The 55,414-nt window shown below is 57.8% G+C and carries 56 protein-coding genes and 1 rRNA gene (1 of these 57 cut by a window edge); 15 read left to right on the forward strand and 42 right to left on the reverse strand.

The window, feature by feature from the left end; genetic code table 11:
- The first annotated feature begins 151 nt into the window (after nt 1-151).
- The 3 genes from rrf to BMZ66_RS14445 all read left to right on the forward strand — a co-directional run bounded on the left by rrf (nt 152) and on the right by BMZ66_RS14445 (nt 3,117).
- A 5S ribosomal RNA gene (rrf, locus tag BMZ66_RS14435) occupies nt 152-263 on the forward strand.
- Nucleotides 264-496: 233 nt separating this feature from the next.
- Entirely contained in the window at nt 497-1,744 is a 1,248-nt protein-coding gene (rodA, locus tag BMZ66_RS14440; protein WP_369407599.1) for a rod shape-determining protein RodA, read from the forward strand.
- Nucleotides 1,744-3,117: a hypothetical protein gene (locus tag BMZ66_RS14445; protein WP_143080219.1), complete on the forward strand. Its 1,374-nt coding sequence runs from the start codon at nt 1,744-1,746 to the stop codon at nt 3,115-3,117. Before rodA ends, BMZ66_RS14445 begins: the two co-directional genes overlap by 1 nt.
- On the opposite strand, the gene BMZ66_RS25150 is transcribed toward BMZ66_RS14445, so the two are convergent.
- Together BMZ66_RS25150 and BMZ66_RS14455 are read right to left on the reverse strand one after the other, a co-directional pair.
- Nucleotides 3,061-4,023 carry a hypothetical protein gene (locus tag BMZ66_RS25150; RefSeq protein ID WP_143080220.1) on the reverse strand — a complete coding sequence of 321 codons (963 nt, stop codon included), beginning with the start codon at nt 4,021-4,023 and terminating at the stop codon, nt 3,061-3,063. The two genes, BMZ66_RS14445 and BMZ66_RS25150, sit on opposite strands and share 57 nt — an antisense overlap.
- Nucleotides 4,024-4,126: 103 nt before the next feature.
- The gene (locus BMZ66_RS14455) at nt 4,127-5,335 is read right to left on the reverse strand and encodes a DUF8457 domain-containing protein (RefSeq protein WP_092674911.1); all 1,209 of its coding nucleotides are present in this window, start codon (nt 5,333-5,335) and stop codon (nt 4,127-4,129) included.
- A 37-nt stretch (nt 5,336-5,372) separates the two neighbouring features.
- Between BMZ66_RS14455 and BMZ66_RS14460 the strand changes: the two genes are divergently transcribed.
- From BMZ66_RS14460 to recO, 4 genes are all read left to right on the forward strand, one after another.
- Nucleotides 5,373-5,693, forward strand: coding sequence for a 2Fe-2S iron-sulfur cluster-binding protein (locus tag BMZ66_RS14460; RefSeq protein WP_092674916.1), 321 nt, complete (start codon nt 5,373-5,375; stop codon nt 5,691-5,693).
- 170 nt (nt 5,694-5,863) lie between these two features.
- Nucleotides 5,864-6,490 (forward strand): thymidine kinase, encoded by a 627-nt coding sequence (locus tag BMZ66_RS14465; protein WP_092674919.1) that lies wholly within the window; start codon nt 5,864-5,866, stop codon nt 6,488-6,490.
- Nucleotides 6,491-6,559: 69 nt separating this feature from the next.
- A complete protein-coding gene (gene porZ, locus BMZ66_RS14470) occupies nt 6,560-8,944 on the forward strand; it encodes a type IX secretion system anionic LPS delivery protein PorZ (protein ID WP_143080221.1) in 2,385 nt (794 codons plus the stop codon).
- 90 nt (nt 8,945-9,034) lie between these two features.
- On the forward strand, nt 9,035-9,757 hold the full coding sequence (gene recO / locus BMZ66_RS14475) for a DNA repair protein RecO (RefSeq protein ID WP_092674925.1): 723 nt from the start codon (nt 9,035-9,037) through the stop codon (nt 9,755-9,757).
- Nucleotides 9,758-9,766: 9 nt separating this feature from the next.
- Here the strand turns inward: recO and BMZ66_RS14480 are convergent, their stop codons facing one another.
- The 5 genes from BMZ66_RS14480 to BMZ66_RS14500 form a co-directional block, all read right to left on the reverse strand.
- The gene (locus tag BMZ66_RS14480) at nt 9,767-10,723 is read right to left on the reverse strand and encodes an FKBP-type peptidyl-prolyl cis-trans isomerase (protein ID WP_234795105.1); all 957 of its coding nucleotides are present in this window, start codon (nt 10,721-10,723) and stop codon (nt 9,767-9,769) included.
- Nucleotides 10,724-10,743: 20 nt separating this feature from the next.
- Nucleotides 10,744-11,211: an FKBP-type peptidyl-prolyl cis-trans isomerase gene (locus tag BMZ66_RS14485; RefSeq protein WP_177204735.1), complete on the reverse strand. Its 468-nt coding sequence runs from the start codon at nt 11,209-11,211 to the stop codon at nt 10,744-10,746.
- Between the two features lie 62 nt (nt 11,212-11,273).
- A complete protein-coding gene (locus BMZ66_RS14490; RefSeq protein WP_092674931.1) occupies nt 11,274-11,891 on the reverse strand; it encodes an FKBP-type peptidyl-prolyl cis-trans isomerase in 618 nt (205 codons plus the stop codon).
- An 89-nt stretch (nt 11,892-11,980) separates the two neighbouring features.
- Nucleotides 11,981-13,024 carry an FKBP-type peptidyl-prolyl cis-trans isomerase gene (locus tag BMZ66_RS14495; protein WP_092674935.1) on the reverse strand — a complete coding sequence of 348 codons (1,044 nt, stop codon included), beginning with the start codon at nt 13,022-13,024 and terminating at the stop codon, nt 11,981-11,983.
- A gap of 38 nt (nt 13,025-13,062) precedes the next feature.
- Nucleotides 13,063-14,109 carry a DHH family phosphoesterase gene (locus tag BMZ66_RS14500; protein WP_092674939.1) on the reverse strand — a complete coding sequence of 349 codons (1,047 nt, stop codon included), beginning with the start codon at nt 14,107-14,109 and terminating at the stop codon, nt 13,063-13,065.
- A 220-nt stretch (nt 14,110-14,329) separates the two neighbouring features.
- Here BMZ66_RS14500 and BMZ66_RS14505 point away from each other — a divergent pair, with 220 nt between their 5' ends.
- On the forward strand, nt 14,330-14,740 hold the full coding sequence (locus tag BMZ66_RS14505) for a nucleoside-diphosphate kinase (protein ID WP_092674941.1): 411 nt from the start codon (nt 14,330-14,332) through the stop codon (nt 14,738-14,740).
- Between the two features lie 113 nt (nt 14,741-14,853).
- On the opposite strand, the gene BMZ66_RS14510 is transcribed toward BMZ66_RS14505, so the two are convergent.
- The 7 genes from BMZ66_RS14510 to BMZ66_RS14540 all read right to left on the reverse strand — a co-directional run bounded on the left by BMZ66_RS14510 (nt 14,854) and on the right by BMZ66_RS14540 (nt 21,352).
- Nucleotides 14,854-15,954 carry an ATP-binding protein gene (locus BMZ66_RS14510; protein WP_177204736.1) on the reverse strand — a complete coding sequence of 367 codons (1,101 nt, stop codon included), beginning with the start codon at nt 15,952-15,954 and terminating at the stop codon, nt 14,854-14,856.
- A gap of 215 nt (nt 15,955-16,169) precedes the next feature.
- On the reverse strand, nt 16,170-17,453 hold the full coding sequence (locus tag BMZ66_RS14515) for a nucleoside permease (RefSeq protein WP_092674947.1): 1,284 nt from the start codon (nt 17,451-17,453) through the stop codon (nt 16,170-16,172).
- Between the two features lie 261 nt (nt 17,454-17,714).
- Nucleotides 17,715-18,848, reverse strand: a complete 1,134-nt coding sequence (locus BMZ66_RS14520) for an alkene reductase (RefSeq protein WP_092674950.1) — start codon at nt 18,846-18,848, stop codon at nt 17,715-17,717.
- A gap of 214 nt (nt 18,849-19,062) precedes the next feature.
- Nucleotides 19,063-19,677, reverse strand: a complete 615-nt coding sequence (locus BMZ66_RS14525) for a superoxide dismutase (RefSeq protein WP_092674953.1) — start codon at nt 19,675-19,677, stop codon at nt 19,063-19,065.
- Between the two features lie 110 nt (nt 19,678-19,787).
- Nucleotides 19,788-20,219: a nucleoside deaminase gene (locus BMZ66_RS14530; protein ID WP_234795106.1), complete on the reverse strand. Its 432-nt coding sequence runs from the start codon at nt 20,217-20,219 to the stop codon at nt 19,788-19,790.
- 61 nt (nt 20,220-20,280) lie between these two features.
- On the reverse strand, nt 20,281-20,835 hold the full coding sequence (locus BMZ66_RS14535) for a hypothetical protein (protein ID WP_092674956.1): 555 nt from the start codon (nt 20,833-20,835) through the stop codon (nt 20,281-20,283).
- A 76-nt stretch (nt 20,836-20,911) separates the two neighbouring features.
- The gene (locus tag BMZ66_RS14540; RefSeq protein WP_092674959.1) at nt 20,912-21,352 is read right to left on the reverse strand and encodes a T9SS type A sorting domain-containing protein; all 441 of its coding nucleotides are present in this window, start codon (nt 21,350-21,352) and stop codon (nt 20,912-20,914) included.
- A gap of 231 nt (nt 21,353-21,583) precedes the next feature.
- Here BMZ66_RS14540 and aspS point away from each other — a divergent pair, with 231 nt between their 5' ends.
- Nucleotides 21,584-23,347, forward strand: coding sequence for an aspartate--tRNA ligase (gene aspS, locus BMZ66_RS14545; protein ID WP_092674962.1), 1,764 nt, complete (start codon nt 21,584-21,586; stop codon nt 23,345-23,347).
- Between the two features lie 55 nt (nt 23,348-23,402).
- On the opposite strand, the gene BMZ66_RS14550 is transcribed toward aspS, so the two are convergent.
- Nucleotides 23,403-24,236, reverse strand: a complete 834-nt coding sequence (locus tag BMZ66_RS14550) for a hypothetical protein (RefSeq protein WP_092674965.1) — start codon at nt 24,234-24,236, stop codon at nt 23,403-23,405.
- 44 nt (nt 24,237-24,280) lie between these two features.
- Here BMZ66_RS14550 and BMZ66_RS14555 point away from each other — a divergent pair, with 44 nt between their 5' ends.
- Together BMZ66_RS14555 and BMZ66_RS25155 are read left to right on the forward strand one after the other, a co-directional pair.
- A complete protein-coding gene (locus BMZ66_RS14555) occupies nt 24,281-25,525 on the forward strand; it encodes an acetyltransferase domain-containing protein (RefSeq protein ID WP_092674969.1) in 1,245 nt (414 codons plus the stop codon).
- A 213-nt stretch (nt 25,526-25,738) separates the two neighbouring features.
- A complete protein-coding gene (locus tag BMZ66_RS25155) occupies nt 25,739-25,921 on the forward strand; it encodes a hypothetical protein (protein ID WP_143080223.1) in 183 nt (60 codons plus the stop codon).
- Between the two features lie 124 nt (nt 25,922-26,045).
- On the opposite strand, the gene BMZ66_RS14560 is transcribed toward BMZ66_RS25155, so the two are convergent.
- From BMZ66_RS14560 to BMZ66_RS14605, 10 genes are all read right to left on the reverse strand, one after another.
- Entirely contained in the window at nt 26,046-26,555 is a 510-nt protein-coding gene (locus BMZ66_RS14560) for an NADH-quinone oxidoreductase subunit J family protein (RefSeq protein WP_092674973.1), read from the reverse strand.
- A gap of 116 nt (nt 26,556-26,671) precedes the next feature.
- Complete coding sequence (locus tag BMZ66_RS14565) at nt 26,672-27,250, reverse strand: NuoI/complex I 23 kDa subunit family protein (protein WP_092674976.1); 579 nt, start codon at nt 27,248-27,250, stop codon at nt 26,672-26,674.
- A gap of 120 nt (nt 27,251-27,370) precedes the next feature.
- Nucleotides 27,371-28,465, reverse strand: a complete 1,095-nt coding sequence (gene nuoH, locus BMZ66_RS14570; RefSeq protein ID WP_092674980.1) for an NADH-quinone oxidoreductase subunit NuoH — start codon at nt 28,463-28,465, stop codon at nt 27,371-27,373.
- Between the two features lie 124 nt (nt 28,466-28,589).
- The gene (locus tag BMZ66_RS14575; protein WP_092674982.1) at nt 28,590-29,606 is read right to left on the reverse strand and encodes an NADH-quinone oxidoreductase subunit G; all 1,017 of its coding nucleotides are present in this window, start codon (nt 29,604-29,606) and stop codon (nt 28,590-28,592) included.
- 119 nt (nt 29,607-29,725) lie between these two features.
- A complete protein-coding gene (nuoF, locus tag BMZ66_RS14580; RefSeq protein ID WP_092674985.1) occupies nt 29,726-31,066 on the reverse strand; it encodes an NADH-quinone oxidoreductase subunit NuoF in 1,341 nt (446 codons plus the stop codon).
- Between the two features lie 31 nt (nt 31,067-31,097).
- On the reverse strand, nt 31,098-31,670 hold the full coding sequence (locus BMZ66_RS14585; RefSeq protein ID WP_092674988.1) for an NADH-quinone oxidoreductase subunit NuoE family protein: 573 nt from the start codon (nt 31,668-31,670) through the stop codon (nt 31,098-31,100).
- 21 nt (nt 31,671-31,691) lie between these two features.
- Nucleotides 31,692-32,879, reverse strand: a complete 1,188-nt coding sequence (locus BMZ66_RS14590) for an NADH dehydrogenase (quinone) subunit D (protein WP_046244293.1) — start codon at nt 32,877-32,879, stop codon at nt 31,692-31,694.
- Between the two features lie 220 nt (nt 32,880-33,099).
- On the reverse strand, nt 33,100-33,660 hold the full coding sequence (locus tag BMZ66_RS14595) for an NADH-quinone oxidoreductase subunit C (RefSeq protein ID WP_092674991.1): 561 nt from the start codon (nt 33,658-33,660) through the stop codon (nt 33,100-33,102).
- A gap of 109 nt (nt 33,661-33,769) precedes the next feature.
- Nucleotides 33,770-34,324, reverse strand: a complete 555-nt coding sequence (locus tag BMZ66_RS14600; RefSeq protein WP_092674994.1) for an NADH-quinone oxidoreductase subunit B — start codon at nt 34,322-34,324, stop codon at nt 33,770-33,772.
- Nucleotides 34,325-34,399: 75 nt separating this feature from the next.
- Nucleotides 34,400-34,792, reverse strand: a complete 393-nt coding sequence (locus BMZ66_RS14605) for an NADH-quinone oxidoreductase subunit A (RefSeq protein ID WP_092674997.1) — start codon at nt 34,790-34,792, stop codon at nt 34,400-34,402.
- A gap of 176 nt (nt 34,793-34,968) precedes the next feature.
- On the opposite strand from BMZ66_RS14605, the gene BMZ66_RS14610 reads away from it, so the two are divergent.
- A complete protein-coding gene (locus BMZ66_RS14610) occupies nt 34,969-35,541 on the forward strand; it encodes a hypothetical protein (protein WP_143080224.1) in 573 nt (190 codons plus the stop codon).
- An 81-nt stretch (nt 35,542-35,622) separates the two neighbouring features.
- Here BMZ66_RS14610 and pruA read toward each other — a convergent pair whose 3' ends face one another.
- The 17 genes from pruA to BMZ66_RS14695 form a co-directional block, all read right to left on the reverse strand.
- A complete protein-coding gene (gene pruA, locus BMZ66_RS14615) occupies nt 35,623-37,290 on the reverse strand; it encodes an L-glutamate gamma-semialdehyde dehydrogenase (RefSeq protein WP_092675003.1) in 1,668 nt (555 codons plus the stop codon).
- An 87-nt stretch (nt 37,291-37,377) separates the two neighbouring features.
- A complete protein-coding gene (locus BMZ66_RS14620; protein ID WP_143080225.1) occupies nt 37,378-37,812 on the reverse strand; it encodes an energy transducer TonB in 435 nt (144 codons plus the stop codon).
- Between the two features lie 26 nt (nt 37,813-37,838).
- Entirely contained in the window at nt 37,839-38,387 is a 549-nt protein-coding gene (locus tag BMZ66_RS14625; protein ID WP_092675009.1) for a nucleoside/nucleotide kinase family protein, read from the reverse strand.
- Nucleotides 38,388-38,539: 152 nt separating this feature from the next.
- A complete protein-coding gene (locus BMZ66_RS14630; protein ID WP_092676103.1) occupies nt 38,540-39,232 on the reverse strand; it encodes a YjjG family noncanonical pyrimidine nucleotidase in 693 nt (230 codons plus the stop codon).
- A gap of 144 nt (nt 39,233-39,376) precedes the next feature.
- The gene (locus tag BMZ66_RS14635; RefSeq protein ID WP_143080226.1) at nt 39,377-40,315 is read right to left on the reverse strand and encodes a geranylgeranylglycerol-phosphate geranylgeranyltransferase; all 939 of its coding nucleotides are present in this window, start codon (nt 40,313-40,315) and stop codon (nt 39,377-39,379) included.
- 135 nt (nt 40,316-40,450) lie between these two features.
- A complete protein-coding gene (locus tag BMZ66_RS14640) occupies nt 40,451-40,645 on the reverse strand; it encodes a cold-shock protein (protein ID WP_068188929.1) in 195 nt (64 codons plus the stop codon).
- A gap of 142 nt (nt 40,646-40,787) precedes the next feature.
- Nucleotides 40,788-41,024, reverse strand: coding sequence for a Fe-S cluster assembly protein IscX (iscX, locus tag BMZ66_RS14645; protein ID WP_046244216.1), 237 nt, complete (start codon nt 41,022-41,024; stop codon nt 40,788-40,790).
- Nucleotides 41,025-41,149: 125 nt separating this feature from the next.
- Nucleotides 41,150-41,485, reverse strand: coding sequence for a 2Fe-2S iron-sulfur cluster-binding protein (locus BMZ66_RS14650; protein WP_234795107.1), 336 nt, complete (start codon nt 41,483-41,485; stop codon nt 41,150-41,152).
- 71 nt (nt 41,486-41,556) lie between these two features.
- Complete coding sequence (locus BMZ66_RS14655) at nt 41,557-42,351, reverse strand: Rossmann-like and DUF2520 domain-containing protein (RefSeq protein WP_143080227.1); 795 nt, start codon at nt 42,349-42,351, stop codon at nt 41,557-41,559.
- Between the two features lie 213 nt (nt 42,352-42,564).
- Nucleotides 42,565-45,165, reverse strand: coding sequence for a cytochrome c biogenesis protein CcsA (gene ccsA / locus BMZ66_RS14660; RefSeq protein ID WP_092675023.1), 2,601 nt, complete (start codon nt 45,163-45,165; stop codon nt 42,565-42,567).
- Between the two features lie 22 nt (nt 45,166-45,187).
- Nucleotides 45,188-46,252, reverse strand: a complete 1,065-nt coding sequence (locus BMZ66_RS14665) for a hypothetical protein (RefSeq protein ID WP_092675026.1) — start codon at nt 46,250-46,252, stop codon at nt 45,188-45,190.
- Nucleotides 46,253-46,354: 102 nt separating this feature from the next.
- Nucleotides 46,355-46,783 carry a cytochrome c maturation protein CcmE domain-containing protein gene (locus BMZ66_RS14670; protein ID WP_092675029.1) on the reverse strand — a complete coding sequence of 143 codons (429 nt, stop codon included), beginning with the start codon at nt 46,781-46,783 and terminating at the stop codon, nt 46,355-46,357.
- 92 nt (nt 46,784-46,875) lie between these two features.
- Nucleotides 46,876-47,118, reverse strand: a complete 243-nt coding sequence (locus BMZ66_RS14675; protein ID WP_092675033.1) for a CcmD family protein — start codon at nt 47,116-47,118, stop codon at nt 46,876-46,878.
- A complete protein-coding gene (gene ccsA / locus BMZ66_RS14680) occupies nt 47,108-47,863 on the reverse strand; it encodes a cytochrome c biogenesis protein CcsA (protein WP_092675037.1) in 756 nt (251 codons plus the stop codon). The genes BMZ66_RS14675 and ccsA (BMZ66_RS14680) overlap by 11 nt, the downstream gene beginning before the upstream one ends.
- 29 nt (nt 47,864-47,892) lie before the next feature.
- Entirely contained in the window at nt 47,893-48,561 is a 669-nt protein-coding gene (locus tag BMZ66_RS14685) for a heme exporter protein CcmB (RefSeq protein WP_092676106.1), read from the reverse strand.
- Nucleotides 48,562-48,770: 209 nt separating this feature from the next.
- Nucleotides 48,771-52,067: a PD40 domain-containing protein gene (locus tag BMZ66_RS14690; protein ID WP_092675040.1), complete on the reverse strand. Its 3,297-nt coding sequence runs from the start codon at nt 52,065-52,067 to the stop codon at nt 48,771-48,773.
- Nucleotides 52,068-52,263: 196 nt separating this feature from the next.
- Complete coding sequence (locus tag BMZ66_RS14695) at nt 52,264-53,340, reverse strand: NAD(P)/FAD-dependent oxidoreductase (RefSeq protein ID WP_177204738.1); 1,077 nt, start codon at nt 53,338-53,340, stop codon at nt 52,264-52,266.
- A 146-nt stretch (nt 53,341-53,486) separates the two neighbouring features.
- On the opposite strand from BMZ66_RS14695, the gene BMZ66_RS14700 reads away from it, so the two are divergent.
- From BMZ66_RS14700 to porU, 3 genes are all read left to right on the forward strand, one after another.
- Nucleotides 53,487-54,140 carry an MBL fold metallo-hydrolase gene (locus BMZ66_RS14700; RefSeq protein ID WP_092675046.1) on the forward strand — a complete coding sequence of 218 codons (654 nt, stop codon included), beginning with the start codon at nt 53,487-53,489 and terminating at the stop codon, nt 54,138-54,140.
- A gap of 116 nt (nt 54,141-54,256) precedes the next feature.
- Complete coding sequence (locus BMZ66_RS14705; protein ID WP_092675050.1) at nt 54,257-54,958, forward strand: CDP-alcohol phosphatidyltransferase family protein; 702 nt, start codon at nt 54,257-54,259, stop codon at nt 54,956-54,958.
- 147 nt (nt 54,959-55,105) lie between these two features.
- Nucleotides 55,106-55,414: the start of a type IX secretion system sortase PorU gene (gene porU / locus BMZ66_RS14710; protein ID WP_177204739.1), read on the forward strand. The gene runs 3,732 nt beyond the window's last position; only the first 309 of its 4,041 coding nucleotides appear in the window; the start codon lies at nt 55,106-55,108; its stop codon lies off the right edge, out of view.

Genomic DNA, 55,414 nt, shown 5'->3' on the forward strand with positions numbered 1-55,414 from the left:
ACTAAGTGGCCGAGGGCTTCGCAGCTACACTACGGTGTATAGATTTCGTCAAACGCGCAACCAGCGCTTCGTTTTTGTCCCCTTATGTCAACGTTATTGAGGGGTGCGTCTTCCGCGAGGAAGAACCAGAACACACGCACCCCCCGCCAGCAATGGTGGCTTTAGCCCGGGTGTTCACCTCTTCCCATTCCGAACAGAGCCGTTAAGCCCCGGTGCGCCTATGGTACTGCCTTCACCGGTGGGAGAGTCGGTCGCCGCCAACCTTTTTTTACAACCCCCGCGCCCCCCGCCCGCCGTCACCGGCCCGCGGGGGGCGCGCTGCGTTTTAGCCTATGCTCATACTTGCAATTGCTCTTGGGTAGCATATTGACTGTTTGGTCTAAAAGTAAGCTGTCGGAGGCTAGTGCAATGTGAGTAAATTTGCTTTCCTACCAGTATTTAATTATCTGTGCAAGTATCGCCAGCACGTTATAGTCGGAGTATTGATTGGTTAACTGTGCTCCTGTATGTGGTCCTAGTTAGCATTGGATGGGTATGCATTTATGCATCTAGTTATTCGCCTGAAGCACCTGCTAATCCACTAAGTAGCCTGAGCTTTGATAAGCTTATGGCTTTTAACTGGTTCAAGCAACTGCTTTGGATTGCTACTGCTGTAGTGCTTGTGGTTGTGCTGCTGGTAGTGGACTATAAGGCTTACGACACGCTAGCTTATGCCATGTATGGAGGCATGATTGTGCTTTTGTTGATTACCATGTTTGTAGCCCGACCGATTGCAGGGTCGCGCTCGTGGTTGGAGCTTGGACCGGTGAGGTTGCAACCAGCTGAATTTGCAAAATTTACTACTGCTCTGGCGGCTTCTCGGTTCATGGCCAGTATCAATCTGAGATATCAGAATTGGCGAGACCAGTTGGTTTTGGCTGGCATTACATTGTTGCCTCCTTTGTTAATTGTTGCTTCTAATGAATCGGGCCAAGCGCTGGTGTTTGGCGCATTGTTGCTGGCTTACTTTCGGGAAGGGATGTCTCCGCTTATTTTGCTGCTGTTGGCGGCGGCGGCGGTCATACTGGTCTTGGCATTACTAGTGCCCAAGCTCTGGTTAATAGCAGCTTTTACGCTCATATTGCTCGCCGTATTGGGACTCAGTCGGCGTATTCTGCGCCATCATTTGCCATTGGCAGTTGGCGTGTGGGTGGCAGTGGCCGGAATGGTGGTAGGGGTTGACTTTTTTTACAATAATCTGCTTCAACCACACCAGCGTCAAAGGATAGAGATTCTAATCAATCCGTCAGCGGACCCACTAGGCAAGGGATGGAATGTAACGCAAAGCAAAATAGCTATTGGCTCGGGTGGCTTATTAGGCAAGGGTTTCTTGCAGGGCACTCAGACTAAGTTTGATTTCGTGCCTGAGCAAAGCACTGACTTTATTTTTTGTACAGTAGGTGAAGAGTTTGGTTGGGCGGGCAGCTTCGTTGTTATTCTACTGTATCTAGTTCTCCTCTGGCGCATTATTCATGTTGCGGAGCGGCAGAAATCGGTTTTTGGTCGGACTTATGGGTACTGCGTTGCCAGCGTACTGTTCTTCCACATGACAGTTAATATGGGTATGACCATTGGGCTTGCGCCGGTGGTTGGCATTCCGCTTCCTTTTTTTAGTTATGGTGGGTCTTCGTTGTGGTCCTTTACTATACTGCTTTTTAGTTTGCTAGCACTTGACGCATACCGCAAGCAAGACCTAGTGCGCTAATGAAGAATGGGCGAGTACCGGCTTGGGTTTGGGTATTACTGATAGTAGCCCATGCAGTGGCATTCGCTTGGTCGCTTAGTCATGAAAGCTGGTCTTTTCCAGACACGGATAGGTACTTCCAGGCAGCAGAGAACCTGCGATTACATGGTGAGTTGTATGCTCGGCCTTGGTTTGGGAATGTTTCAAATGGGCAATCCGTACAGGAGTACACCATTCGCCCATTAGGGTATCCGCTGGTAGTGTTGGCGCTAGGTAACGGGACGGCGCGGCCATTTTTGCTCTTAGCGATACAGAATGTACTGAGCTTACTGAGTATTGCCATCTTATTTAAGTGGTGGGCTGCAAGAGCTCAGGCCAGCAATGGAAATTGGTTACTACCCATAATTGGGGTACTAAGCTTCCCGACTCAACTTATTTACGCGAACGCGGTGATGAGCGAGGTTGTGCTGCAAACGGTAGTCTTAACGATGGTAGCAGCAGGACTGGCTTTTATCGAAACCAGAAAAGGCGTCTACTTTATTGCGGTAGCCATCGCTGTGGTGGTAGCAATGCTACTGAAACCTGTTTTTTATCCTTCAGCAATAATCTTTGGAGGAGCAGGCGCTGTGCTGGCGTGGCAGAGAAGGAAACCGCAACTGGCGCTCATCGGGCTGGTGCCGGTGGTTGTAATGGGGCTCTATATGGAATGGAATAATGAGCGTACGGGCTACTTCCACTTTTCCAGTATAGCGGATATAAATCTGTTGCATTACAACGCAGCTGGGGTGGTGAGGCAGGTTGACGGACCTGCAGCAGAGGAAAAATGGGTCGCGGCGGTGCTGTCGGAAGCGAATGCGAAACCAGACTTTGCGTCACGTCAACATTTTATTCAGAGCCGAGCGAAAGCAGTAATATGGGAGCACCCCGTAGTATATGCAGGGCAGCACTTGCAGGGAATGGTTGCGCTATTCCTGGACCCTGGGCGATTTGATATAAGCCAGTTTCTTGGCTTGGAGGCACCGGTTGAGGGTGGGTTCTTAACACAAGCCCGGGCAGGTGGGATATTTCGGGCGATGCAGCGACTGCCAGTAAGTATGATGGCTTTGCTGGGCCTGATATTAGTGGCAAATAGCATCCGCCTAGTGCTGGCAGTGCGGGGCTTTATACGCCTTGGTAATTTTGGGCCAACATTGCGCCGTGGGCGGTGGTTGGCGTTAGCAATTATACTTTATGTTGCATGCTTAACGGGGCCTCTGGGGGCGGCGCGCTTTTTGGTTCCGATTTGGCCATTGCTTTTGGGCTTGTCCTTAGTAGGGCTAGGCCGGGCACAAGAACCCTTATCGATTCCGTTGCACCCGAAGGAAACGGCGCCAATGGGTGAAGGTCAAGGCTAGTGCAGCACTGAAAATGGGCGCGGCCAAGTAGCCCATGCGGCCTAAGTCGCCGGAAAGAAGCATATGCAAGGCTACGACAATCAACAAAAGCACTTCTCTAATACCCAAAGAGGCGTAGCTGGATAATGAATTTTCCTGTTGATTGTCCGGCCATAAGCTTATGGGTACGGCTAGGGTAAAAAAACCAAATATGCTTAGCAACTCACCTATTCCTTTAAGGGAAGCTGCTCGTGAGAGTGAATAGATAATGTTATCGAAGTGTTCCAGTGCATTTGTGACGGACTGACTAGCAGAACTTCCACTATGTTTATTGACGAAGTAATGCACGGCGGCTAGTGCAATCAAGCCCATACTCAACGCCACGGCTTGCTTGGGCCAGCTCAAGGACTTGCGACCAAACCAGAGCAGCCACGGTAAAAGGAGAAAGAAGGACTCTTTGGCTAAAGGGCCCAGTATTAGCGCTGCTACCAGTGCCCAGTTGCCGGTTGGGCCGCGGCGGACGCTATAGTAGGCAAGGCTGAATACCAGCAGATAAAGGCTATCGGTGAGGGGAAGCCCTGCCGCATACACAGCCCATCGACTGGTGAGTAGGGCCAGGATGGCTAGGGCTGCCCCCTCGGCAGTAGCCCCGACGTGGCGGGCACCGTTGAACCAACACGCGGCGGCGGCGGCCACGAGCAAGCAATTGACCAGATAAAAGCCAAAGCGCAGGGGCCACAATCCCGCTGGACGTTGTGGCCACACCGCGGCATAAACTTTGGCGAGTGGGGCCGCTACGGCGGCGGCAGCGGCCGGAACCAGAACCCGGTAGCGGTGCGTGACACGTACGCTATCGAAACGCCCGGTAGCCATGCGCAGGTAGCTTCGCGTATCGAGCGAATGCGAGAAATCGAAGTGCACGTACATCGGGTAGGCAAGGTTAGCCACTGCGGCTATTGCCAAGAGCCACGGCAGTAGCCAGCGGCGCAGCCGAGGTCCTATGTAAGGCAGCTTCGAAGTCGGCGCGGGGCTAGGCAAACTTGCGGTCGATGAGCTTCAGGAGCTTGTTGACGTGCTCCTCTTTGCGGCTCCAGTCGTAGCGTTGCGACAGGTCGTCGGTGATGTAGGTACGGGCCTGGTCTGGAGTAGGCAGCGAATCGAGGTGCTGAATAGCCGCATGGTATTCCATGTTCTCGCCGGAAAACAACTCGTTGATGAAGCTGAAGCGCTGGTTGATGGAGATGGCTTCGCGCAGGGTTTCAACTTTAGGGCCTGCGCGTTCGGCAGGTGCGGCGGTGGCACGCAGGGTTTCAGCCAAAGGCGGCGCGGAAGGGTGACCCGCTTTGAGCTTCTCGTGAAGGCGCGCGCTGCTGGCGTCGGCACTGGTAAGAGAAGCGCTGGAAGCTATAGGGGCAACCGGAGCGGCCACGGGCGTAGCAGGAACTTGAAGAGGCGCTGGAGCAGGCGTCGGAGCTGCTACGAACGTGGGCACGGCTACGACGATGGGCTCTGTCGGAGCAGGTTTGGCAACTGGTGTGGGCGTGGGAGCTGGCTCGGGCTCGGCCTGGGGCGGCGTGAGAACAGGAGCGGTAGTGGCAGACACCGGGCCATCTTCCAGCAAGTCGGCGGTGGTGAGGGGAAGCAGCGTGCTGAACTCCTCTACGAGGCGCTGCATGGGCTGATGAGCCTTGTAGTTGGTTGCGTGGTAGAGCTCGAAGCGCTGGGTCAGAAAATCGTTGCTGAGGTCACCAGTGCTGGTCAGGCTGTCTACGAAGCCTTGGTAAAAGGTTTTGTAGACGTCGATGTAACGCAGGTTGTCGCGGAGGCTGGTCAGGGATGAAAAGTCACCAGTGCCTAGCAGCAAGCGCTGAAAGCTGCCAACGGGGTCGGCCACCATCCCAAGCGAGTCGCCAATGGCTTGCGCCAATAAGGGCTCGAAAGAAGCGCGGCTCAAGCTAATGTGGCGCGACAGGATGTTCATGAACTGCGTAAGGGCAGCCTGGACAGCAGGGGCTTCAAACTCAAAATAAGGGCTGCGCAAGCGGGCCGTTTCGGCCTGCCATTGGCCCAATAGCTGGCGCACTACCAGCAGGTTAACTTGGCGTATGGGCGTGAATTTGAGTACTGCAGGGCCATCAAGGGTGGCGGTGGGCTCGGAGTCGAAGTGCTGGTCGCAGAGGCGAGTGGCCAAGCGGCGACCGTATTGCGCGCACTTGGCGAGGCTATATTTGTCGTTCATAAAAAGGCCGGGTTTCGGTGGCCGAAGTTAGGCATAAATGGCCCTGTTGACGATTGAAAACTTACCGGGAGCATCCGTGGAGGTGCCCGCCGGGACTACTTTACTGGCTGCAATACAGGCTGCCGGATACGATTGGATGCATGCCTGCGGTGCCAAGGGGCGGTGTACCACCTGCCGTTTGCAAGTGAGCAGCGGCTTGGAAAAGCTAAGTCCGCCTACCGACGCCGAACTCCGGTATCGGGCGGCCGGCCGGCTGCTTGCCAACGAGCGGCTGACGTGCCAGGCACGCCTGCTAGAGGGATCAGTAAGCGGCCGCGTGCCCGAAGCCACAAAGCTGCCACACGTGCAGTACGGCTAACGCTTGAGGCTGGATAACCAAAATTGTTGACCCGCTAGTGCGGCCAGCCCAACGACAGGCGGTCAGAGCGTTTGCGTGACCAACCCTTTTTATTGGGCGGGAAAGAGGCCACGTGCTGTGCGGTTCGTTCCTAACTTTAGGTTTCCAAACCTCCCAAGCCCGCCTGTATTTTGTTTATTGAACCCCGCGTTGGTAATCGTCACAACGCCCCTCGCCGGGGCTGGATAGAAGTAGTGTGCGGCTCTATGTTTTCGGGCAAAACCGAAGAACTGATTCGCCGCCTCACCCGCGCCCGTATTGCCCGGCAGCAGGTCGAAATTTTCAAGCCCGCTGTGGATACCCGCTACGATGTGGAGGACGTGGTAAGCCACAATGCCGCCCGCATCCGGTCGACGCCGGTGGCCATTCCGTCGGAAATTCTGCTGCTTGCCGCTGGGTCCGATGTGGTGGGCATCGACGAAGGCCAGTTTTTTGATGATTCGCTGGTCGACGTCTGCCTGCAATTGGCCAATAACGGCACCCGCGTTATCGTGGCCGGGTTGGACATGGACTACCTCGGCCGTCCGTTTGGACCCATGCCTGCTCTGCTGGCCACGGCCGAATATGTGACCAAAGTGCACGCCGTGTGCGTGTGCTGCGGCGAAATAGCGTCTTATTCTTATCGGATTGCCGCAAGCGAAAGCCAGGTGCTGCTCGGCGAGACAGATTCTTACGAAGCTCGCTGCCGGCCGTGCTTTTTGGCCGGCATGCAAGCCAAAGCCCCCGCCCCAGAGGTGCGCTCAACCGCAACGCACTAAAGCGCTGGGCCAAGCGTTGGCAAAGACAGCCTTGCTGCTTCTACTTTACTCGTGTTTTTTGCTGAGCGTATGTTGCACCTTTTCCGTTGTTTGTTGGGGTTGATTGGCCTGTTGTGTTGTGCAGAAACAGCTTGGGCACAAAGCACTGCGGGCTACGGCGACTGGCAGCTACACTTACCCACCAACCGCCCTTTGCGCGTGGCTGATGCTGACGACCGCGTGTACGTAGCGACCGAAGATGCCTTTTACTTTCTGGATAAGAAACTCAATACCACCCAAGTGCTTTCGCGCCGCGATGGGTTGAATGATGTGGGAGTTGCGGCGTTGGCTTACGATTCGGTGACGCGACAAACGATATTGGCTTATCGAAACACTAACATCGATATTCTGCAGGCCAATGGCCGCGTGCGCAACCTCAACGACGTGCTGCGCAAGACGATTCAGGGGGCCAAAGAAGTCAATAACCTATCTGTGGGCGGCGGGAAAGCCTATTTATCGACAAGCTTTGGCCTGGTTGTAATTGACTTGGTGAAGATTGAAGTCACCGATACGTATAGCAATATTGGGCCCGGAGGCACGACGGTAGCCGTGTATGATGCTGCCGTAGCCAACGGTGCCTTGTTTGCCGCTACCTCGGTGGGCCTCATGCGGGGCTCGTTGAGCAGCAATCTCTTGGATTTTCGCAGCTGGACTATCTACCGGCCCGTGCCAGTGGGCGCCCCTACTGCCCGGCCCGTTTATGGAACTCTTACCGCATACGCGGGGCAGGTGTATGCGGGAGTTGAGGGAACGGGAATGGCAGTGTATAAATTTTTGCCTGCCAGCAGCCCTACCGCCCTGGGCTCCTGGCAAGCCATCCCTAACACTTCTGCTACGCAGTTTCGGCGGTTGCGCACCAGCAGCATAGGGGTGTTTGTCATCGACGACAATTCAGGAGTGCGCCGTATCGACTTGAGCGGAGCGGTAACGACCGTGGTGCCCCCCACTGGCGGCACTAGCATTCTGGATGCCGTACGCACACGCGATGGCAGCTTTTTCGTGGCCAATTTGCAAAACGGCTTGGAGCGGGTACGGCCCGGCACCAACCAGCCCGCCGAACGGTTTGTAGCCAATGGCCCCGAAACCCGGTTGGCTTTTAGTATTTTAGCTGACGCTCGCACCAACAAGGTCAATGTGTTTACGGGAGGATATTCGGAGCGCTACGCACCTTCGGGAATGCGGTCTGGGTTCTATGAGTTTTCTAATGGGCAGTGGACCAATTTCACGGCCAATGCATTGCCGCGGGCAACGGATTACCCCAACCCACTCAGCCCCTCGCGGGGAACCCGCACGCCGGATGGCACCCTGTATGTGGGCTCCAACGGGGGCGGCCTAATGGAGTGGAAAGGCCCGGGTGATTTTCGCCTGTTCGGGGTAGGAACGCCAGCGGGTAGCCCCTTCATCGGCACCTTCGGCGATGTAAACCGGGCAGAAGTGACCGATTTGGCCGCTGATGCTGACGGGAAGGTATGGGTGGTCAATCGGCATCTGTCGGCCAATACGTCGGGCTTGTTCATCCTGGACCCGGTGGCTAACACGTGGCGTACCATTCCGTGGGTGTTCGGGCTTGAAACGCTGGAGCGCATTGCACTGGACGATGCCGGGTACGCCTGGGTTTCGGTGGCGCGTAAAACCGACCCTACCAACGCTCCCCTGGGTATTTTCGTCATCGACCCGGCCCTTACCAACCCCAAGCCACCCCGCTTCTTCACAACGGCCAGCGGTTTGCCGGATAACCAAATCTATGAGCTGGCCAAGGACCGCCGTGGAAACATGTGGGCAGCCACAAGCAAGGGCGTGGCCGTATTCAATGACCCCAACGGGCCGTTCGACCCCTCTACTCAGTTTGTACTGCCGCTCGTGCCCCAAGGTGATGGGAAAGCATTCCCGACCTTGTTTAGCGAGGCCGTGCGCACCCTGGCGGTGGACGGCGGCGACCGCAAGTGGTTCGGGACCGACAATGGCCTGTGGCTTTTCAGCCCCGATGCCGACGAGGCCCTGTTTCACTTCACGACGGCCAATAGTCCGTTGCCCTCCAACCGCATCGTGGATGTGAAGGTGAACAACAAAACGGGCGAAGTATGGGTAGCAACGGATGCCGGGGTAGTAGCTTACCGTGGCTCAGCCAGCATCACAGAAGGCGCCCCGCAGTGCGCGAAGGTTTCGCCTAACCCCGTCCGGCCCGAGTTTGCGGGTACTATGGGCATTAGCGGGCTCGCTAATGACGCCCTGGTAAAGATTACCGATGTAGCCGGGCACCTCGTATACGCCACCAAGGCCAACGGCGGCACCGTGACCTGGAACATGACCAACCCCAACGGTCAGCGGGTTCGCTCCGGGGTGTACCTCGTCATGTCGTCGGATGCCGATGGCAAAAATACCTGCGTAAGCAAAGTGGCCGTGCTGAGCAAGTAGCAGCCCCGAGGGCTCAGCCGCTTGTGGGTTGCCAGCGTGGGCATGGCGAGCAGCGCGGCGTTACAAGAAGGAGCCAGTTTCTCAAACTTTATGCTGATAAAAACCCGAGGCATTGTTCTCAGCTTCTTAAAATACCGCGAAACGAGCATCATTGCCCGCGTCTATACCGAGCGTCTGGGTGTGCAGAGCTACGTGGTGAATGGCGTGCGCAAAGCCAAGCCTCCCGGGCGCATTGCCTTGTTTCAGCCCTTCACCCTGCTCGATTTGGTGGCCTATGTGGCCCGGGGTAGTGGTGGCCTCACCCGCTTGTCGGAGTTTCGGTGTTCTGAGCCCTTCAGCACGCTGCCCTACGAAGTACAGAAGAGCAGCGTGGTGCTGTTTCTTTCCGAAGTAGTAGGGCGGGCGGTGCGCGAAGAAGAGCAAAACGAGCCGCTCTTCCAGTTCTTACACGATTCCATTCTGGCCTTCGACCAACAAACCAAGGGCAGCGAGAACTTTGCTCTGGTATTTCTGCTGGAACTGGCCACGTACCTGGGGTTCGGCATCAGCACCGGGTCGGAACTAACTGACCAGGTTATCATGGCCGGCCACGCAGCGACCAGTAAGGGCGCTACCGGCCCGGCCACCTTGCGGCTGCGCGAGTTTGAAACCTACTTTGACGAACTGCTGCACGACCCGGCCACTAGCACCATTCCCAACGGCCGCGTGCGGCATGAGTTGCTAACCGTGCTTATCCGCTACTACCAGTTGCACGTCGAGCAATTGGGCGAAATTCGGTCGCTGGATATTCTCTCGCAGGTGCTGGCCGAGTAGGGGCGAAGTCTATTTGAAGTCCACCAATTCTACTTCGAAGCGCAACACGGCGTTGGCTGGGATGTCGGCGCCGGCGCCGCGGGGGCCATAGGCCAGGGGCGAAGGGATAAGCAGCACAGCCTTGCTACCGGCCGTGAGCATGGCAATACCCTGGTCCCAGCCTGCAATGACCCGCCCTGCACCCAGCGCGAAGGCTATGGGTTCGTTGCCGTGCTTGGCCGAAGAGTCAAACTCTTTGCCAGTGGCCAGCACAGTGCCGCGGTATAGCACCCGTACGGTTTGCCCCTTCTGGGGGAGCGCCCCTTTGCCGGGGCGGGTAATAATGTAATAGGTGCCGCCAGCGGTTTTTTTAGCCACCAGCTTGTTCTTTTTCAGGTAAGCTTCAATCTGAGCCGCGTCCTTAGCGGTTTGGGCGACGGCCTGGCGTTGTGCCTGCTCCGCCAATTGAGCTTTCATTTTTTCCGCCCGAGCGGGCATCTCCGACATGGGAAACAGCTCTTGGGCGCTGGCCAGCACTACCATCGTATTGCCGCTTTTGCGAATGAAAGGGGGCACGGGCTGACGAAAGGTCTTGGCAAATAGCGAGTCGGCGGGGAAACGAAAGGCAGCGCTGTCGCCGGGCAGCAAGAGGCCCAGGGCTTCTTCCATGCCTCCTGGCACCGGCTGGGCTGGCAACGGGACCGGCTGCGGAATGGGCTGCATCTGGCGCGATTTCATGAGCACCGAATCGCGGCCTGTGCGGAACTCCATGAACACGGTGAGCACTTGCCCGGCACGGGTGGCGTAAGGAGCATCGGTAGGGGCCAGCGTGCGCGGTTGGTAACGGCCTGCAGCATCTTTCCGAAACAGGCGGTACTCGGTGCCCGAGGGCAGGCGTGAGAAGCCAGAGGCTGGCGTTTGAGCGTGAGCCGACTGCAAGAAGGCAAACAGCGCGCAAACAGCGCTAAAAAGTGAGTATCGCATCATGAAATTGCTAGCCGCGTGCATTAGCGCACGCTCACTACTTCTAGTTCAAATACCAGTTCTGTATTGGGTGGGATTAGGTAACGACTTTCGTCGTCGGGGTCCCGGACGCCGGTAGCGCCGTAAGCGTGCGCAGCGGGTATCCACACGCGCACCCGCGAACCTGCGGGCAGCAGCGGCAGCACTTCGTCCCAACCCGGAATAACCTCGCCCCGGCCTACCCGAAACCGAAGCGGACTGCCCGATGCCGCGGTGGCATCGAAGAGGTGGCCGTCGGGCAGGAAGCCAGCGTAGCGTACGGCTACGCGAGTGCCAGCAAGGGCCAACTTGCCGGCGCCCCGCTCATGAAACACAAAGCGCACCCCATTCTGCGTGTGTTGCGGAATGAGGCGCGCCGAGTCGGAGCCGTGGGCGGGAGCACTGGGGGTGGAGAGAACAGCCGGCTTGGTGCCAGGTTGTGCACTGGCAGCCGAAGCCGCTAAGAGAAGCACCAGCCACAGGCTAAGCAGTGAAGTCCTGAAGCTGACGGCTGGCTGCACTCGCATAGAGAGGCTTAAAAAACGTCCAGCACCTCCACGTCAAACATAAGTGCTGAGTCTGGCGGAACATTGACTCCGCTTTGCGGGGGACTGGGATTGGCTCCAAACGCCAAGCGGGAGGGAACAAGCAGCAGCTTGCGGTCGCCTTTGCGCATAAGCAAGAGGCCTTCAGCAAAGCCGGCTCCAAACATGCTATTAGTTCCGCTAGTAAGCACCGCGCAGCCGCATCCTGTCCGGTTTTCGCTGGAATTATCAAAAATTGAGCCCGCCGGAAACTGCTGGTTGCCGAACGAAGCCGGATAGCCGGTAGAGCCTGGCTGGGCTCCATTGCTCAGGAAACGGCCTATGTAGCGCACCGTCACTTGCTTGCCAGCAGTGACCTGCGTGCCTTGTCCGGCCACGCTATCAACTACGTAAAGCCCTGACTCTGTTTGCCGAGCTTTGCTTATGAGCCTGTTCTTGGTCAAGAAGTTGCGAATCGTATCCTCATCGATACGCTTCATCTTTTCCTCGTGCTCGCGCAGGGTTTTCTGAAAAGTCGTTTCGGTATTGCAGCTCCATAGGGCCGGGGCTGCCAACAGCAGGCCCAGAGCCAATACCAAGTAGCGCGAGCGGAGCAGAAGATTTTTCATGGAAAAAAGGAGATAAAAGGATTCCGGCCAACGGGAGCCCGAGCAGCTATGCCGCGCCGCCCGTTGGCCGGAATTCAGAAAGGTAAAGGCTATTGGATGTCAACCAGTTCCACTTCGAAGCGCAGAGGCGCGTCGGCGGGAATGTCGGCACCAGCGCCGCGCGTGCCGTAGGCCAGCGACGAGGGGATGAGCAGAATGGCTTTGCTGCCTTTGTTCAACTGGGCAATGCCCTGGTCCCAACCGGGAATCACAGCGCCTTGGCCAATGGGGAAGTCAATGGGCTTGCCGGCTTTGTCCGACGAGTCGAACAGCTTGCCGCTCAGCAGCGTGCCGTTGTAGTTCACGCTCACGGTCTGGCCGGGCTGTGGCTTGGGGCCGGTGCCGGGTTTCAGCACTTGGTAGTAAACACCGGAAGGCAGCTTCTGCACAGTCAGGCTGTTTTTCTTGGCGTACTCCTGCAGTATGGCGTCGTCCTTTTTCAGCTGAGCCACTACCTCGGGCGCAGCCATAGCTTTCGCCTGGGCGTCAGCCTGCTCTTTCATTTGCTTGGCGTACTCGGGCGAGGCCATGCGCTGCTTCATTTGCGAAGCCATGGCGCGCTTCTGCAGCTCGGGCTGCATGGCCTGCGCTTCTTCCTGCGTGATGAGCTTGGGCGTGGTGGCCACGTACATCATCACCACGTTGCCGCCGCGCTTCAAGAACGGGGGCACGGGCTGGCCCGAGCTGGGCTTGATGAGCGAGTCGACCTGGAAGCGGAACACGCCGCTGTCGCCGGGCTGGAGCAGCGAGAGGGCCTCGTCGGGGGCGCCTTTCGTCTTGATTTCCTGCAGGGGCAGGGGCACGGGCAGGCCTACGTCGCGGCGGGTGTTTTGCAACACCGAGTCTTTGCCGGTGCGGTACTGCATGTTGCCCAGCAGGAACTTGCCCACCCGGTCCTTGTAAGTCGGGTCGCCATCGGGGTTGATTTCGCGCCGCTCGTAGTCGTTGCCGACTTTCTTAAAAATCTTGTACTCGATGCCGGATTTGGTTTTGGCAAAGTCACCGCCGTCTTTGTTGCAGGCCGTGAGAGAAGCGACGCCGAGCAGGCTGGCCCCCAGGGCCAGCTGCCGCGCAGAGCGGGAGGAAAAACGCATGAAAATAAAAGAAGTGAAGTATCAGAAACTGTTCAAAGTTACACCACCGGCGGCGCTACGGCAGCGGGTGCGCCCGTGAGCTGCTCCTTGTACTCGGGCAGGATGCTCAGAAAGCGCTCCACCGTTGCATCAAGCGAGAGATAACTGATGCCACCGGCGGCATTGTGGTGCCCCCCGCCATCGAAATGCCGGCGCGAAAAGTCACTCACGGAGAACTTGCCCACCGAGCGGAAGGAAATTTTAACGGCCACGCCGCGGTCAATAAACACGGCCGCAAAGCGGATGCCCTCTATGCTCAGCGCGTAGTTGACCAGGCCTTCGGTGTCGCCGGTTTTGCTTTGGTACTGGCGCAGCTCGTCCTGCGTGATGGCGATGTAAGCCGTGTTGTATTCGCGGTTCACCACCAACTTATCCTTCAGCACGAAGCCCAGGAAGCGCAGGCGAATCTCGGAATGTGAGTCGTAGATGAGGCGGTGCACCGACGAAAGGTCGATGTTGACCTTCAGCAACTCGGCGATGATGAGGTGCACGTTGCGTGAGGTACTGGGGTGGCGAAACGAGCCCGTGTCGGTCATGATGCCCGCATAGAGTGCCTCGCCAATGCCCTTGGTGATGAGGTCCTGGTCGCCGAGGTCGCGGATGATTTCGAAAATCAGCTCTGCTGTAGCGGCGGCAGTGGGCACCGAAAACACGATGTCGGCGAAGTCTTCGGGCTCCTGGTGGTGGTCGATGAGTACCTTGGTGGCCTTGGCCTGGCGCACGTACTCGCCCAGCTCGTTGATGCGGCCCAGGCAGCTAAAGTCGAGGCAGCAAATGACGTCGGCGCGGTTCACGAGGTCGCGCACCTGGCGGTCGTTCTGGCGCTTGTCGTACACCACCACTTCGTCGTTGCCTTCCATCCAATCGAGGAAGGCCGGGTAGTCGGAAGGGGTTACCACCGTGACGTGGTGGCCTTTTTGCTTGAGATAACCAGCCCAGGCCAGCGACGAGCCCAACGCATCAGCGTCGGGTTTGTGGTGGGTGGTGATAACAACCTGCTGGGGCTGCGCGAGCAACGCCTGCAGGGCGGTGATGGAAGTGGACATCGACAACGTGAATGGCCCTAAAAGAAACTAAGGGCCGGTGGCTTACGAATAAAGGGGGCGGCAAAAGTCGGAAGAAATCCGTTCTTAACAACGCCCCCCCCTCGGAAGGTTCGGCTGGACTAGTCCAAAGCTCACTTGCACTCGGCTAAGGAAAGCGTTGGGCTTTGTGGCTACTTTTGCCCTACAATTTAGTTTTCAACCAACCCCTCCAGCCCAAGAAATGGCCACCAACCGCACATTCACGATGATTAAGCCCGACGCCGTCCAGGAAAACCACATCGGTGGCATCCTGCACATGATGGAAGAAGGCGGGTTCCGCATTGTGGAGCTCCAAAAAATTAATCTCACCGCCGAGCGCGCCGGCCAGTTCTACGCCGTGCACGCCGAGCGTCCGTTCTACAACGACCTGGTGAAGTATATGTCGAGCGGTCCCATCGTGGCAGCCGTGCTTGAGAAAGACAACGCCGTGGCCGATTTCCGCACCCTCATCGGCGCTACCAACCCCGCCCAGGCCGCCGAAGGCACCATCCGGAAGAAGTACGCCAAGAGCATCGAAGCCAACGCCGTGCACGGCTCCGACTCCGACGAAAACGCCCAAATCGAAGCTGACTTCTTCTTCGGCTCGAAGTAATTCTCGACCGCTGATAATCAGCTAAAAGCCCGCTCTGCAGTGCGCAGAGCGGGCTTTTTCTTTGTGCCAAATGCTGACTTTTTTTATACTAATTATGTATTGTCGAGCTTAGTTTACCGGCTGAAACCGATGCGTCCCGCCGTCTTGGTTTCGGTGATGAAGTCGGTTTTGTCGCGGTTGTAAAGGTCGGCCAGGGAGGTGGCTTCCGTGACGGGCTCGGTTTGGCCGAGGGAAGTGGCCAGCGCTTGGGCTTTCTCTTTGTCGAGGGCTTCGAAGCGGTAGGAGGCAATCAGGCGGCCTTTGCGGAGCAGGGCTTTGTCGATGCGGGCCAGCTCGGCGTTGAAGGTGCAAATGATTTGGATGTGGAAACCGTCGGAGAGCAGGCCATCGGACAGGTTCAGCAGGTTGCTGACGGCGTTGCCGCCGTGGCCGTCGCGCTTGGCCAGCAGCTCCTCGGCATCCTCAATGAGCAGGATGGAGTTGGTGTTGTCGTGCAGCAGGTTGATGAATTCCGGGTCGGCAATGCGGGAGGCCAGGTTGGGCGGAATAAACAGCTTGGGCTTGTTGGTGAGGCCGCAGAGGTGGCGGATGTAGCTGGTTTTGCCGGTGCCGGGCGGGCCATGCAGGATGATGATGCCCTTCTCATCGGGCTGCTGCAGGCGCTTCAGAATGGCCTCGTGGGCGGGCAGTAGGTCGTCGTTGTAGTGGGTGGCTAGGTCCAGCGCAGGAATTTTGATGGGCAGCGGCGAAAACTCCAGCTCGCCAAAGGAGAGGCGCAACACTTGAATGCGCTCGTGCTCGAGCTGCCCGGCGTCGAGCTCGGCGGCTAGCAGGGCTTGCACCTGCGCTAGTTGGGCCGGGTCGGTTTGGGGGGAGAAGAACAGCTGGCCCGCCCGGTCGCCATAGGTGCCGCGCTCATAGAACCACAGCAGCAGATGCGGCGCCAGTTGCAGCGCGTAGTGACTGATGTCAGGAGCTTTGCCCTTTTTTTCCAGGTACACGGCGTGGGCCACCGTAGCCTGCTCCAGGTCGTAGGTTTCCGATAAGGCGGTGAGAATGGTCTGCCGGGACGCGGCGTTGGCCAGCTGGTAAATCTCGCGGCGCGGCAACACGCCAAACGCGGAGTAAAACCAGGAAACCGGCTGAAAATACCCGTCTCTTTCGAAGGTTTGGGATAAGTCGGGAGTGGCCACTGCTGGCAAGGATGTCTTCATGCCGTTCACTGTCATTTTCAAAAATACACTTTACAGCACGGAAAACAACTCCTCCTGTATGGGTTGTGAGTGCAAAGCGCATCCTTGCCGGGTATGCCCGGCAGTGGGAATGAGGCGCTGCGCTAAATGGGAACCAACCAAAAAAGCCCCGCTAAGAGCGAGGCTTTTTTTTGTTGAAGTAAGAGATTTGCCCAACTTCGGGTCACGCCTGTAGGCTAAGCTTGCTCCATCGAAAGCAGGCCTTCGGGCTCCACTTCGGCGGCGGGTTCGCTGCTGTGCTTGTGCTTGAAGAGGATGACAAACAGCACGGCAATGACCAGCGCGTAGCCGGCAAACGTGAGCCAGATGCCCTGCCAGTCCTTAGTGCCGCTGGCATCGGTGAAGTATTCCTGAATGATGATGCCACTCAAGGAGCTACCCAGCACGGCCCCGAAGCCGTTGGTCATCATCATAAACAAGCCCTGCGCGCTGGCGCGGATGCTGGGCTGGGTTTGAGTTTCGACGAACAGGGAACCGGAGATGTTGAAAAAGTCGAACGCCATGCCGTAGACGATGCAGGAGAGGATAATCATCCACAGGCCGTCGGCGGGGTTGCCGTAGGCAAACAGGCCAAAGCGCAGCACCCAGGCAATCATGCTGAAGAGCATTACCTGCTTGATGCCAAAGCGCCGCAAGAAGAACGGAATGGCCAGAATGAACAGCGTTTCCGAAATCTGCGAAATGGACATGATAATGGCAGGGTAGCGCACCGTTAGGGTGTCGCGGTAGGCCGGGGTTTTGTCGAAATCGTGCAGGAAAGTATCGCCGTAGGCGTTGGTGAGCTGCAGCGCGGCGCCCAGTAGCAGCGCAAACATGAAGAAGGTGAGCATCTTGCGGTCGCGCAGAATCGCAAACGACTTGAGACCCAGGATTTCCACCAGGCTCTGGTTGGAGGTAGCGGTGGACTGAGGCGGGCACTTGGGCAAGGTGAAGGAGTAGAGGCCCAGAACGAAAGCGGCGGCGGCCGCCACGTAGAACTGGCTGGCCGATTTTTCAAAGCCCAGCAGGCTCACCGTCCACATGGCCACAATGAAGCCAATAGTGCCCCACACGCGAATGGGAGGGTAGTCCTTCACCACATCGAGGCCCTCAGTTTTCAGCACCGAAAACGACACGGCGATGGAGAGCGACAGCGTGGGCATGTAGAAAATCATGTTCAGCAGTATCACCCAGAAGAACGTGGTGGGGTTGTCGACCAGCGGAATGGAGAGTAGCGTCAGCCCGCCCAATATGTGCAGGATGCCGTAGAGCTTCTCCGCGTTAATGTACTTATCGGCCACAATGCCCATGAGCGAGGGCATGAAGATGGACGCAATGCCCATGGTCGAAAAGATGGCGCCAAACTGCGCGCCCGACCACTGCTTCGTCTGAAACCAATACGCTCCAATCGTTATCAACCACGAACCCCAAATAAAGAATTGTAAGAAACTCAGTATGATGAGGCGCAACTTAGTATTCATGCGAAGTCGGGATATGAGGAAGGTGGGAATTAGCCGATAAAGATACACGCCTTCCTGCCAGAAGTGGCAAGGAAGCCCCGCTAGCCCGATGGCTGCGCTGCCGGCGAGTTAACAATGACGCGGTCAATACATTGCCTCAGAAACGCTAAATTCTAACGAAACATTAGCCTGCATTTCTACATGAAGAAACTTTCTGGGCAAACAAAAAGCCCCGACCAATAATGGCCAGGGCTTTTGAGTAATGGCTGTCAGGAATATTGCTTACGCCTGATAGCTAGGCGAAAACGTGCCGGCGGGCTGGCCATCGGCCGTGGGGTAATCGGTGTAGCCATCGGCAAAACCGTTGGGGCCGGGAGCGTAGAAGGTAGCTTGGTCGGCCTCGGCTAGCGGGGCGCCGGTCTTGAGGCGTTCCACGAGGTCGGGGTTCGAGATGAAGGGGCGGCCGATGGCCACGAGGTCGGCGCGGCCGCTTTCCAGCGCCTCGTTCACGGCCTCGGCGGTGGCGTAGCCGCCGCTCAGGATGAGCGTGTTGGTGAACTTCTGGCGGATGGTATCCACCGTTTGGGCGGGCACGGCGGGGGCACCCATGCTCTCGTGGTCGACCAGGTGCAGGTAAACGACGCCAATTTTCTGCAGCTCCTCGGCCAGGTAGGTGTAGGTTTCGTCGATTTCGGGGTAGTGGGCCATGTCGCTGGCCATGCCCCAGGGCGAGAGGCGAATGCCAGTGCGCTCGGCCCCGATGGCCTCGACCACCGCGCGGGTCACTTCGAGCACGAAGCGGGCGCGGTTTTGCACGCTGCCGCCGTACTCGTCGGTGCGCTGGTTGCTGTTGGGGTTGAGGAACTGCTCGAGCAGGTAGCCGTTGGCACCGTGCAGCTCCACGCCGTCGAAGCCGGCTTCGATGGCCAGTTTGGCGCTGTGCACAAACTCGTCGCGGACGTGGGCGAGCTCCTCAGTGCGCAACGCGCGTGGGGTACCGTTGGGCTGCATCTGCTCCTGGTCGGTCCACATGTCGCCAGCGGCGGCAATGGCCGAGGGTGCCACGCCCTCGGAGCCTTCGGGCAGGTTGTGGCCATGGAAAATGCGGCCGGCGTGCATGAGCTGCACGAAAATGTGTCCGCCGTGGTGGTGCACCGTCTCGGTTACGCGCTGCCAGTTCGTGACCTGCTCCTGGTTATACAGGCCGGGGATGCGGGCGTAGCCGAGGCCGTTGGCAGCCGGCGAGGTGCCTTCCGTGATGATGAGGCCGGCCGTGGCGCGCTGGCGGTAGTACTCGGCCATCAGCTCGTTGGGGACGTTGCCCAGGGCGCGGCTGCGCGTCATGGGGGCCATCACAATGTGGTTGGTCAGGGTTAGAGAACCGAGTTTGGCAGGTTCAAATGCTTTATTCGACATGGCTAATTTAAGGGCCGCGGTGCGTGAGATGCGACTAACATTGGATGAAACGCGGCTATAAAGCAGGTACGTACACGAATTGTTTTCGCGGCTGGTTTTATGCTTGTGTTAAGCAGAAATAAATTGTGTCTACAAACGCAAAAAGCCCGTCCCACAGCGTGGAACGGGCTTTTTTAAGCTTGAATCAATGCTAATAAAAGCGGTGACTCAGTGCTTACATGGGCGTGGCTTCAGCGAAACGCTTGTTCACCTCGTCCCAATTGATGAGGTTGTAGAAGGCCGCGATGTAGTCGGGGCGGCGGTTCTGGTACTTGAGGTAGTAGGCGTGCTCCCACACGTCGAGGCCGAGCACCGGCAGGCCCTTGCAGCCCGAATCGGGCATGAGGGGGTTGTCCTGGTTGGGCGTCGAGCAGATTTGTACCGAGCCATCGGCCTGCTTGCACAGCCACGCCCAGCCCGAGCCGAAGCGCGTGGTGGCTGCCTTGGTGAATTCTTCTTTGAATTTATCGTAGCTGCCGAAAGCCGAGGTGATGGCTTCGCCGATGGCGCCGCTGGGCTGGCCGCCGCCGTTGGGCGACAGGATGGTCCAGAACAGGGAGTGGTTGAAATGGCCACCGCCGTTATTGCGCACCGGAGCGGGCGCCTTAGCAATGTTGTGCATGATTTCCTCAATGGACTGGTTTTCCATCTCGGTGCCCGTAATGGCGGCGTTCAGGTTGGTAACGTACGCCTGGTGGTGCTTGCTGTGATGGATTTCCATCGTCTGGGCATCAAACGTGGGTTCCAGGGCATCGTAAGCGTACGGGAGTTTGGGGAGTTCAAAAGCCATAATTGACAAGGGTTTGGGTTGGTCAGAAGGGTGTAAAAAACATCAGGGACTAAAACAGCCCAACTAGGTACCTAGTTACGGCCCTGGTCCCCTCAAGTTCAAAAGTAGATTTATTTCCGCTTCAAACTAAAAAACTCCTGCATGAGCGTGGCGCACGCCGCGGCCTGTACGCCGCCCCGCAGCTTCGTGCGCGGGTGCAGCAATTGCCCGTGTCGCCGAAAGCCTACTTTGGGCTCATCGGCCCCGAATACCACGGCCTTAAGCTGCGCCCAGTAACTAGCACCGGCGCACATCACGCAGGGCTCAATGGTGACGTAGAGCGTGCAATCGGCCAGGTATTTATTGCCGAGGTAGTTGGCGGCGGCCGTGAGGGCCAGCATTTCGGCGTGGGCCGTTACGTCGCGCAGCTGCTCGGTCTGGTTGTAGCCCCGGCCGATAATCTGCTTCTCGAACACAACGACGGCCCCAATGGGGATTTCATTGGCGGCCAGGGCTTTCTCGGCCTCGGCCAAGGCCTGGAGCATGAAGTAGTCGTCGGTCATGAACTAAGCGTGTGAGCCCCGGGGGCATCGCTGTATCGGGAGGCCCCGTAATGGAGGGCTTTTACTTCAGCGCAATGGCATTCATCACGGCCTGAGCCGTGGGCTGCCACTGAGCCTGCTCGTTGGCCGGAGCCACAAAGGTGAAAACGTACATCTGCTGGCCCTGGATGGCGTACTGCACGGTCTGGTACTTTTTTATAGGAGCCAATTGGCTTGTGCGCCCTCCGTCCGACACGGTCGATACGAATTCAAAATAGATAAAATCGCGCCCTTTCACGGTCCGAATATCCTCTTTCAGGAACTCCACTTTGGAATACAGGCGCTGAATGCTGGCCTTGTAAATCTTCAGCAGCACGGCATAATCCATGCTTTCGAAGGTAGTGGGGCGCACGGCCACGCTGAAATCGACCCGGCCGCTGGGGTTGGTGAACACCGCCAGCGGTTTGCGGGGCGAGGGGTACTTTACGGCAATGCCATCGTCGGGCAGCGGAGTGAAAGTTGCCGGCACGCCCACGCTCAGGCCCGAGGCCAGCTTGGTAGTGGTGAGCTTCACCTCGGGGGGGGGAGCGAAGGCGGTGATGCCGATAAACAGCAACAGAAACGAGAGAGTCTTCATGGCAGGCAAAAACGATGCGGGGATAAAAGTAGTGCCACGACTTTGGTGGTCGTGGCACTGCGAAGGGTTCTCCAGCTTAACGGCGCTTTACCGCCGGGTATTTAATGCGTACTTTCTTCCAATACACGTAGTTGCCGGTTTTGGCTTCTACCAAATAGGTGCCGGCCGGAATCTTACCCAAGTCTACCGGAGCGCCCGTGTTGCTAACCGGGTCGAGGTCGGTTTGGTACACCACCTTGTTTTTGTAATCGGTCATCACCAGCGTGCCGGGCTTGGTGAACTGCTGGGTGAAGCTCAGCAGAATGCTGGTGGAGTTCGGCTTAGGGAAAACATCGATGCCTGAGAGCGTTTCGATACGCTTGATGGGACCGTCGAGCGTAACATCCCCCGAACTCTTGGATTTGACGACCGTGCCCGACTCGTCCGACTTGCTTTTGGTTTTGACTTTGGTTTGCGCCTGGGCGGCACCGGCAAACAGCAGCGCTGCTGCGAGTGCGAAAGAGGGGAGGAGTTTCATGAACAATTGAAGGAATGAGAAGACAAAGGAACGCACTTGCTGTCGGCCTTTGCATATCCCGTACCAAAGTTTGGGTTTTGCCCCGCACTGCCAGTGGCTACCTTCGCAGTAAATTCAGTTAGCAGTTAGCAATTAACATTTACCAGCGACCGACCAGCAACGCACGGGCGATACCTGTAAGATGAAAGGCGATAATTGCTAACTGTTAATTGCTAACTGTTAACTGAAAAGATGCTCCGTACCCATACCTGCGGCGAACTCCGCCCCGAACATATTGGTCAAACCGTTACGCTTTGCGGCTGGGTGCAACGCACCCGCGACAAAGGCGCCATTCTCTGGATTGACCTGCGCGACCGGTACGGCCTCACCCAAATTGCCCTGGAAGAAGGCGTGGAGGCTGAAAACGTGCGTGAAACCGCCCGCAACCTCGGCCGTGAATTTGTGCTCAGCGTGACCGGCAAAGTGGTAGAGCGCCATTCCAAAAACGACAAAATCCCAACTGGCAGCATCGAAATCCGGCCTACGGAGCTGACGATTCTCAACCCGGCCAAGCTGCCGCCCTTCCTCATTGAGGACGAAACCGACGGCGGCGACGACCTGCGGATGAAATACCGCTACCTCGACTTGCGCCGCACGCCGGTGCGCAACAACCTCATGCTGCGCCACAAAATGGCCCAGGCCGTGCGCCGCTACCTCGACGGCCAGGAGTTCATTGAAGTAGAAACGCCGGTGCTCATTAAGTCCACGCCCGAAGGTGCCCGCGACTTCGTGGTGCCCTCGCGCATGAACCCCGGCGAATTCTATGCCCTGCCGCAGTCGCCCCAGACGTTTAAGCAGCTGCTCATGGTGTCGGGCTTCGACCGCTACTTCCAAATCGTGAAGTGCTTCCGCGACGAAGACCTTCGTGCCGACCGCCAGCCCGAATTCACGCAGATTGACTGCGAAATGGCCTTCGTAACCCAGGAAGACATCCTGAATACCTTCGAGGGACTCACGCGCTACCTGTTCAAAGAAATCAAGGGCCTTGACTTCCCCACTGTGCCCCGCATGACCTACGCCGACGCCATGCGCCGCTTCGGCAACGACAAGCCCGACACGCGCTTCGCCATGGAGTTCGTGGAGCTGACCGACATCGTAAAAGGCCAGGGCTTCCCCGTTTTTGATAATGCCGGTTTAGTTGTGGGCATCAATGCCTCGACTTGCGCCCACTTCACCCGCAAGCAGCTCGATGAACTCACCGATTTCGTGAAACGCCCCCAAATCGGAGCCACGGGCCTCATCTACGCCCGCGTTGAAGCCGGCGGGATGGTGAAGTCTTCGGTTGATAAGTTCTACTCGCAGGAGGAGCTGCAGCGCTGGAAAGCAGCTTTCCATGCCAATGAAGGCGATTTGTTGCTCATTATTGCCGGCGAGCCCAACAAGGCCCGCAAAGCCATGAGCGAGCTGCGCCTGGAAATGGGCCAGCGCCTCGGCCTGCGCAACAAAGAGGACTTCTCGCCCCTATGGGTAGTCGACTTTCCCTTGCTCGAATACAGCGAGGAGGAAAACCGCTACTTCGCCATGCACCACCCCTTCACCTCGCCCAAGCCCGAAGATTTGGCCTTGCTCGACTCGCCCGACACCATCGGCCAAGTGCGAGCCAATGCCTACGACCTTGTGATTAACGGTGTGGAAGTAGGCGGTGGCTCCATCCGCATTCACGACCGCGCCGTGCAGGCCCGTATGTTTGGCTTGCTCGGCTTCAGCGAAGAAGAAGCCAAAGCCCAGTTCGGCTTCCTGCTCGACGCCTTCGAGTACGGCGCCCCGCCCCACGGCGGCATCGCCTTCGGCTTCGACCGTCTCTGCAGCCTCTTCGGCGGCGCCGATTCGATTCGCGACTTCATCGCCTTCCCGAAGAATAACTCGGGCCGCGATGTGATGATTGACTCGCCTTCGCCGATTTCGGGGGCGCAGTTGAAGGAATTGAGCATTGCCACGGCGGTCGTGGCGAAGTAGGTATTTAGAGACCTGAGAAACAGAAGCGGCGACTGATACTTCAGTCGCCGCTTTTTTATTGAAGCAGTTGGATGACGGAAAATACTTGTTTGGGATGGGTCTTGGCGGTCTTTTTGATATCAATAATATTATTGAAGTTGCTAAAGGTAGAAGCGAAGCTTTCGAAGTCCACTGCCCCAGTTTGTGTACCGCAACATTGCGCTGATGGCTTAATTTCAAAATGTCCAATGTGCTCAAACTTGTCAGCAATAGGCAACAAATCCTTATGGGTGATTCCAACAACATTGAATCCCAACCGGCTTTTGGGCTCAATTATTATCCCCATTATTTCACTATTCCTAACATCATCAATTGTCGCTCGCAAAGGGCTGGTGTAAGTAGGCATAGCAAACATATAGCTGCAACTGCCGCGATGCTGTGAAACGAGAAGCAAAATCGTCGCTCTGTACGCGCCATCTGGCATTTGAAAAGAAAGCACGTCGCCCTCTTCAAAGACGAGTTTAGTTTGAGTTTTATAAGACCTCCTTTTCCTGAGCCTAAGGTTTGGCTGTCTGATTTTATCCCAGAATTGATCTAAAACCTGCTGCCTTTTGCGGCCTTCCTGCGGAGCACCTTCTGACTCTGTTAAGTAATTGACAAAAGCTCCTTTTTTGATAATATGTTCTACTTGGGAAAGCGTTTCATTGCCGAGTTGACCAACTTCCCAAAGCGCAAGGGCATAAGCAGTAATGTATAGTTCCTCATCAACGTCATCATTGTCGACCCGAAACTGCTCAACGGTTGCTTTGATGGTTTCTATTGATTCTCCTGCGTCATAGAGGTCCATGAACGTGTGGTATACATCATGCGCCAAGCCGCTATCAATAATTTTTATTCCGTCAATTGCCATGATTTTATATTGAACCTTACATTAAAGCTCAAGCAATTTACATCATGCCCTTCCGCCTAGACCGCACCGCCCACCACGCTGGCACCCACGAGCAGGCGGCCCAATACCACGCCAGCCACCAGACGGCTGAGCGTTTACGGGCTAACACAACGAGGGTGCAAGCCATTGATGTAGTGCGTGGGCTGGTGATGGTCATCATGGCGCTCGACCACGTACGCGAGTTCTGGAACCCCACGCTCATGCGGCCCGAGGATGTGTCGCAAGCTTCGGTGCTGCTGTTTTTCACGCGCTGGGTTACGCACCTCTGCGCACCTACGTTCGTTTTTCTGTCGGGCATCAGCATTTACCTCTACCAGCAAAAGCAGCCGGGCCGGGCTGCGGTAGGTGGGTTTTTATTCACGCGGGGCCTTTGGTTGGTGGTAATGGAGCTGGCCGTTGTCACCTTTATTCTAGGTTGGGGCTATGGCCTGTTATTGCTCGAAGTGATTTGGGTAATCGGAGCAGGCATGATGCTGCTGGCGGGCTTAATCTGGCTGCCTCGTTGGCTGCTTGCCGGGTTAGCCGCCGTTATTTTGATGGGGCACAACCTGCTGCCCCCCATCCAGCCCGTAACCGCTGACAATGTGGGCTGGGCCATGTTGCACAACACCCCATTTGTGTTGCCTTTACCGGGCTTGCCCCCGGTGCTGGTGGCCTACTCCTTAGGACCGTGGTTGGGTGTGCTGCTAGCTGGCTACGTACTGGGGCCCTGGTTTAAACTACCGCTGCCTATTCGCAACCAGCGGCTGCGCTGGGCCGGCATTGGTTTGTTGCTTCTTTTCGTCGCGCTGCGCGCCACCAACTGGTACGGCGACATCGCCCCGTGGGCCGTGCAGCCCCGAGGCTTCGTGTACACCGTGCTTTCTTTTCTGAACGTAAGCAAATACCCGCCATCGCTGCTGTTTCTCAGTCTTACGCTGGGAGTGGCGCTGGTGCTGCTCAGTAGCGCCGAAGGCATGTCGCACGGGATTGGCCGCCGGTTGCGTACGTTCGGGCAGGTACCGTTTTTCTATTTCTTGCTGCATTTGCTGCTAATCAGCAGCGGTGCCTGGCTCTGGACCACCTGGTCGTTCGGCAAAGCCATCAACCTCTCATTCGCAGCAGCCAAAGACTACCCGCCTACTTACGAACCGAGCCTGCTGCGGGCTTACGTGGTGTGGGTTGCCGTCGTGGTAGTGCTGTATGTGCCTTGTCGCTGGTATCAGCGGTTCAAGCAGCAGCATTCCTACTGGTGGCTCTCATATCTGTAAGCACTAGTGGGGATGCGTACGTGGGCATAAAGCCCTGCGCAAATTCGTTATACAACTCTGCGTTTGCACTGCCTAATTTTTGACACGTTTCCACATTGGTGGGGGTAAATACCAAGTTCAACGTGAATTATCATATATTCAACTAATTACTAAACCCGAAAGTAGCGCAGCCGAGTAAGTTTGACCAGTCGTCCACCTTAACGCTTCCTGCTCGTGTCTAGAATTTACGCTTTCGCCACTGCTTTCCTCTTTTTGGCCCTGAGCACTTCGCTGATGCGTTTGCAGCTGGTTGCATCGCCCGTATATAAAATGCGAGTGCCAACTTACCGTTCTACATCAATTGCTGCGCCTGTTATAGCGCAGAACACCCAGCCAGTAATCAAAAATTACAATTAAGGTTACATCGACTGGGTACTGGCGTCCTTCATTAGCTGTGCCATCGTTGTAAGAAATCGAATAAATAAAAGAAGCCGCGTCCCCAAATAGGGCGCGGCTTCTTTTATAGTTGAAAAAGAGTCTTTTAGAAGTTCCGTTCGCCCGTCTCGCGCTTGCCCAGCATCACGGAGCCAACCATCGCAGCCAGCAGCAGAATCGAAGCCAATTCAAACGGCAGCGCGTACTGCTGAAACAGCACCATGCCCAAGCGGTCAACCATACCAATTTGCGAGTCGAAGCTGGCGGGGTCGTAACCGGCGGGGTTCACGTTGCGCATGGCAGCTACCAGAATCAACAGCAGCGAGCCACCGGCAATGGCAGCTGCGAACTTAGCCAAGGCTGGCTTGTGTGGCTCCGTTTCCTCGTTCAGGTTTAGAAACATAATCACGAACAGGAACAGCACCATGATGGCGCCGGCGTACACGATGATGTTCACGGCAGCCAGAAACTGCGCGTTGAGCAGCAAGTAGTGACCAGAAAGCGTGAAGAACGTGAGGATGAGAAAGAGCACGCTGTGAACCGGGTTCTTGGCCAGTACCACACCCAATGCACTCAGCAGGGCCACGAACGAGAGAAAAAGAAAGAGAGGGGACATAAAGGTGTCATGCTGAGCGGAGCGAAGCATCTTATCACGCTTGCGCCGCGAGGATTAACATATTCTGACGAAAGCAGCGCTGATAAGATGCTTCCTTCGTCAGCATGACAGACGGATTATGCCAGTTGCGAACGCAGCTTGTCGGCTTGCTCGGGCGTGAGCTGGATGCCGCGCTTCGAGCGGTTGTCTGGCGTCACGGGCTCTACCAGCCGGTCTTTGCCGTAGATGAACTCATCGCGCTCAAAGCGCGGCGGGGCCATTTTGTCGGCTTGGAGGTACACGGCGGCTTTAGGGCAAGCTTCTTCACACAAGCCGCAGAAGATGCAGCGCAGCATGTTGATTTCGTAGCTGATGGCGTACTTCTCCTCGCGGTAGAGGTTCTCTTCGCCCTTCTTGCGCTCGCCGGCAACCATAGTGATGGCTTCGGCGGGGCAGGCGACGGCACACAGGCCGCAGGCAGTGCAACGCTCCCGGCCGGCTTCATCGCGCTTGAGCACGTGCAGGCCCCGGAAAACGGGAGAGAAGGGACGGGTCTCGTCGGGGTAACGAACGGTGACTTGTTTCTTGGTTGCGGCACGGAAAAAGTGACGCATTGTAATGGTCAGGCCCTGGAAAATAGCCGGCAGGTAGGCCCGCTCGGCCAGGGTCATGGGCTTCTTTTCGAGAACTTTGGCGCGTTTGCTTAGGGATTCCATAGGGTTTCTGTCATGCTGAGCTTGCGAAGCATCTTATCAGGTTCGCGAAGCCGCTGAGGTAACTTATTCTGACGAAGGAAGCGGAGATAAGATGCTTCCTTCGCCAGCATGACAAGCGGGTTACTTAATTACGCCGAAGGTAATCAGGCCGCCTGTCAACATGATGTTGAAGATGGCCAGGGGGATGAGGATGGTCCAGCCCAGGCGCATCAACTGGTCGTAGCGGAAGCGCGGCAGGGTCCAGCGCACCCACATGAAGAAGAAAATGAAGCTGAAGATTTTCGTAAACAAGCCCACCACACCAAGAATGGTGATGATATTCTGAGCTGTTACCAGCTCCAGGCCTTGCGACGACACCAGCCAGTTGCGCAGCTCGGCCTGGAAGGGGAAGTTAAAGCCGCCGAAGTACAGCACGCTCATCACGGCCGAAGCCACGAACACGTTGATGTACTCAGCAAACAGGTACAGACCCATTTTCATAGAGCTGTACTCGGTGTGGTAGCCGCCAATCAACTCGGTTTCGCATTCTGGCAAGTCGAAGGGTGTCCGGTTGGTCTCGGCGAAAGCGCACACGATGAAGATGATGAAGCCCAGTGGCTGCTTCATCACGTTCCAGTTAAAAATGTCGTTCCACACGAAAGGCGCTTCCGAGGTCTGCTGAAAGGTGATTTCGCGCAGCGACAAGGTGTTGGAAATCATCAGCACGGCAATCAGGGCGAGGCCCATGGCGATTTCGTAGCTGATGTTTTGCGAGGCAGCGCGAATGGCACCGAGCAGCGAGAACTTGTTGTTCGACGCCCAGCCACCAATCATGATGCCGTACACGCCCAGCGACACCATGCCGAACACGTAGAGCATGCCGACGTTGATTTCAATGCCTTGCAGGTGAATAGCCGTTTCGCCGAACTGCAGCACATTGCCGAAGGGAATAACCGCCGACGACATGAGCGCCGTGACCATTGCCAGGCAGGGCCCGAAAACGAACAGCGCCCGGTTGGCACCGGCTGGGAAGAATTCTTCTTTGGTGAAGAGTTTCACCGCATCAGCCAGCGGCTGCAACAGGCCAAAAGGACCCGCGCGGTCCGGGCCCACCCGGTCCTGTAGAAACGCGGCAATGACGCGCTCAGCGTAGGTAGAATAGGTGGCAATCAGCAGCGAAACGCCGAAAACTACCAGAACAACGAGGCCTTGCCAGCCCAGAATGGGAAGAGTCATATAGTATATGTCATGCTGAGCTTGCGAAGCATCTTATCACGTTCGCGCCGCTCGGGTAGGTATTGTTTCTGGCGAAGGCAGCCGTGATAAGATGCTTCCTTCGTCAGCATGACAGACGATTTAATTAGCCATTAATGCCGCCCAAACGCAGGGGCGGGTTACGTTCCAGCTCGCGGGTCGTGCTTTCTGGCAAGTCCAGAATTACCTGCGGGTTCACCACTGGCAATTCGTAGTGGTTCTGCGCAATAACCGAAGCACGGTTAATGTGCGCCGGGCCTTCGAGAACCCAGTCAGCAGTTTCCTTTTTATCAAAACGGCAGGTGTTGCAAATCCACTCTTTTACTTCGCCGTACTGGTCTTTGCGGGCCGTTACGCGGAGCACGTCCTTGCCTTTATACCAAAGGGTTACTTTGCCGCAGCACTTCTCGTTTTCGCACTCGCGGTGGGCGTTCACGGGTTTCGTAAACCACACGCGCTGCTTGAAGCGGAAGGTCTTATCAGTTAGCGCGCCCACGGGGCACACGTCGATGACGTTGCCGCTGAATTCGTTGTCGATGATGTTCTCGATGTAGGTGCCGATTTCCGAAGCATCGCCGCGGCCCAGTACGCCGTGCACACGCTCGGGGGTGAGCTGGTCGGCGGTGTACACGCAGCGGTAGCACAGGATGCAGCGCGTCATGTGCAGCTGAATGAGCGGGCCGATGTCGATTTTCTCGAAAGTGCGGCGCTCTTCCTCGTAGCGGGTGGTGCTCACGCCGTGCTCGAAGGCGAAGTCTTGTAGGTCGCACTCGCCGGCCTGGTCGCATACTGGGCAATCGAGCGGGTGGTTGATGAGCAGCATTTCCACGATGCCCTTACGCACGTCCATCACTTGCTGCGAAGTTGTGTTTTCGACCACCATGCCGTCTTGCACCGTGGTGATGCACGAGGCCACCAACTTGGGCATGGGGCGCGGGTCTTTGGCCGAACCGGCCGCCACGCGCACCAAACAGGCGCGGCACTTGCCGCCGGTGCCCTTCAGCGGGGTATAGTAGCACATGGCGGGCGGCACCACGCCCCCGCCAATCTGGCGAGCTGCGTTCAGGATAGTGGTTCCGTCCGGAACCTCTACCTCAATGCCGTCGAAGGTTATTTTAGCCATTGGTTATATATGTCATGCTGAGCGGAGCGAAGCATCTTATCACGTCTGCGCAGCTGTTGATTAGTATTTCTGACGAAAGCAGCGGTGATAAGATGCTTCCTTCGTCAGCATGACAGGCGTTAGGCCAATACCGGGGCACCGCGGTAAGCAGCGCCGGGAGCAGTGGCTTCTTTGGGGTTGGTCACGTGCCACTCAAACTCGTGGCGGAAGTGACGCACTGCAGCCGATACCGGCCACGCGGCGGCTTCGCCAAGCGGACAAATGGTGTTGCCTTCAATCTGCTTGGCTACGCTCACAATCAGGTCGATGTCGTGCATCGAGCCGTGGCCATGTTCGAGGCGGTGCAGTACTTTTTCCAGCCAACCCGTTCCCTCACGGCAGGGCGAGCATTGCCCGCACGACTCGTGGTGGTAGAAGCGGCTGAAGTTCCAGGTGTTCTTCACGATGCACGTGGTTTCGTCCATCGCAATGAAGCCGCCGGAGCCCAGCATGGTGCCCGTGATGAAGCCGCCGTCAGACAGCGACTCATAGGTCATCAGGCGGTTTTCGCCGGCCGCAGTTTTCAGGATAAGCTCTTTAGGAAGAATTGGAACAGACGAACCACCGGCCACAACAGCCTTCAGGTCGCGGCCTTTCCAGATGCCGCCGCAGTACTCATCGGAGTAGATGAATTCCTCCACCGGCACGCCCAGCTCAATTTCGTAGATGCCGGGTTTGTTCAGGTGGCCGCAGGCCGAAATCAGCTTGGTGCCCGTGCTTTTGCCGACGCCGATTTTGGCGTATTCGTCGCCGCCTTCGTTCACGATAACCGGCACGGCCGCAATAGTTTCCACGTTGTTAACCACCGTAGGACGGGCATAAAGGCCCTGCACAGCGGGGAATGGCGGCTTATTGCGCGGGTTGCCGCGCTTGCCTTCCAAAGATTCCAGCAGTGCGGTTTCTTCACCGCAGATGTAAGCGCCGGCACCGGGATGCACGTGCAAATCGAGCGAGTAGCCCGAGCCAAGGATGTTTTCGCCCAGGAAACCAGCCGCATAAGCCTCAGCAATAGCTTTTTCGAGAATGCGCAGCACGTACAACAACTCGCCGCGGATGTAGATGTAGCTGGTGCGCGCGCCCAGTGCGTAACTGCCCGCAATCATGCCCTCTATGAGCAAGTGGGGCAGTTTCGACATCAGCTGACGGTCCTTGAAGGTACCCGGCTCCGATTCGTCGGCGTTGCAGACGAGGTAGCGCGGCACGCCCTCGGGCTTGGCCAGAAAGCTCCATTTCATGCCCGTGGGGAAGCCTGCGCCGCCGCGGCCGCGCAGGCCCGACTTCTTCACTTCTTCCACCACTTCGTCGGGCGTCATGGTTTTGAGGGCCTTCTCCACGGAGCGGTAGCCGCCGTGCTTGCGGTACACGTCGAAGGTGTCGATGCCTTCAACGTTGATATGTTCAGTTAATAGCTTGCGGCCCATAATGGTAAGCGTTGTGCTGTTGGCCAGCCGATTAGTAGTTCTTCAGCGAGTTTGGTAACTCCGTTTCCTCCCAAGGCAGTATGGGGCGGTGCACCAGGCTCTTCAATTCGTTCAGCATGGCATCCACTGCTTCCGGCGTGTCCAGCTGCTCGTAGTATTTCTCGCGCACCTGCACGATGGGGGCGAAGCCGCAAGCAGCCAGGCACTCTACTTCCTTCAGGGTGAAGGTACCGTCGGGCGAAGTGCCACCCACCTTGGCGCCGGTGATGCGCTCCAGATGTTCCGTCAACTCATCAGAGCCGCGCAGCATGCAAGGGCCAGTGCGGCAGATTTCCAGCACGTGCTTGCCTACTGGCTTGAGGTTGTACTGCGTATAAAAAGACGACACTTCGTACACTTCAATCGGTTTGATTTTCAGTGTTTCGGCCACCAAATCCTGTACTTCGGGGCTCACCCAACCGCCAAATTCGGCTTGCGCAATGTGCAGAATCGGCAACAGGGCCGACTTGCTCTTGTCTTCCGGATAGTGCGTGAGCAGGCGTTTGATTTCCGCTTGAGCAGCGGGAGAAAATTGCGGTTTGGTCGGCGCGGTGGTCGGCTCCATATCAATTAGGTTCACAGAAAACTAGGCGTCCAGTTCGCCAGCGATGACGTTCATGGACGAGAGAATGACAATGGCGTCCGACAACGTCGTGCCCACGGCCATTTCCGGGTAAGCTTGGTAGTAGATAAAGCAGGGCCGGCGGAAGTGCAGGCGGTAGGGCGTGCGCCCACCGTCGGAAATCAGGTAGAAACCCAATTCGCCATTGCCGCCTTCCACGGAGTGATATACCTCGCCAACGGGCGCATCAATCTCGCCCATGATGATTTTGAAGTGGTAAATCAGGGCCTCCATGTTCTTATACACTTCCTGCTTGGCGGGCAAGTAGTAATGCGGAGCATCGGCATGGTAAGGGCCTTCGGGCAGGTTCTCCAGTGCTTGCTTGATGATGCGAAGGCTCTGCCAAATCTCCTCGTTACGGACGATGAAGCGGTCGTAGGTATCGCCGTTGGTGCCCACCGGAATGTCGAACTCGAAGTCTTCGTAAGAAGAGTAGGGATTCATGGCGCGCACGTCGTAGTCGACGCCCGCCGCCCGCAGGTTGGGGCCGGTGAAGCCGTAGTTCAACGCCTTTTCCGCCGAAATCGGGCCCACGTTCACCACGCGGTCCATAAAAATGCGGTTGCGGTTGAACATAGATTCGAACTCCTTCATCACGGCCGGGAAGGTCTTCAGCCAGTCACGCAGCTTTTGCAGCGCCACCGGTGAGAAATCCCGCTCCATGCCGCCCACACGGCCCATGTTGGTGGTCAGGCGCGAGCCGCACACCTCCTCATAGATTTCATAAATCTTCTCACGCTCCTGGAACACGTACAGGAAGCCGGTGAAGGCGCCGGTATCTACACCCAGGATGGAGTTGCAAATCAGGTGGTCGGCAATACGAGCCAACTCCATCATAATCACGCGCATGTACTGCGCCCGCTTGGGCACGGTCACGCCGAGCAGCTTCTCTACCGTCATATGCCAGCCCATGTTGTTGATGGGCGACGAACAGTAGTTCATCCGGTCGGTGAGGGGCGTGATTTGGTAGAACGGCCGGCGCTCCGCGATTTTCTCAAACGCGCGGTGGATGTAGCCAATGGTGGGCACGCCGGACACAATTCGCTCGCCATCCATTTGCAGGATGTTCTGGAAAATGCCGTGCGTGGCCGGGTGCGTGGGGCCCAGGTTCAGCGTCGTCAGCTCCTGGCTGAAGTCGTTGAGCAGGGGCATGAGCTGGCCGTGGCGCTGCGCTACGGCCTCCTCGTGTATTTTATGGGTGCCTTCCAGCGTGTCGTTTACTGCCATTTTATTCTTGTCGATGAGGGGTGGCGTCTGTCATCCTGAGCTTGCGAAGGACCTTCTCAGGTCCGGGCAAATGCACTGCAAATTGTTCTAGCTTGAGAAGGTCCTTCGCAAGCTCAGGATGACAGGTATGCGCATGACAAATGGCCTAGCGGCCGAAAAACAGGTCGGTTTTGTCTTCGCGGGTACCGTCCTCGAGCGGGTATTCACGCCGCATCGGGAAGTAGTCCATGTCCTCGACGTTGAGGATGCGAATGAGATTGGGGTGGCCGGTGAAGATGACTCCGTAGAAGTCGTAGGCCTCGCGTTCCATCCAGTTGGCGGTGGCGTAGAGGTCGGTCAGGGTCGGCACCACCGGGTCGGTGATGGGGAAATAGATTTTTATCCGCAGGCGAATGTTCTGCGTCAGGCTGTGCAGATGGTAAATCATGCCCAGCTCCTTGCCCTCGTTCTCGGGGTAGTTGATGCCGCACATGGTGGTCAGGAAATGAAACCTGATTTCCTGGTCCTGTTGCAAGCCAGCGATGATGTCGTGTATGCGTTCCCGCGTGGTGGTCACCGTGAGCAGGCCGTAGGGCTCCTCAATGTCGGTAAAGGTGCCCTCGCCAAACAGGCTGGTGAGCAAAGCCAGCACCCGCGCATTCTGGACCTTAATCGGGTCTTCGGCAACTGGAGCTTCGGGAGCGGCGGCAGATTCCTGAGGATTCATTCTTTGGTAGCTATTAGCTTTTAGCGGCTAGCTGTTAGCTTTCTTTTCGAGCCGGAAATCTGATTGCCCGAGAGAGCTAACAGCTAACAGCTAATGGCTAACAGCTAATTTACTTGATGTTGTACGACGCCAGCAGGGCCTGATACTCGGGCGCATTGCGGCGGCGGAATGATTCGTTTTTGGCGAGGTCCTGCACGCGCATCAGGCCGTCGAGCACTTGCTCGGGGCGGGGCGGGCAGCCGGGCACGTACACGTCGACCGGGATGATGCGGTCGATGCCTTGCAGCACTGAGTACGAGTCGAAAATTCCGCCTGAGCAGGCGCAGGCGCCCATGGCCAGCACCCAGCGGGGCTCGGCCATTTGCTCATACACTTGCTTCACAATAGGAGCCATTTTCTTGGCAATGGTGCCCATTACCATGAGCAAGTCAGCCTGGCGGGGCGAGAAGCTGGGGCGCTCGGAGCCGAAGCGCGAGATGTCGTAGTGCGAGCCCATGGTAGCCATGAACTCGATGCCGCAGCAAGATGTAGCGAAGGGTAAGGGCCAGAGCGAGTTAGCGCGGGCAATGCCCACTACTTTCTCCAGCGAAGTGGCGAAGAAGCCAGCGCCTTCAACGCCCTCGGGGGCCTCGACAGTTTTGATTTCTGGAACTCGGGTATCCATAGTTGAGATGGGTCAGTTTGGAGGGCCTAATGGCCTAGTTACGAACACCAGCGGCGCCGCAAAAGTTTGGCTGAATCAGGCTTCGTTCCAGCGCAGGATGCCCTTTTTGATAATGTATGCAAAACCCGCGAGCAGGAAGAACATAAACAGAATCATGGCAATGAAACCGTCGTTGCCCAAGGCGCGGAAGTTCACGGCCCAGGGGTACATGAAGATGACTTCTACATCGAACAGCACGAAAACAATGGCCGTGAGGAAGTACTTCACCGAAATTGGAGTGCGGGCGTTGCCGACAGACTCGATGCCGCATTCGAAGGAGGCGTCTTTCACGGCGCTCGTGCGCTTGGGCCCTACCAAGTGCGACACAATCATGGCGAAGGCCACAAATGCCAAAGCCAGACCAAATTGAATGAGGATAGGGAGGTAATCGGAAGGCTGATAATTAGCAGCAGACTGGACTAATAACATAGCTGTGAGATTAGAGGATGGCAGCAGCCAAGGGCGCTGAAGGGCAAAGGTAGGGCTTACGGGGTTGGGGCGCAATGTTAGCAGATACCTTAGATTGTTGATGGGCTAAACCGCTTAACTATTACCTATAGTCACCGTAGTTTGAGCCATAAACTCATCTTTTAACAGCTACCTGAATGAACAAGCGTCTATTGGGATGTACACTGATTGCTTTGATGATTTCGAGCCATGCCTGGGCTCAGTCGTGCGATTGCGACTACCTTAAATCGGAAGTATCCCGATTGAAAGCAGAGAATGCTTTTTTGCGCAAAAATGCTCCTAAAAGCGTTGAGACTGCTTCCGTGCCTACGCAGTCGGTTCCTGCCCAACCAGCGAGTGCCGTTGCCCAAAAGCAGACCATAGAGCAGGTAGAATACAGCCTGGTGCGCGCGACAGGCAACATCAAAGCGCAAACTGTGCAGGTCGATATATTGGTTAAAAACACGGGGCCCACGCGCGACCTGCAGTTTCAGGGCTTACTTGGCGTTGATGCGAGCGGTGAGCAGTACCAGACATATGATGTTGGCTTTGGCAACAGCCCTCGGAGCAAGGTGACGACCAACGTGCCGGTAAAAGCAGCCGGCGTTATCAAGAAAATATTACCTTCTGTGAAAAGTTTTTCAGTGCTAACCTTTACCGTATTTCGGAGTGATTCCGGACCCGGCAATCCAAGCTTTGAATTCCGAAATGTGCCTATTGTGTGGAAATAGGTGGATTCGCAACATTACGGTAAGTAAAAAAAGGGCTGCCCCAACTAGAGGGCAGCCCTTTCACTTTTGAATTGCTAACTATTAAAAACCGCCAGCAGCTACGTCCAGGTTTTCGCCGGTAGCAGCACCCAGGAACGGGTAGCGGTAGTCTACTGGCGGCACGAAGGTCTCCTTGATGGCGCGAGGCGATACCCAACGCAGCAGGTTGAGGATGGAGCCGGCTTTGTCGTTGGTGCCGGAGGCGCGGGCGCCGCCGAAGGGCTGCTGACCAACCACGGCACCGGTGGGCTTGTCGTTGATGTAGAAGTTGCCGGCCGCGTTCTGCAGGCGTTTCGAGGCCAGGTCGATGGCGTAACGGTCTTGCGAGAACACCGCCCCGGTGAGGGCGTAGGGCGAGGTGCTGTCAACGAGGTCGAGGGTTTCCTCAAACTTGTCGGCGTCGTACACATGAATGGTCAGCACGGGGCCGAAAAGCTCCTCGCACATGGTGACATACTTCGGGTCCTTGGCCACGATGACTGTGGGCTCCACGAAGTAGCCTTTCGACTTGTCGTAGTTGCCGCCGGCGATGATTTCAGCGTCCGGGTCGGACTTGGCGCCGTCGATGTACTTGGCTAGCTTATCGAACGAAGCTTCGGTGATAACGGCGTTGATGAAGTTGCTGAAATCCTCCACGTCGCCCATTTTGAGGGATTTGAGGTCTTCTACCAGGTAACCTTTCACTTCCTCATAGATGTTGCTGGGCAGGTACACGCGCGAGGCGGCCGAGCATTTCTGACCCTGGTACTCAAAGGCACCGCGCGTAATGGCGGTGGCTACGGCCTTGGCGTGCGCCGAGGGGTGGGCCAGGATGAAGTCCTTGCCGCCGGTTTCGCCCACGATGCGGGGGTAGGACTTGTACTTGTGAATGTTCTGGCCAATGGTCTTCCAGATGTTCTGGAACACGCCCGTGGAACCGGTAAAGTGGATGCCGGCAAAGTCGCGGTGATTGAACAACACCTCACCGGCTGTGGGGCCGTCGACGTACACGAGGTTGATAACACCGTCGGGCACGCCGGCTTCCTTGAACAGCTCCATCAGCACCTGGGCCGAATAAATCTGGGTGTTGGCGGGCTTCCACACTACCACGTTGCCCATCATGGCGACGCAGGAGGGGAGGTTGCCGGCAATAGAAGTGAAGTTGAAGGGTGTGAGGGCGAACACGAAGCCTTCGAGCGGGCGGTGCTCCAAGCGGTTCCACATGCCGGGCGATGACTGCGGCTGCTGCTCGTAAATCTCGCGCATGAAGTGCACGTTGTAGCGGAAGAAGTCAATCAGCTCGCAGGCCGCGTCGATTTCAGCCTGGAAAGCATTCTTGCTCTGGCCCAGCATGGTGGCTGCGTTGATGCGCGCCCGGTAAGGGCCGGCCAGTAGCTCAGCAGCTTTGAGGAAAATGGCGGCGCGGTGCTCCCAGGGCATTTCGGCCCACATGGGGCGGGCAGCTAAAGCTGCGTCCACGGCCTGCTGCACGTGGCTGGCATCGCCCAAATGGAAGTGACCGAGGGTGTGCTGGTGGTCGTGGGGCGGGCTGATGCGCTCCATTTTGCCGGTGCGTACTTCCTGGCCGCCGATGTGCATGGGAATGTCCAGCTCCAGCTGCTTGAGGCGCTTAAGCTCGCGGTGCAGCTCGGCGCGCTCGGGCGAATCGGGCGCGTAGCCTTTTACCGGTTCATTAATCGGGGTCGGGACGTTGAAAAAGCCGTTGGCCATAGGGTTCGGGTTAGGTGTGGCGTGGGAGTTTTGGTGGGAGAGGGGCAAAGGTATAGGCTGAGTGGTACAGCTGTACTTGAAGCCTGACTAGTGCGTGCGACGCCTTTTAGGAGGTTCTGCATAAAACCGCACGATGATGTTCATTGTGGAATTCACCCCTTTCCCTCCGGTAGAAGCAGGCGTAAACGTCAGTTTTTTAGCTATTTGGTTGGCTTCTTCAACAAGCAGCGGGTTGTTGGTGTAAGCAAATCTCAAACAGGAAGGCTTGCCAAGACTATCAATTAGTACTATGTACATCACGGCGCCTATTCTCTCTTTATCGTCCGTGTAGTTGATTAATCTATCTTTTCCGAAAGCAATTTCCGGATACCTATCAAATAGTATTAAACCCCTAAGACCCTTATCGAGGTAAGCTGCCCAAAACTTGTCTTCAACCTCATAAATTGAATCACAACGAGTTTGCGCTTGACAGTTAGTTGTCAGGCATATCACACAAATCATGGGAAGGATGAAGTGCTTCACCGCGCTGCTGCAATGATAGAGCTCCGTTACAACTGCTTTACCAGCTGTCTCACCTGCTGCTCCAGGTCCTTGTAAGTACCGGTGTTGTGAATGGTGAAGTCGAAGTGCGCGTAGTCGTCCATGGCCACTTCGCTGGGGTGGTTGTCATCGCGGGTGCCATCGCCGCGCTGTTTCAGCGGGTCGCCTTCGATGCGCAACATGAGGCCGCCGCGAGCCCGAATGGGGTCGGCTTCGTTGGGGAAGCGCACGTCGGGCACGAGCATGAAGGCATCGGGTGGGAGGCGGGCAAAGAAGGCATCGACCCACACCATGGGCTCCCACACGCGCAGGGCCTGGCCTACTTGCTGCAGCATTTCGCCGCGGGTGCGCTTAAAAGCCGGTACGAACTGCGCCTTGCCCTGTTGGCTGTAGTAGGGCGCCACGTCTTCGCCCGTGAGGGCCGCACATACGGACTTAATGGAATCGCCAAACGAGCTGATTTGCCAAATGCGCTCGGGCTGCATCTGCTGCAGCAGGCGCGCCACGGTGTCTTTGCCGCTGCCGCGGCGGCCCGACATGCCAATGAGGTGTATCATGGGAGGGGGTAGTTTTACCAAATGCTGCCTGTCATCCTTAATCTTGCGTCCGCGCAGCGAAGGACCTTATGACAGACGAAATGCTTGCAGTATCCAAGCGGCTGCAGCCGTGATAAGGCCCTTCGCTACGCTCAGGATGACAGGAAGAGGACTTATAAAATGTCTTTTAACTCGCTCAAGCAGCTGATTTCGTGCGTGATTTGATTGAAGTGGCGCCTTTTATCCGGGTTAAAATACACCTGGTCAATACCGGCGTTGTAGGCGCCCAGCACGTCGCATTCCAGGTTGTCGCCTATCATGAGGCTCTCGGTTTTGGTGGCGCCGGTGCGCTGCAGGGCATGGGCAAACATGCGTGGGTCGGGCTTGAGGTGGCCGCTGTGCTCGGAGGTAATTATTTCCTCGAAGTAGTGCGAAAGGTTGGAAGACGCCAGCTTGAGGGCTTGAATGTCGTTGAAACCGTTAGTAATCAGGTGCAGGCGGTAATTGGGTTTGAGGTAGTCCAGCACCTCGTGGGTGAAGGGGAATACCGCCGACTTCTGGGGGAGAATGTCGGTAAACTCATCCGAGATGGTGGTTGGAATCTCGGTTTCGGGCACGCCCAGTTTGGTGAGTGTCCGTAAAAAACGCACCTCGCGCAGCTGCTTCTGCGAAATCTTATTGCTTTGGTAGAGGCGCCACAGCGCGTGGTTGATATCGCTGTAAACCCGCACGAACTCATCAACCTTGAAGGTGCGGTAACGAGCAAAGTCGTGCCGCTCAAATAGAGTGTGCAAGGTCTCGTTGGCGTTTTTCTCGAAGTCCCACAATGTATGGTCGAGGTCGAAGAAAAGGTGACGGTATTTCATTTCAACAATTATCAAGTTTTCGTAGTAGAACGTCATGCTGAGCTTGCCGAAGCATCTCTACCGCGTAACTAACCAGATTTAGTATTGAAGTAGAGATGCTTCGGCAAGCTCAGCATGACGTTTCTTTAACTTATTATTTCAGTTCTACCCCACGCCCCCGGCCAGCGCCATGCTCAACACGCCGGCTAGCATAATGCCCTTGCACCAAGTGCTGAGGTAGGTAAAATGGCGTCGGCGGTCGGCCCGGATGAGCAGGCGCGTGAGCTGGGCCATGGGCAAGAGCACCAACACCGTGAGCCAAATGGCTAGCGGCCAATGCCCGCTCACAAACATGTTGCCGGTAGCGCCGAGGGTAAGTAACGCCAGGCAGCCCAGGAAGATGCCCGCCACCCATTTTGTTTGGGCCACGCCCACCACCAAGGGCAGGGTGCGGCAACCGTGCTGGGCATCGCCGCGCATGTCTTCCACATCTTTCACAATTTCGCGCACCACAGTAAGCAGGAAAGCTGCAAGCGCGTACGGCCATACCACGCTGTTGCTATCGTTGCGCTCCAGCTGCAATTGCAGCTCGGGCAGGAGCACCAGCGCCGCCGTAAGCGTGGCAATGCTCACGTTGCCCACCAAAGCCACGCGTTTGAACCGGGCCGAGTAGCCCCACAGCAGCAGCGCCGTGCCCAGCGTGACGGCACCCAGCACCGGGTGCAGCCAGCCGGCCAGCAGCACCCCCACGCCACTGAGCAGCAAGTGGGCCAGCATGGCCTTGCGGCGATTCACCACGCGGCCTATCAACAAGCGGTCGGGCCGGTTGATGGCGTCGATTTTGACGTCGTAATAGTCGTTGATGATGTAGCCCCCGGCCGCTACGAACAGCGCCGCCAGCACCAGGGACCCAAAGCGGAGGTCGAGCAGCGCCGTGGCCAGCGGCAGCTCGGGCAGGAGCAGGCCGGCCCGCACCAGCGCAAGGCACAGCAGCATAATGAGCAGGTTGGGCCAGCGCACCAGCGTGGGCAGGGCCGTGCGCAGCCGGTCCGCCGGGGGCGGGGGCACTGCAGGGACAGGCGGCTTGGGCGGGCGCGGGTTCATTCGGGAATTGGGAAGAATGCAAAGGTCGGCCAAAGTGCCGGCCGGTAGCTGCAAGTTGGGCGCGGCGGGGCAACAAAAAAGCTTCTCCGAGAGGGAGAAGCTTTCTGTGGGTTTCCCCAAGGTCGTTAGCGGTCGTTAGACTTTGCGCACGTTCACGGCATTAATACCCTTGCGGCCTTCCTGCGTTTCGAACTCAACCCGGTCGTTTTGTTGCACGGTAGCCCCGTTCAGGCCGGTTACGTGCACGAAGAAATCTTCCTTCGTTTGGTCGTCGGTAACGAAGCCGTAGCCTTTGGCTTCGTTGAAAAATTTGATGATGCCGGTTTTCATGCAAAAAAACAAAAATGGAAAGATGGGAAACTGCCCGGGTAAAGGCTGCGGGTATGCCTGAAATGCAAGTTTACTGCACTTCAGAGCAGCTTACGCGGGAAATCAGCGCCGGGTTGGCTGGCCGGCGCCGTAACCCCATCCGTTATTGGTTGTCGCGCCACTCGTACACCCACTTGGCCTGAATCTGCTCGAGGTGGCCCTCGGTGGCCTGCTCACGGGTGCCGTTGAAGTTGTTAAGGCTCAGAACCCACTCAATCAAATCGGTGAAGCGGATGCGGTAGATTTTGGCTTCCGTGAAATCGTCGCCGAATTTCTCGTAGAGCGCCATGGCAATATCCTCGTGGTCGGCCCAGTGCATGGGCGGCTCGAAATGGGGCATGTTGGGTTAGGGTAAGAGGGTTAGGGGGTAAGAGGGCAGGAGTTTTCAGGGTGAAGGGTACAAAGGGTGACTTTTCCCCTCTTTCCCTCTTGCCCTCCTACCCCCTAACCCTCTTACCCTAAAAATTAATGTCCCAGGAAGTGCTGGGGCGGAATGGTGACCACCAGCTGCATGTTGGCTTCCACCACGCACTGGCAGGCGAGGCGGGAGTTGATGCGCGGGTTCTCGGCGCGGTCAATGAAGTCCTCTTCCTTGTCGCTGATTTCGGGCAGGTCGTCGCCGCCCGAGTTGATGTAGATGTGGCAGGTGCTGCAACCGCAAACGCCGCCGCAATTGTGCTGGAGCTGGATGCCGTTGTTGAGGGCCACGTCGAGCACCGACTCGCCGGGGGCCGCCACATGGGTTTGGGCCGGCTGGCCGTCGCTGAGCTGGAAGGTGATAGTGGTGGCGGGAACAGACAAAACTAGAAGCGAATAGTGCGAAATAAAACACGGCGTTTGCCGCCGCAAAGGTACTCTGCCCACCCCCGGCATCAAAGCTGGGTCTGAATGCTGGCCGTGAGCTGCTCATAAAGCGCCTTCCAGGCCGGGTGGGCCGCCAGCGCGGCCTGATGAGCGGCCAAGGTTGGGGCATCGCGGCGGACGGCGGGCCCAGTTTGGACGGCAAACGGCGGATTAGCCAGGGCTTTGTCTACCGTTTCGCGCACCAAAGGGGCCAGCAGCGCCGCCGGGAGGTTGGCCTCGGTCAGCAGGGCATCAGCAATGCCTAACAGGTGGTTGGTGAAATTGTTGGCAAACACCGCCGCCACGTGCAGTTTGAGGCGTTGCGCCGAGCTGAGCAGGCGCACGTGCTGGCTGAGGCTGCGAGCCAAGGCAAGAAGCGTGGCTTCGGCCGCTGAATCGGTGGCTTCGATGCACAGGGGTACGGTAGACCAATCAACGGCGCGGCCGGGGCTGAACGTTTGCAGTGGATAAAAAACGCCGCCATGTACGGTGGGTTGCGAGGCGAAAACGGCCAGTGACAGGGCACCGGCCAGGTGTGCTACCAGCCCGCCGGCGGGCCAGGGGGTACTGGCCAGCAGCGAGGCTACGGCTGCATCGGGCACAGCTAACAGATATACATCGGCCAGCGGCAGGGGAGAGGCTAGCGTAGTCAGGGCCTGCGTGCCGGGCAGTTGAGCGGCCAGGGTTTTAGCGGCTGGAACGGTGCGATTCCACACAAATACCACCTGGTGGCCAGCGGCAGCCAGCGCTGGACCCAACTGGCTGGCTACGCGGCCGGCTCCCAGCAAGCCGATGCGCAAGGACGCGGGGTTACGGTTATTCATGGCCACTAAGAACGGTGCCAGCAGCACGCCGGAAAGAGACTGAAAGACTGGTCATGGCCGGCTGGCAAGACTATGGAGCAATTTCTTGCGATAAGGATGGGCACGATGCTTTGCTGATAAAAGAAAGCGGGGCACTGCTATCATACATAGAAAAGCCGCTTCAAATACCTTCGAAGCGGCTTTTCTATGTGGTTGGTTGCAATTTCGGTGGCGTTAGCTCACTGGTTGCGGGCGCACATTGCGGGCCGGGGCTGCGGTGCTGGCGGCATCGGGCGCTTCCGTGATAACACCCTTGCGGCCGCGCTGCCGCACGCTCAGGCCGAAGCCGAGGGCCATGAGCAGCGTGCCGCTCCAAAGCAGGTTGATGAAGGGCTTCTCCATGGCCTTAAGAATGACATAGTCCTTCTGGGTGGTGCTCACGCCAAAGGTGAACTTGCCGGCCACGGGGTCGATGTTGTTGAGGCTCAAGCGTACGCCGAGGTCATCTACTTCGTCGGGCACGCGGCCCACGAGGCGGTTGCGCACCACGAACACCGGGTGCACATGGTACTGACGCTTTTCGCCGTGCACAATCATGTCGGCCTGCAGGGCGAGGTCGCCTTTCTGCAGGTTGAGGCCCGCGGTTTCGTGGGCCGGCTCAATGGCCCGGAACACGGCAAAATAGTCGTTGAGGAAGATGGTGTCACCTACGGCCAGCACGTGCTCCTTCACGTCACTCCACTGCTTTTCCTTGCGCGGGTCGAGCACCGAGCTCACGTGCGAGTAAATGTCATGGCCCCAGAACTTTTTGATGGCCGGCGAAGCCAGCAGGCCACCACCGCCCATCTCGTCGTTTACCTGAGCGCGGGGGTAGAGCACAAACTGCTCGCCTGACTCCTTATCCTTGTAGGTGATGCGGTAGTAGGTGTTCTCGGGCATGATGGCGACGGTGTCGCCGGTCTTATAGTAGGTCTTGCCCTCGGCCACGATGGGGGCCCGGGCTAGGGCCTTGTAGTCGTCGTCGGTGCGGAACAGGAACTGCTTGTCCACGTAGCCGGGCACACCGGGCACATCGAAGTACTGACCGGTGTAGGTCAGCTCGTACTTCTGCATGGTCGTGGTTTCGTTACGCCACAGCAGCACGTTGTCGCGGTTCAGCTCTTCGTCGAACTCGCGCGAGTAGAGCAAGCCCGACACGTTGCGGGAAATGATGTTGGAGTAGCCGGCCGAAGCCAGTACGCCCAGCAGCATCAGCGCAATGCCTAAGTGAGCCACGGCTCCGCCCGAAAGGCTGATGCCGCGCCGCAGCAGGGTGAAGATGGTGCCAAAGTTGGCCAGCACGCCAAACAAGCCCGCCAGCGTGAGCACCACGTAGGCCGGCGAAATGCTCAAGCCATTGTAGCGCACCAGCAGCACCACCAGGGCCGTGCCCAGCAAGGTGAGCAGGACAGGGGCCGTGAGCGAGTTCACCAGCGTGTTTTTGTCGTTGCGCTGCCACCACATGATTTGGGCCAGGCCCGAAAGCAGGGCTACAAATACGCCCATCCAGAGCTGGGCTTTGGAGTAGTGAGCAATCTGGTCGGCAGGTAGGGCCACGTTGGTTTTAATGCCAATCAGGCCCATGAAGGAATTATAAACGGGAATGCTGGTGGTGAAAAGCACCTGGAAGGCGCCCAGGCACAGCACCGTAGCCCCCACAAATACCCACAGCTCCGGGTTGTAAAGCGTCAGCTCTTTCTCCGAAATTGGAATCTCTTTCCAGCGGTACACTAGCAGGGCAATGGCCAGCACCGAGAAGACAGCGAGGTAGATAAACAGCTGCCCGGAAAGGCCAAGGTCCGTGAAGGAGTGCACCGAGGCATTGCCCAGCACGCCGCTCCGGGTGAGGAAGGTGGCGTAGAGAATGAGAATAAACGTGGCCACCACCAGCGCAAACGAAGTGCGCAGGCCGGTGCGGCGCTTCTGCCACAGCACCATTCCGTGCAATGAAGCCACCAGCACAAGCCACGGAATGTAAACGGCATTTTCCACCGGGTCCCAGTTCCAGTAGCCGCCGAAGTTCAGGGTTTCGTAGGCCCAGTAGGCGCCCATTACCACGCCCACGCCCAGTACGCCGCCGCCAATAAGTGTCCAGGGCAAAGCGGGCTTAACCCAGGCGGTCAGCTCACGCTTCCAAAGGCCAGCAATGGCGAAGGCAAATGGCACCAGCGTAAGGGCGAAGCCCAGGAACAGCGTGGGGGGGTGAATCACCATCCAATAGTTCTGCAGCAGGGCATTGAGGCCGGTGCCGTCTTTGGGCACGAAGTCGGGGTTCATCTTGAACACCGGCAGGTCGGTCATGAAATCGCGAAGCAAGATGAACGGCGACGAGCCAATCTTCACATCGCCCAGCACTACGCCGAGAATCATGCTCACCAAAAACAGCTGCACGCCGCTGAAAATGGCCATTACTGGCGCTTCCCACTTGCGGTTGAAACGCATAATGAAGAAGCCCAACACCACGTGCCAGAAAATCCAGAGCAGGAAGCTGCCCTCCTGGCCTTCCCAGAAGCAGGAAATCATGTATTCCACCGGGAGGTGGTTGGAGCTGTGGCTCCAGGCGTAGTAATACTCGTAGCGGTGCGCCTGAATGATGTTGAATAGGCAGCCTACTACCGTGAGCACGGCCGCACCGTGCACGAAAAAAGCCACGCGCGCAATGCGCAGCCAGTTGGTGTCATCATCGCCGAGCTTCCGGCCCCGCGTGGCCTGGAAGTAGCTGTAAGCGGCCACCAGCGCCGCCGCAAACGCCACGATGACGCTCAGGTGGCCAATGTTTCCTACTAGTAAGTTCATATGTACAGAATATCAGGCAAATTTACCGCACCGCCGCCGGAGCTGGCAGACTTAATAACAACTGGTCGGTGAAAAAGTGACCACGCACGGGGTGACAAGTGATGGCAACGGCAATATTTTTTATGCCAGCTTGCCGCCACTTGCGTACCGGCACCTGGCCCTGCCTGCGGTTGGTGGACTCTTTGACAAGCTGTCGAGATAATAACACTTGTCCGCTCACAGGGTTGGTGATGACGACAGAAAGGCGGGAGTTGCGGGGGTATTTGGCCAGTGGCAACTCCAGCACCTCGGCGTTGGGCAGCGCGGTGGCGCTGGGCATAGCGGCATTGGGGCCGTAGGCATACCACCATTGGCGAAGGCGGACTGGCGCCGGCCCGGCCTCGCCCTTAGCCGTCACCACCTGGTAGTCATACACGCCCGGCCCGGGGAGGGTGTCCGTCACTGCATAGTCGGTAGCCGCCTGGCCGTAGGTGTCGCGTTGCACGGGCACGAGCTGCACCTCGGTGCTGCGGTACTCATGCACTTCGCGCCGCATAATCCGGAAAGCAGGAGTGGAAGCCAGCGAATCGGGCAGCGTCCAGCGCAGCTCAATAAGCTGGCTGGCGGTGGGCAGCACGCGGGTGGGGCTGGGTGGGAAATAACTAACCGGCATGCCCATGGCCCGCCCGCTCACTTGCAGGGTAAACTGGCAGAAGTCTTTTAGGTACCCATCCACGTTGAGGAGATAGGGCTGGCCGGCGCGCAACGAATCCAGTGTCACAAACACATCGTCCTGCGTGCCAAGCGAGGTGCAGCTGAGCACCTGATACGTGGCCGGCTGGCAGGGTTGGCCGGTGAGAACCACCAACTGCACGCCGCGCACGTCGCGGCATTTCTGGCCCCCAATGTTGATGAAATAGCGGCCCGTATTTGCTGGCCTAAACTCAAACCACTGGTCGTTATGGTACTGAATACATTTGTCCGTCAGGCGTTCATCAACGCAGCCGCGCTGCACGGTGCAGCCCGTGGTGCTGGAGGTAACAACCTCTTCCAGGCGCAGCACCCGGCGGTTTTCAATGTTGTCGTTGGCCACCTGGGCCGCGGCCATGGGCACAAGGGCCGCCAGTAAAAGCAGTTGAAAGAGCGCGCAGTGCCAGAAGCGAAATGTCGTTTCAGCGGCGGGCCCTATCAAATGCGCGGTTGTCAACGATTATTGCACGGAAGCAGTGGCTCCGTCCAAGTCCTTCTTCACGTACTTACTGGGGCACTTCAGCAGGATTTTATCGGCCAGAAATACTTCGCCTTTCATTTGGCCGGTGATTACAACTTGTTCTGACGCATCGAAGTCCTGAGGCTTGGGCTCAAGATACACCACGCGCTGAGCCACTTGAAGGGTATCAATCAGCGTAAAGCTAAAATAGCTGGCGTCCTTGGTTGGGTTGTACTCCAAACCAATCGGGCGCTTTTGCTCGTCGCGCGGCAACTTGCCCACTACGTGCACTTTAGTATTGTTGCCTTCGGCGGCCCGCAGTCGGGCTTCGCCAAAGCCGACGTACACGCTGGCATCGGCGGTGGTGCTAAGGATGATGGCGGCGGCCACCGCAATGATGGCCATGACGAAAAGGTGCGACTTCTTCATAGGAGGAACGTAATCGAGGCGGGGTGAACAGCGCGAGGGGAATCGCTACTACTTCTAAATTACAACAGCTTGCGCAGGGGTTGGGTGCCCAACTATTTTTTTATTTGTTGCTCCAGCTTACTGACCTTGCGGTCGAGAGTGATGAGGTAAAGTATCAGGCCGGCCACAATCAGCCCGACCACTGCCACCACCACGTAGATTTTGCCGTTGGCCCGGAGGGCATCGGCCATCTCGGGGTCGGCACCCGACTGGGCAAAGGCGCCCGTAGCGGAAAAGAGCAGGGGCAAGAGCAGCAGAAAGAAGCCAGCCAGGCGCTGGAAAGAACTAGTTTTCATCGTGTTTCAATTGCAGGAAAGCAAAGCGGCTGCTAACCTGGGTGAGCCAGAAGGCAAACAAAATCCAGCCGATAACGGCGGGGTAAAACACCTTCCGCATGGTGTCGTCGAGGTCGTACTGATTGAACCCGGGGTTGCCGGTTTGGCCGGGGTGCAGCGACGGCCCGCTGAGGCGGGGCAAAATGAATAGCAGCGGCACCACGGCCGCAAAAGCGAAGATGTTGTAAATGGCCGATACCCGGGCCCGTTGCTGCTCGTCGCGGAAGGAGCCGCGCAGCACCAGGTAGGCGCCGTAGATGAGCATGGCCACAGCTGCACCGTTCAGGCGCGGGTCGGGCGTCCACCAGGCTCCCCAGGTAAACCGAGCCCACAGGCTGCCGGTGGCTAGGCCCAGCATGCCCAGCACGATGCCCGTCTTGGCCGACTCGTGGGCCAGCACATCGAGCCGCTCCGAGGGATTGCGCAAATACCGGATGGAGTACCACACCGACACCATGAGCACCATGAGCATGGAAAACCACATGGGCACGTGGAAAAACAGGTTGCGAATGCTCTCGTTCACAATGGGTAGGGCCGGCACGCTCACCAACACGCCCGCCACGGAAGCACCGATGAGCAAGACGGCCGTTGCCGCTTTCCAGAGCCAGCCCGAGCTGCGCTGCTCAATCAGGCGCTGGCCGCCCCACACGCCCAGCACGGTGAATAGCACTCCGAGTACACTGCCAATAATTCTTGCACTATTCATAAGAAAATCAATGCATTGGACGCGGTGCGCTAGCCGCGCCACAGATAAGGAAACAACACATAGGACAGCGCTCCAACCAATAGGTTCAGGGCCAGCAGCGTGAGCAGGGATTGGTCGCTTACGCTACGGTCGAGCCCGTCGAGGGCATTTTTGCTCACTTTGATGAGCAATAGCAGCATGGGCACCATCACCGGGAAGCCGAGAATGGCCATGAGGGTAGCGCCGTTGCCGCCGGCTTTGGCCGCAATGCCCGACACCAGCGTGAGCGTGGTGGCAAACCCCACGGCGCCCAGCAGCAGATTGGCCAAAAACAGCGGCGTATCCTGAATGGGATTGCCGAGGAAAACCGTGTAGAGAAACAGGCCTAGAAGCGCCACCGCTACCAGGAGCAGGGCGTTGTAGAGCATTTTGGCCAGTATAACGGCCTGGGGCCGCACCAGCGTATAGTAGTAGAGGCGCTGGCCGGGGCTTTCCTGCATGAAGCCCTTAGCCACGGCATTGATGGCTGCAAACAACAGAATAACCCAGAACAGCGCGTTCCAGGCTGGGGCCGGGGGCTGGCCGCCCCGCAGGCTGAAGCTCAGAAAGCACACAAACACCGTGCTGCCCACGTACAACAGCAACCCACCCAGCGCCGACTTCTGCCGCCATTCCAGGCGGAAGTCTTTGGCTAACAGAGTGGTGATTTCGCGAAGCAAGGGCACAGGCAAGGGGGTGGTTTCGGGCCGCAAAGATACGACCGAACCCGCCTGAAACGGTGAGTGAATAAGTGATGAGCGGAGAACTCAAGCCCAGCCAGGCCGCCAGCGCCAATGCCAAGCTGAAACATGGATTGCTGCGGCAACCGCCAAAAAAAGCGCCACCGGATGATTCCGGTGGCGCTAAGGACTTTGGGCTTAGCTTGGGCTTAGAAGTCGTAGCCCAGTGTGAAGTAGAACTTCGGGCCGCGGGTTACATAGTCTTCCTGGCCCCAGGCCACGTCTACCTTGCCATAGAAGCCGAGGAGAGTGGTGCGGGCCCCCACGCCGTAGCCCACCAGGAAGGGGTTGCGGAAGTTGATTACAGTGGCAGAGAAGAAGTTGCCGCCGAGGATTACCTGTTCGGTATTGGCCGAGTTGTCGACGCCAAAAGGACTGGAGCCCGAGTAGGCCGTGCCGGCATCGGCAAAGCCGGTGAGCTGCAGGTTGCGGAAGAAGCCGGAGTAAATGGGCTTGCGGGCGAAATACTGCACAATGGGAAAGCGCAGCTCCGTGTTGAACACCAGGTAGCGCGGGCCGCTGCGGGCGCCGTAGTCGAAGCCCCGCAGGTTGGTAACGAACTCCTGATTGAAAATCTGGTCGGGCGCCGAGAAGTTTTCCGGGAAGCGGCTGCCTTCGTAGCCGGCGTTCAGCCAGTTGTCCATGCCGCCCAAGCGGAACAGCTGCGGGCGCGGGCCAAAAAACTGCCCGTAGCTGGCCCGGCTGGCCCATGTGATGGAACGGCTGATTTTCTGGTAGTGTCGCAGGTCGACCACGAACTTGCCGAAGTTCAGGCCTCTGTCGTCGAGGCTTTTTTGCTGCTGAACGCTCGCCTTCATGCGGGTGCCGGTCACCATGTTCACGCCGGTGGTGAGGCTGTTGTCAAAAACGATTTCGCCGTGGTAGCCGAGGTAGTTGAAGTTTTCGTCGTTTTCGGTCGACACGTCGCCGAGCAGCGTGCGGGAGATGTTCACGTAGCGGGGGCCTCCGCGCACGCTCAGGTTGTGCGTGAGGGGGTAGGCAATGGTGGGTGCTACCTCGTGGCGGCCGTAGCGGAAACGGTTCCGCTCAATGTCGAAGAAGTAAGCCTGCTTCTGGTAGGCCACGCCCCAGTCGTAGCGCTTGGTCAGGTTGGTGTAGGAGACCCGAATATTGCTGGTGCGCAAATCAAACAAGCCAAACAAGCTGGCGTCAATGCGTTGGTTTTCCAGTACATCGGTGAGAGCCGCCCGGAACTGCAGGCCCAAGCCCAGCAGCGGGTCCATGAGCAGGGCCGTAGACACGTTGTCGGCCATGAAGCGGGTGTCGTAGCGGAAAGGGCCCGTGAGCGAGGGGGCATCGGCTTTGGCTTGCGCTGCCTCCGAGGCGGCAGTCGGCGTCAGGCGCCGGCGCTTCGTTTGAGAAGGCTGTATGGGTTCGTCTTCCTCAAACTGATAGTCGCTGGTATTAACTGTTTTGCTGGGCTCAGTAGGCGTAGCGGGCGCGGGCGCAGCCGCCGTGGTAGGTGCAACAGGCGCGGCAGCAGAGTCGGTAGGCACTGCAGTATCCGATACCAGCGGAGACGTCGGCACTGGTGCCGGCTTGGGAGCGGGCCTCGGAGCAGCGGCGCGGGGCGGCGCCGAACGGTCTTCCAGAGTCTGCTGGCGGGCCGTTTTGGCGAGGGGCAGCGCCGTGGGCAGCGGGTAGGTAGGGTAAACGTACAAGATGTCGCGGGACTGCGCCGGTGCCACAAACACCAGCGACGACGTTTGGGTATTGTAATCGAAGTCCTGCGTGTTGGGCAGCCAGTTGGTGAGCAGGGTGCGCTCCTTCGTCGTCAGCGAATAGCGGTATACGGCCCGCACGCCGCTTTCTTCGCCCAGGTACATAATCTCGTCGTCGGAAATGGCCCGGGGCCGGGTTTCGTTCGAGATGGTGCTCACCAAGGTTTCCACGGGCGTAGTCCGGCCGTCGAGGTGGTACATGAACAGGTCATAGTTGTTCACCACGTTCTGGAACGTTGCGGGCCGGGCCTGGCCTGCTGAGTCGAGGTAGCGGTTGGAGCTAAACACGAGGCCCTTGCCACCGGGCAGAAACACGGGCTGCACATCATCGAACAAGTCATTGGTGAGCTGTTCGGGCTTGCGGCTGCCGGCGCGGAGGAGGTAAATGTCGTTCTGGCCGTTGCGAACGGCGCTATACACCAACGCTTTGCCGTCGGGTGAGTAGCTCATGCTCAGCACTTGGTCGTAGGCGCCAAACAAGGAAGTTGGCCGCGAAAAGCGAATGGCTTCGCGCACCCGGTTCACCAATCCGTTGCCATTGGCGTCGCGTAGGCGCAGGGCCATTTCGCCGCGCCGCATTTCAGCCATGGCCACTTGGCCGTTGCCGCGCCAGGCCAGCACGGGCAGGCGGGTTTCCACTTGCTGGTCAGGAGTTTTGTGCCCGCCGCGGCTGATGATGTGGCGGCGCGAGCCGTCGCGGTTCATGACCATCACGCGGTAGCGGCCCTGTTCGTTTTGGGCGTAGGCCACCTGCTGCCCGTTGGGGCTGAGGATGGGCTGCGAAAACACGTCGGCGTGGCGGTTGCGGCCACTCTGCCGGAATTTCTTGTCCGGCTCCACCAATGTGGCTACGGGTTGGCCGTTCAGTTCGCGGTAGTAGGTGAGCCAGTCTTTCAAAAACACTTTGTACGGCACGTTCAGCGAGGAGCTGATGCCCACTTCCACGTCGCGCGTGATGCGCGTCAGGTTGAGAATGTTTTGAATAGTGGTGTAGCCGTAGCGCTCGGCCACGTAGTTCCATACGCTCTGGCCGGCCAGGGTGGAGTTGCGGAGGAAAAATGGCGCGGTGCGGTTGCCGGTGGGGTGCTGCTTGCTCATGTCGCGCATGAAGCCGTCCATGTCCACGCTCCAGCCCTCGGCCGCGTAGGCCGCTGCCCCGCCAATAAACCAGTCGGGCAGCTGCAGCAAGTAGCTGCTTTGCAGTACTTCTTTCAGCGAGCCACCGTACATCATGTCGTTCAGCAGCACTTCCGTAATCTGGGTGCTGAGCTCGCGCTTGAAGTCGGTTTCCTGTCCGGTGAAGGCGATTTGCACCTTGCTCATGCGGGCCAGTGGGGTTTCGCCGCCATTTATCTGCTGCTGCGTGGCCGTGAGGCCAATGTTGCTCTGCCGCAGGTCGCCCACCGAGTTGTAGAACAACATGGTGGTTTTGGAATAGGGGTAGTACCCAATCAGGGCCGTGATGCGCTGCAGCTCCTTTTCGGCGTACTCGGCCGCCCGGCGGGCGCTGGGCTCGCCGCCCTGGTAGTACATCACGTTAAAGTTTTGTGTGCTGAGCTGCTGCCACCGAAACTCCTTGTGCTGAATACGTACCCGCCCAAACGGCTCCTGGGCCGTCTGAGCCCGCGCCTCCGGCGTGAAAAGCAACGGGTAGAGCAGCGCCAGAGCCCCCAGCGTGCGCTTCGCGAATAGTGGAATGGTCATAGAAGAGGCAACGAGCAAAGACGAGAGTTAGTCCGCTGAAACGCTGATTTTTTTCGAGTTTCCTACCAGAGCCTCATCCGTGAGCTGAGTGGTCCGGGCGTGCTGAAGTAAAGGCAATTAACGCAAATTTGTTCCAGGGCGCATCAGATAGTTTGTAAACCGCAATACAACCTGCCGGGCCGGTCGCCACTTGTACTCAGCTTACGCTAATGGGTTGCAGGGCGTTGTAGCGCTGCAGGCTGGTGTCGGGCCATATTTCGGCCCGGCCTTCCAGCCAGTCGGCCAGCAGCACGGCCAGCCGCGGAGCCAGCATCACGCCCTTGGAACCGTAGCCGCCGCAAAAGCTTAGCGATGGCACCGTAGGGTGTGGCCCTAGCAGCGGCCGGCGGTCGCGCACGGCGGGCCGCACACCGGCCCGCTGGCCTACCACGGCAAACGGCAAGTCGGTGATAACCGACAACCTAGCTGCCAACTCCTCGCGGCCCACGGCAGTAACACCATCGGCAAACGGTGGCCACCGGTACGTGGCCCCCACCCGAAACCGGGCAGCGCCCACCGGCACCACGTAGGCCCCCCGATTGAGGACCTGCGCCGTGCTCAATCCGGCGCATTCCACGTCCAGCACCTCGCCTTGGTTGGGCGTGAGGGGCAGCCAGCTGAAGTACGGGTTGCGTACGGCCGCCGCGCCTTCGCAGCAAACGACGTGGCGCGCCCGCACCTGCCCGGCGTAAGTGGCTCCGTCTGCGTCGGTACTGAGGCGGCTCCAATCGAAGGTTTCGGCACGCAGCCAGCCGTCGCGGGTGCCTTCGCCGGCCAGCGCGGCCAGCAGCTCGCGCACGGCCACGTGCCCGCCGTGCTGCAGCCAGGCGCCGCCGAAGGGCCCGTGCACGCCCGGTAGGGCCGGGTCGGCGGTTTCGAAGCCTGCCACAAAATGCTCCCAAGGGTTGTCGGCGCTGCGGGCCAGCACGGCATTCTGCTCTTCTACGGAGCTGAATAGCTTAAAAATAGGTGTCTCGACAAAAAACTCCTGACCAAAGCGCTGCTCCAGCTCGCGGTAGAACTCGGCCGCGAACGGCAGCAGCTCGGCCCCGCGCCACGTGAGGGCAAAGCGCTTGCCGGCCACAGGATTCATGAGCCCGGCAGCCACGTTGGAGGCCGAATTGGCCTGCCCCGGGTCGTACACCAGCACTTGGTGGCCCCGCTGCCGCAGCACGTAGGCCAGGGTAGCGCCCGCAATGCCGTGGCCCACTACCAAAAAGTCACAGTCTGTCATGACTGGCAAGGTAAGAAATGCTACGCTTAAATAAGGACGCACGAGAGCGCACGCCTTTGGCATTCAAAAAGCTCTATTCTTACTCCTTAATTCTTCATTAATCAGCGCGTCGTACCTTTCCGCATTGCTCAGAGACTCTATTTCGCATGACTGTCGCCGGTTTTACCTTCAATGCTTTTTCCGAAAATACCTACCTGCTCATTGACGAGACTACCCGTCAGTGCGCCATCGTAGACCCCGGCTGCTACGAAGTGGCCGAGCAGCAGGCACTGCGCCAATACGTGGCCTCCAACGGCTTGCAGGTAGTACTGCTCTTGAATACCCACGCCCACATCGACCACGTGCTCGGCAACCAGTTTGTGCTCACTACCTGGCCCGGCATCCCGTTTTTGCTGCACCGCTTCGACCTGCCCACGCTGCGCGCCGTGCCCACCTACGCCGCCAACTACGGCTTTCCACAGTACCAGCCCGCCGAGCCCACCGGAGAATTGGTGGCCGGCCAGCCCGTGCGCTTCGGCGAAACCGAGCTGGAGGTGCGCTTTGCGCCGGGCCACGCACCGGGCCACGTGGTGTTCTACCACGAGCCTACGTCCGTGGTCATTGGCGGCGATGTGCTGTTTCAGCGCAGCATTGGCCGCACCGATTTGCCCGGGGGCGACCACGCCACGCTGCTGCACAGCATCGAAACCGAGCTGATGACCCTGCCCGACGCTACCGTGGTGTACCCCGGCCACGGCCCCGCCACCACGGTGGGGGAGGAGCGCCGCGGCAACCCGTTCCTTACCTCATTTAACAAGTAGCATTTGTCATTTATCAGGTCATCAGGTGCGCGCTTTGCGCAAAGTGACTGCTTGATGAACATAAATGAGCTGTCCGCGAAGCGGTTGAATGTTAAGTGTTACATGATAATTGTTAAATGAAAAGACACCTGCCCAACGCCATCACCTGCCTGAACCTGCTGTGCGGCTGCCTGGCGCTGAACTTTATTTTTGACGGACGGCTGGAACTGGGGGCCTGGTTTGTGGCGGCTGCGGCCGTGGCTGACTTCGCCGACGGACTAGTGGCCCGCGCCCTGCGCGTGTCGTCGGCCATCGGTAAGGACTTGGACTCGTTGGCCGACATGGTGTCGTTTGGAGTAGTGCCAGGAGCCATTATGTTTAAGCTGCTCACGGCCGACCAGGGGGGACTTGCCGACAGCACCCTGCAATGGTTGCCCTACGCCGGGTTCACGGTTAGCATTTTCTCGGCCTTGCGCCTAGCCAAGTTCAACAACGATACCCGCCAGACTACCTCGTTCATTGGCCTGCCCACGCCGGCCTGCACGCTGGTGGTGGCCTCGCTGCCCCTCATTCTGGCCAACGACCAGTTTAGCCTGGGTGGCTTTATTCTCAACCCTCTGGTATTGCTCGGGCTCACGGTGCTGCTCTCGGGGCTGCTGGTGGCCGAGCTTCCGCTGTTTGCCCTGAAATTTAAAAACTTACGCTGGGCCGATAACCGGCGTCGGTTTATGTTTTTGCTGCTGGCGGCAGGATTATTGCTAGCATTGCAAGCTGCCGCAGTTCCGCTGGTGGTGCTGCTCTACGTGCTGCTGTCGGTGCCCAAAACCGCCGCCCGCTGATGAAGGCAGCTTTGAAATCACAATAAATATATTATTTGGCTGTTAAGAAGCGGCGGCCAGATGAACCCGCTGCCGGGCTGTGCTGTTTCGGTGCATTGTAATGCTGGGCGGTAGCGCAGGAGGCGGGCTTAATAAAACATGGAGTGTATGCGTCCTTTTTTCCTCTTCGTTTTTATTACGGGATTGATAATAGGAAGGGCCGCACCGGCACAAGCACAAACCGGAGGGCCCAATGTGGCCCATGGCACCATTAAATGGGGCGGCTACGCAACGGTGCCCACCACGAACTCGCGCAAGCAGCGAGTGCCCACTTTCAACGAAGCCATTCAGGCGATGGACGACCAAGTGGGCTGGTTCAGCATGCGCCTGAGTGGCCCAGCCACGCAAGGCGAGCTCAGCAACCTGGTGTATGAGCCGTTTTCGGCGGCCGATGCAAAGCTTTTCGATGCCAGCAAA

The sequence above is a fragment of the Hymenobacter arizonensis genome (assembly GCF_900115775.1).
GTDB classification, from domain to species: domain Bacteria; phylum Bacteroidota; class Bacteroidia; order Cytophagales; family Hymenobacteraceae; genus Hymenobacter; species Hymenobacter arizonensis.

What these genes read in the sequence shown, in the direction of transcription:
- BMZ66_RS14700 (WP_092675046.1), top strand. Translation starts at nt 53,487, where the DNA reads ATGACTGTCGCCGGTTTTACCTTCAATGCTTTTTCCGAAAATACCTAC.
- recO (WP_092674925.1), top strand. Translation starts at nt 9,035, where the DNA reads ATGCTGATAAAAACCCGAGGCATTGTTCTCAGCTTCTTAAAATACCGC.
- BMZ66_RS14460 (WP_092674916.1), top strand. Translation starts at nt 5,373, where the DNA reads ATGGCCCTGTTGACGATTGAAAACTTACCGGGAGCATCCGTGGAGGTG.
- BMZ66_RS14675 (WP_092675033.1), bottom strand. Translation starts at nt 47,118, where the DNA reads ATGAAAACTAGTTCTTTCCAGCGCCTGGCTGGCTTCTTTCTGCTGCTC.
- pruA (WP_092675003.1), bottom strand. Translation starts at nt 37,290, where the DNA reads ATGGCCAACGGCTTTTTCAACGTCCCGACCCCGATTAATGAACCGGTA.
- BMZ66_RS14590 (WP_046244293.1), bottom strand. Translation starts at nt 32,879, where the DNA reads ATGCCCCTGCTCAACGACTTCAGCCAGGAGCTGACGACGCTGAACCTG.
- BMZ66_RS14500 (WP_092674939.1), bottom strand. Translation starts at nt 14,109, where the DNA reads ATGTCCACTTCCATCACCGCCCTGCAGGCGTTGCTCGCGCAGCCCCAG.
- BMZ66_RS14690 (WP_092675040.1), bottom strand. Translation starts at nt 52,067, where the DNA reads ATGACCATTCCACTATTCGCGAAGCGCACGCTGGGGGCTCTGGCGCTG.
- BMZ66_RS14525 (WP_092674953.1), bottom strand. Translation starts at nt 19,677, where the DNA reads ATGGCTTTTGAACTCCCCAAACTCCCGTACGCTTACGATGCCCTGGAA.
- BMZ66_RS14510 (WP_177204736.1), bottom strand. Translation starts at nt 15,954, where the DNA reads ATGAAGACATCCTTGCCAGCAGTGGCCACTCCCGACTTATCCCAAACC.
- BMZ66_RS14605 (WP_092674997.1), bottom strand. Translation starts at nt 34,792, where the DNA reads ATGTTATTAGTCCAGTCTGCTGCTAATTATCAGCCTTCCGATTACCTC.
- BMZ66_RS14490 (WP_092674931.1), bottom strand. Translation starts at nt 11,891, where the DNA reads ATGAAAAATCTTCTGCTCCGCTCGCGCTACTTGGTATTGGCTCTGGGC.
- porZ (WP_143080221.1), top strand. Translation starts at nt 6,560, where the DNA reads ATGTTGCACCTTTTCCGTTGTTTGTTGGGGTTGATTGGCCTGTTGTGT.
- BMZ66_RS25150 (WP_143080220.1), bottom strand. Translation starts at nt 4,023, where the DNA reads ATGTACGTGCACTTCGATTTCTCGCATTCGCTCGATACGCGAAGCTAC.
- BMZ66_RS14480 (WP_234795105.1), bottom strand. Translation starts at nt 10,723, where the DNA reads ATGATGCGATACTCACTTTTTAGCGCTGTTTGCGCGCTGTTTGCCTTC.
- aspS (WP_092674962.1), top strand. Translation starts at nt 21,584, where the DNA reads ATGCTCCGTACCCATACCTGCGGCGAACTCCGCCCCGAACATATTGGT.
- nuoH (WP_092674980.1), bottom strand. Translation starts at nt 28,465, where the DNA reads ATGACTCTTCCCATTCTGGGCTGGCAAGGCCTCGTTGTTCTGGTAGTT.
- BMZ66_RS14595 (WP_092674991.1), bottom strand. Translation starts at nt 33,660, where the DNA reads ATGAATCCTCAGGAATCTGCCGCCGCTCCCGAAGCTCCAGTTGCCGAA.
- BMZ66_RS14695 (WP_177204738.1), bottom strand. Translation starts at nt 53,340, where the DNA reads ATGACAGACTGTGACTTTTTGGTAGTGGGCCACGGCATTGCGGGCGCT.
- BMZ66_RS14630 (WP_092676103.1), bottom strand. Translation starts at nt 39,232, where the DNA reads ATGAAATACCGTCACCTTTTCTTCGACCTCGACCATACATTGTGGGAC.
- BMZ66_RS14565 (WP_092674976.1), bottom strand. Translation starts at nt 27,250, where the DNA reads ATGGAATCCCTAAGCAAACGCGCCAAAGTTCTCGAAAAGAAGCCCATG.
- BMZ66_RS14705 (WP_092675050.1), top strand. Translation starts at nt 54,257, where the DNA reads ATGAAAAGACACCTGCCCAACGCCATCACCTGCCTGAACCTGCTGTGC.
- BMZ66_RS14585 (WP_092674988.1), bottom strand. Translation starts at nt 31,670, where the DNA reads ATGGAGCCGACCACCGCGCCGACCAAACCGCAATTTTCTCCCGCTGCT.
- BMZ66_RS14535 (WP_092674956.1), bottom strand. Translation starts at nt 20,835, where the DNA reads ATGAAGACTCTCTCGTTTCTGTTGCTGTTTATCGGCATCACCGCCTTC.
- BMZ66_RS14670 (WP_092675029.1), bottom strand. Translation starts at nt 46,783, where the DNA reads ATGAAGAAGTCGCACCTTTTCGTCATGGCCATCATTGCGGTGGCCGCC.
- ccsA (WP_092675023.1), bottom strand. Translation starts at nt 45,165, where the DNA reads ATGAACTTACTAGTAGGAAACATTGGCCACCTGAGCGTCATCGTGGCG.
- BMZ66_RS14540 (WP_092674959.1), bottom strand. Translation starts at nt 21,352, where the DNA reads ATGAAACTCCTCCCCTCTTTCGCACTCGCAGCAGCGCTGCTGTTTGCC.
- BMZ66_RS14555 (WP_092674969.1), top strand. Translation starts at nt 24,281, where the DNA reads ATGCCCTTCCGCCTAGACCGCACCGCCCACCACGCTGGCACCCACGAG.
- BMZ66_RS14625 (WP_092675009.1), bottom strand. Translation starts at nt 38,387, where the DNA reads ATGATACACCTCATTGGCATGTCGGGCCGCCGCGGCAGCGGCAAAGAC.
- BMZ66_RS14505 (WP_092674941.1), top strand. Translation starts at nt 14,330, where the DNA reads ATGGCCACCAACCGCACATTCACGATGATTAAGCCCGACGCCGTCCAG.
- iscX (WP_046244216.1), bottom strand. Translation starts at nt 41,024, where the DNA reads ATGCCCCATTTCGAGCCGCCCATGCACTGGGCCGACCACGAGGATATT.
- BMZ66_RS14455 (WP_092674911.1), bottom strand. Translation starts at nt 5,335, where the DNA reads ATGAACGACAAATATAGCCTCGCCAAGTGCGCGCAATACGGTCGCCGC.
- BMZ66_RS14495 (WP_092674935.1), bottom strand. Translation starts at nt 13,024, where the DNA reads ATGCGTTTTTCCTCCCGCTCTGCGCGGCAGCTGGCCCTGGGGGCCAGC.
- BMZ66_RS14515 (WP_092674947.1), bottom strand. Translation starts at nt 17,453, where the DNA reads ATGAATACTAAGTTGCGCCTCATCATACTGAGTTTCTTACAATTCTTT.
- BMZ66_RS14600 (WP_092674994.1), bottom strand. Translation starts at nt 34,324, where the DNA reads ATGGATACCCGAGTTCCAGAAATCAAAACTGTCGAGGCCCCCGAGGGC.
- nuoF (WP_092674985.1), bottom strand. Translation starts at nt 31,066, where the DNA reads ATGGGCCGCAAGCTATTAACTGAACATATCAACGTTGAAGGCATCGAC.
- BMZ66_RS14550 (WP_092674965.1), bottom strand. Translation starts at nt 24,236, where the DNA reads ATGGCAATTGACGGAATAAAAATTATTGATAGCGGCTTGGCGCATGAT.
- ccsA (WP_092675037.1), bottom strand. Translation starts at nt 47,863, where the DNA reads ATGAATAGTGCAAGAATTATTGGCAGTGTACTCGGAGTGCTATTCACC.
- BMZ66_RS14665 (WP_092675026.1), bottom strand. Translation starts at nt 46,252, where the DNA reads ATGGCCGCGGCCCAGGTGGCCAACGACAACATTGAAAACCGCCGGGTG.
- BMZ66_RS14445 (WP_143080219.1), top strand. Translation starts at nt 1,744, where the DNA reads ATGAAGAATGGGCGAGTACCGGCTTGGGTTTGGGTATTACTGATAGTA.
- BMZ66_RS14530 (WP_234795106.1), bottom strand. Translation starts at nt 20,219, where the DNA reads ATGACCGACGACTACTTCATGCTCCAGGCCTTGGCCGAGGCCGAGAAA.
- BMZ66_RS14655 (WP_143080227.1), bottom strand. Translation starts at nt 42,351, where the DNA reads ATGAATAACCGTAACCCCGCGTCCTTGCGCATCGGCTTGCTGGGAGCC.
- BMZ66_RS14635 (WP_143080226.1), bottom strand. Translation starts at nt 40,315, where the DNA reads ATGAACCCGCGCCCGCCCAAGCCGCCTGTCCCTGCAGTGCCCCCGCCC.
- BMZ66_RS14520 (WP_092674950.1), bottom strand. Translation starts at nt 18,848, where the DNA reads ATGTCGAATAAAGCATTTGAACCTGCCAAACTCGGTTCTCTAACCCTG.
- BMZ66_RS14640 (WP_068188929.1), bottom strand. Translation starts at nt 40,645, where the DNA reads ATGAAAACCGGCATCATCAAATTTTTCAACGAAGCCAAAGGCTACGGC.
- BMZ66_RS14610 (WP_143080224.1), top strand. Translation starts at nt 34,969, where the DNA reads ATGAACAAGCGTCTATTGGGATGTACACTGATTGCTTTGATGATTTCG.
- BMZ66_RS14575 (WP_092674982.1), bottom strand. Translation starts at nt 29,606, where the DNA reads ATGGCTAAAATAACCTTCGACGGCATTGAGGTAGAGGTTCCGGACGGA.
- BMZ66_RS14560 (WP_092674973.1), bottom strand. Translation starts at nt 26,555, where the DNA reads ATGTCCCCTCTCTTTCTTTTTCTCTCGTTCGTGGCCCTGCTGAGTGCA.